General features: G+C 62.6%; 50 protein-coding genes (2 of these 50 only partly in view). 26 read left to right on the top strand and 24 right to left on the bottom strand.

All coding sequences use genetic code 11. The annotated features are described in order from the left end of the window. Positions 1-2,769 carry the 3' portion of an efflux RND transporter permease subunit gene (locus GM668_RS31570; protein ID WP_308506813.1) on the top strand. 1,335 nt of this gene lie to the left of the window's left edge, so 2,769 of the gene's 4,104 nt are visible here — the last part of the coding sequence; its start codon lies off the left edge, out of view; its stop codon occupies positions 2,767-2,769. Positions 2,770-3,052: 283 nt separating this feature from the next. On the opposite strand, the gene GM668_RS05940 is transcribed toward GM668_RS31570, so the two are convergent. Continuing rightward, positions 3,053-3,988 carry an alpha/beta hydrolase gene (locus tag GM668_RS05940; RefSeq protein ID WP_155438010.1) on the bottom strand — a complete coding sequence of 312 codons (936 nt, stop codon included), beginning with the start codon at positions 3,986-3,988 and terminating at the stop codon, positions 3,053-3,055. A 176-nt stretch (positions 3,989-4,164) separates the two neighbouring features. Here GM668_RS05940 and GM668_RS05935 point away from each other — a divergent pair, with 176 nt between their 5' ends. Together GM668_RS05935 and GM668_RS05930 are read left to right on the top strand one after the other, a co-directional pair. Next, on the top strand, positions 4,165-5,199 hold the full coding sequence (locus GM668_RS05935) for a 3-ketosteroid-9-alpha-monooxygenase, oxygenase component (RefSeq protein ID WP_155438009.1): 1,035 nt from the start codon (positions 4,165-4,167) through the stop codon (positions 5,197-5,199). Between the two features lie 26 nt (positions 5,200-5,225). Then, the gene (locus GM668_RS05930; RefSeq protein WP_155438008.1) at positions 5,226-6,374 is read left to right on the top strand and encodes a helix-turn-helix transcriptional regulator; all 1,149 of its coding nucleotides are present in this window, start codon (positions 5,226-5,228) and stop codon (positions 6,372-6,374) included. 45 nt (positions 6,375-6,419) lie between these two features. On the opposite strand, the gene GM668_RS05925 is transcribed toward GM668_RS05930, so the two are convergent. Then, positions 6,420-6,842: a nuclear transport factor 2 family protein gene (locus GM668_RS05925; RefSeq protein ID WP_155438007.1), complete on the bottom strand. Its 423-nt coding sequence runs from the start codon at positions 6,840-6,842 to the stop codon at positions 6,420-6,422. Then, on the bottom strand, positions 6,842-7,669 hold the full coding sequence (locus GM668_RS05920) for an alpha/beta fold hydrolase (protein WP_155438006.1): 828 nt from the start codon (positions 7,667-7,669) through the stop codon (positions 6,842-6,844). Before GM668_RS05920 ends, GM668_RS05925 begins: the two co-directional genes overlap by 1 nt. A gap of 127 nt (positions 7,670-7,796) precedes the next feature. Here GM668_RS05920 and GM668_RS05915 point away from each other — a divergent pair, with 127 nt between their 5' ends. The 9 genes from GM668_RS05915 (at position 7,797) to GM668_RS05875 (ending at position 17,570) form a co-directional block, all read left to right on the top strand. Beyond that, positions 7,797-8,573: an SDR family oxidoreductase gene (locus tag GM668_RS05915; RefSeq protein ID WP_155438005.1), complete on the top strand. Its 777-nt coding sequence runs from the start codon at positions 7,797-7,799 to the stop codon at positions 8,571-8,573. A gap of 92 nt (positions 8,574-8,665) precedes the next feature. After that, the gene (locus GM668_RS05910) at positions 8,666-10,387 is read left to right on the top strand and encodes a DUF1302 domain-containing protein (RefSeq protein WP_155438004.1); all 1,722 of its coding nucleotides are present in this window, start codon (positions 8,666-8,668) and stop codon (positions 10,385-10,387) included. A 14-nt stretch (positions 10,388-10,401) separates the two neighbouring features. Further along, positions 10,402-11,784: a DUF1329 domain-containing protein gene (locus GM668_RS05905; protein ID WP_155438003.1), complete on the top strand. Its 1,383-nt coding sequence runs from the start codon at positions 10,402-10,404 to the stop codon at positions 11,782-11,784. Positions 11,785-11,794: 10 nt separating this feature from the next. Next, on the top strand, positions 11,795-12,577 hold the full coding sequence (locus GM668_RS05900) for a fumarylacetoacetate hydrolase family protein (RefSeq protein WP_155438002.1): 783 nt from the start codon (positions 11,795-11,797) through the stop codon (positions 12,575-12,577). A 48-nt stretch (positions 12,578-12,625) separates the two neighbouring features. After that, a complete protein-coding gene (locus tag GM668_RS05895) occupies positions 12,626-13,519 on the top strand; it encodes an acetaldehyde dehydrogenase (acetylating) (protein ID WP_371868647.1) in 894 nt (297 codons plus the stop codon). Beyond that, on the top strand, positions 13,516-14,553 hold the full coding sequence (gene dmpG / locus GM668_RS05890; protein WP_155438000.1) for a 4-hydroxy-2-oxovalerate aldolase: 1,038 nt from the start codon (positions 13,516-13,518) through the stop codon (positions 14,551-14,553). Before GM668_RS05895 ends, dmpG begins: the two co-directional genes overlap by 4 nt. Next, positions 14,553-15,278 (top strand): EthD domain-containing protein, encoded by a 726-nt coding sequence (locus tag GM668_RS05885; protein WP_155437999.1) that lies wholly within the window; start codon positions 14,553-14,555, stop codon positions 15,276-15,278. The genes dmpG and GM668_RS05885 overlap by 1 nt, the downstream gene beginning before the upstream one ends. Beyond that, the gene (locus GM668_RS05880; protein WP_155437998.1) at positions 15,275-15,754 is read left to right on the top strand and encodes a nuclear transport factor 2 family protein; all 480 of its coding nucleotides are present in this window, start codon (positions 15,275-15,277) and stop codon (positions 15,752-15,754) included. Before GM668_RS05885 ends, GM668_RS05880 begins: the two co-directional genes overlap by 4 nt. A 127-nt stretch (positions 15,755-15,881) precedes the next feature. Further along, positions 15,882-17,570, top strand: a complete 1,689-nt coding sequence (locus GM668_RS05875) for a GGDEF domain-containing protein (RefSeq protein ID WP_155437997.1) — start codon at positions 15,882-15,884, stop codon at positions 17,568-17,570. Here GM668_RS05875 and GM668_RS05870 read toward each other — a convergent pair whose 3' ends face one another. The 5 genes from GM668_RS05870 to GM668_RS05850 form a co-directional block, all read right to left on the bottom strand. Then, a complete protein-coding gene (locus GM668_RS05870; protein ID WP_155437996.1) occupies positions 17,571-18,428 on the bottom strand; it encodes an SDR family NAD(P)-dependent oxidoreductase in 858 nt (285 codons plus the stop codon). It lies immediately after the preceding gene. 10 nt (positions 18,429-18,438) lie between these two features. Continuing rightward, entirely contained in the window at positions 18,439-19,203 is a 765-nt protein-coding gene (locus GM668_RS05865) for an SDR family NAD(P)-dependent oxidoreductase (protein WP_155437995.1), read from the bottom strand. Between the two features lie 10 nt (positions 19,204-19,213). After that, positions 19,214-20,008 (bottom strand): SDR family oxidoreductase, encoded by a 795-nt coding sequence (locus GM668_RS05860; RefSeq protein WP_155437994.1) that lies wholly within the window; start codon positions 20,006-20,008, stop codon positions 19,214-19,216. Beyond that, complete coding sequence (locus GM668_RS05855; protein WP_155437993.1) at positions 20,005-21,495, bottom strand: flavin-containing monooxygenase; 1,491 nt, start codon at positions 21,493-21,495, stop codon at positions 20,005-20,007. Before GM668_RS05855 ends, GM668_RS05860 begins: the two co-directional genes overlap by 4 nt. 142 nt (positions 21,496-21,637) lie before the next feature. After that, positions 21,638-22,438, bottom strand: a complete 801-nt coding sequence (locus GM668_RS05850) for an SDR family NAD(P)-dependent oxidoreductase (RefSeq protein ID WP_155437992.1) — start codon at positions 22,436-22,438, stop codon at positions 21,638-21,640. A 169-nt stretch (positions 22,439-22,607) separates the two neighbouring features. On the opposite strand from GM668_RS05850, the gene GM668_RS05845 reads away from it, so the two are divergent. Then, a complete protein-coding gene (locus GM668_RS05845) occupies positions 22,608-22,835 on the top strand; it encodes a hypothetical protein (protein ID WP_155437991.1) in 228 nt (75 codons plus the stop codon). On the opposite strand, the gene GM668_RS05840 is transcribed toward GM668_RS05845, so the two are convergent. The 3 genes from GM668_RS05840 to GM668_RS05830 all read right to left on the bottom strand — a co-directional run bounded on the left by GM668_RS05840 (position 22,830) and on the right by GM668_RS05830 (position 25,586). Then, the gene (locus tag GM668_RS05840) at positions 22,830-23,195 is read right to left on the bottom strand and encodes a hypothetical protein (protein ID WP_155437990.1); all 366 of its coding nucleotides are present in this window, start codon (positions 23,193-23,195) and stop codon (positions 22,830-22,832) included. The two genes, GM668_RS05845 and GM668_RS05840, sit on opposite strands and share 6 nt — an antisense overlap. 160 nt (positions 23,196-23,355) lie before the next feature. Continuing rightward, positions 23,356-24,573: an endonuclease/exonuclease/phosphatase family protein gene (locus tag GM668_RS05835; protein ID WP_155437989.1), complete on the bottom strand. Its 1,218-nt coding sequence runs from the start codon at positions 24,571-24,573 to the stop codon at positions 23,356-23,358. Positions 24,574-24,665: 92 nt separating this feature from the next. Further along, positions 24,666-25,586, bottom strand: coding sequence for a LysR family transcriptional regulator (locus tag GM668_RS05830; protein ID WP_155437988.1), 921 nt, complete (start codon positions 25,584-25,586; stop codon positions 24,666-24,668). 135 nt (positions 25,587-25,721) lie between these two features. Between GM668_RS05830 and GM668_RS05825 the strand changes: the two genes are divergently transcribed. Then, complete coding sequence (locus tag GM668_RS05825; RefSeq protein WP_155438149.1) at positions 25,722-26,465, top strand: SDR family NAD(P)-dependent oxidoreductase; 744 nt, start codon at positions 25,722-25,724, stop codon at positions 26,463-26,465. An 11-nt stretch (positions 26,466-26,476) separates the two neighbouring features. Next, complete coding sequence (locus GM668_RS05820; protein ID WP_155437987.1) at positions 26,477-26,695, top strand: tautomerase family protein; 219 nt, start codon at positions 26,477-26,479, stop codon at positions 26,693-26,695. Here GM668_RS05820 and GM668_RS05815 read toward each other — a convergent pair whose 3' ends face one another. Beyond that, entirely contained in the window at positions 26,696-27,643 is a 948-nt protein-coding gene (locus tag GM668_RS05815) for a DUF2145 domain-containing protein (protein WP_371868641.1), read from the bottom strand. Continuing rightward, positions 27,643-28,092, bottom strand: coding sequence for a hypothetical protein (locus GM668_RS05810; protein WP_155437986.1), 450 nt, complete (start codon positions 28,090-28,092; stop codon positions 27,643-27,645). The genes GM668_RS05815 and GM668_RS05810 overlap by 1 nt, the downstream gene beginning before the upstream one ends. A 254-nt stretch (positions 28,093-28,346) precedes the next feature. On the opposite strand from GM668_RS05810, the gene GM668_RS05805 reads away from it, so the two are divergent. Next, a complete protein-coding gene (locus GM668_RS05805) occupies positions 28,347-29,036 on the top strand; it encodes a pentapeptide repeat-containing protein (RefSeq protein ID WP_155437985.1) in 690 nt (229 codons plus the stop codon). A 284-nt stretch (positions 29,037-29,320) separates the two neighbouring features. On the opposite strand, the gene GM668_RS05800 is transcribed toward GM668_RS05805, so the two are convergent. From GM668_RS05800 to GM668_RS05770, 7 genes are all read right to left on the bottom strand, one after another. After that, complete coding sequence (locus tag GM668_RS05800) at positions 29,321-29,674, bottom strand: hypothetical protein (protein ID WP_155437984.1); 354 nt, start codon at positions 29,672-29,674, stop codon at positions 29,321-29,323. Positions 29,675-29,770: 96 nt separating this feature from the next. Then, positions 29,771-31,591 carry an MFS transporter gene (locus tag GM668_RS05795; protein ID WP_229498967.1) on the bottom strand — a complete coding sequence of 607 codons (1,821 nt, stop codon included), beginning with the start codon at positions 31,589-31,591 and terminating at the stop codon, positions 29,771-29,773. Between the two features lie 71 nt (positions 31,592-31,662). After that, complete coding sequence (locus GM668_RS05790; RefSeq protein WP_155438146.1) at positions 31,663-32,766, bottom strand: N-acetylglucosamine-6-phosphate deacetylase; 1,104 nt, start codon at positions 32,764-32,766, stop codon at positions 31,663-31,665. A gap of 15 nt (positions 32,767-32,781) precedes the next feature. Next, positions 32,782-33,549 carry a DeoR family transcriptional regulator gene (locus tag GM668_RS05785; protein ID WP_155437983.1) on the bottom strand — a complete coding sequence of 256 codons (768 nt, stop codon included), beginning with the start codon at positions 33,547-33,549 and terminating at the stop codon, positions 32,782-32,784. Between the two features lie 38 nt (positions 33,550-33,587). Continuing rightward, on the bottom strand, positions 33,588-34,946 hold the full coding sequence (locus GM668_RS05780; RefSeq protein ID WP_371868640.1) for a D-tagatose-bisphosphate aldolase, class II, non-catalytic subunit: 1,359 nt from the start codon (positions 34,944-34,946) through the stop codon (positions 33,588-33,590). Further along, positions 34,947-35,918, bottom strand: a complete 972-nt coding sequence (locus tag GM668_RS05775) for an ROK family protein (RefSeq protein WP_155437982.1) — start codon at positions 35,916-35,918, stop codon at positions 34,947-34,949. Next, the gene (locus GM668_RS05770) at positions 35,911-37,047 is read right to left on the bottom strand and encodes an SIS domain-containing protein (protein WP_155437981.1); all 1,137 of its coding nucleotides are present in this window, start codon (positions 37,045-37,047) and stop codon (positions 35,911-35,913) included. The genes GM668_RS05775 and GM668_RS05770 overlap by 8 nt, the downstream gene beginning before the upstream one ends. 315 nt (positions 37,048-37,362) lie before the next feature. Here GM668_RS05770 and GM668_RS05765 point away from each other — a divergent pair, with 315 nt between their 5' ends. From GM668_RS05765 to GM668_RS05735, 7 genes are all read left to right on the top strand, one after another. Then, positions 37,363-40,722, top strand: a complete 3,360-nt coding sequence (locus GM668_RS05765; protein WP_155437980.1) for a TIM-barrel domain-containing protein — start codon at positions 37,363-37,365, stop codon at positions 40,720-40,722. Between the two features lie 136 nt (positions 40,723-40,858). Next, on the top strand, positions 40,859-43,849 hold the full coding sequence (locus GM668_RS05760; RefSeq protein WP_155437979.1) for a TonB-dependent receptor domain-containing protein: 2,991 nt from the start codon (positions 40,859-40,861) through the stop codon (positions 43,847-43,849). Between the two features lie 30 nt (positions 43,850-43,879). Then, a complete protein-coding gene (locus GM668_RS05755; protein ID WP_155437978.1) occupies positions 43,880-45,253 on the top strand; it encodes a Gfo/Idh/MocA family protein in 1,374 nt (457 codons plus the stop codon). An 81-nt stretch (positions 45,254-45,334) separates the two neighbouring features. Next, complete coding sequence (locus GM668_RS05750; RefSeq protein ID WP_155437977.1) at positions 45,335-46,636, top strand: DUF3472 domain-containing protein; 1,302 nt, start codon at positions 45,335-45,337, stop codon at positions 46,634-46,636. A 33-nt stretch (positions 46,637-46,669) separates the two neighbouring features. Beyond that, entirely contained in the window at positions 46,670-46,993 is a 324-nt protein-coding gene (locus GM668_RS05745; protein ID WP_155437976.1) for a hypothetical protein, read from the top strand. A 40-nt stretch (positions 46,994-47,033) separates the two neighbouring features. Then, the gene (locus tag GM668_RS05740; RefSeq protein ID WP_155437975.1) at positions 47,034-48,296 is read left to right on the top strand and encodes a DUF3472 domain-containing protein; all 1,263 of its coding nucleotides are present in this window, start codon (positions 47,034-47,036) and stop codon (positions 48,294-48,296) included. Between the two features lie 27 nt (positions 48,297-48,323). Next, positions 48,324-48,842 (top strand): DUF2867 domain-containing protein, encoded by a 519-nt coding sequence (locus GM668_RS05735; protein WP_155437974.1) that lies wholly within the window; start codon positions 48,324-48,326, stop codon positions 48,840-48,842. Here GM668_RS05735 and GM668_RS05730 read toward each other — a convergent pair. Continuing rightward, the gene (locus GM668_RS05730) at positions 48,839-49,357 is read right to left on the bottom strand and encodes a pyridoxamine 5'-phosphate oxidase family protein (RefSeq protein WP_155437973.1); all 519 of its coding nucleotides are present in this window, start codon (positions 49,355-49,357) and stop codon (positions 48,839-48,841) included. The genes GM668_RS05735 and GM668_RS05730 overlap by 4 nt on opposite strands. Before the next feature lie 98 nt (positions 49,358-49,455). Then, positions 49,456-52,173, bottom strand: coding sequence for a TonB-dependent receptor (locus GM668_RS05725; protein WP_155437972.1), 2,718 nt, complete (start codon positions 52,171-52,173; stop codon positions 49,456-49,458). A gap of 202 nt (positions 52,174-52,375) precedes the next feature. On the opposite strand from GM668_RS05725, the gene GM668_RS05720 reads away from it, so the two are divergent. After that, a complete protein-coding gene (locus GM668_RS05720; protein ID WP_170305505.1) occupies positions 52,376-54,793 on the top strand; it encodes a putative bifunctional diguanylate cyclase/phosphodiesterase in 2,418 nt (805 codons plus the stop codon). Between the two features lie 15 nt (positions 54,794-54,808). Here GM668_RS05720 and GM668_RS05715 read toward each other — a convergent pair whose 3' ends face one another. Next, complete coding sequence (locus GM668_RS05715; protein ID WP_155437970.1) at positions 54,809-55,567, bottom strand: sulfite exporter TauE/SafE family protein; 759 nt, start codon at positions 55,565-55,567, stop codon at positions 54,809-54,811. A 177-nt stretch (positions 55,568-55,744) separates the two neighbouring features. Here GM668_RS05715 and GM668_RS05710 point away from each other — a divergent pair, with 177 nt between their 5' ends. Then, complete coding sequence (locus GM668_RS05710) at positions 55,745-56,395, top strand: HAD hydrolase-like protein (RefSeq protein WP_170305504.1); 651 nt, start codon at positions 55,745-55,747, stop codon at positions 56,393-56,395. A gap of 126 nt (positions 56,396-56,521) precedes the next feature. Then, a complete protein-coding gene (locus GM668_RS30520; RefSeq protein ID WP_170305503.1) occupies positions 56,522-56,674 on the top strand; it encodes a hypothetical protein in 153 nt (50 codons plus the stop codon). On the opposite strand, the gene GM668_RS05705 is transcribed toward GM668_RS30520, so the two are convergent. Beyond that, positions 56,671-57,671: the 3' end of a CHASE domain-containing protein gene (locus tag GM668_RS05705; RefSeq protein WP_155437968.1), read on the bottom strand. The gene runs 2,974 nt beyond the window's last position; the window shows 1,001 of its 3,975 coding nt (coding positions 2,975-3,975); its start codon lies beyond the right edge, outside the window; it ends in the stop codon at positions 56,671-56,673. The genes GM668_RS30520 and GM668_RS05705 overlap by 4 nt on opposite strands.

The following is a 57,671-nucleotide window of genomic DNA, read 5'->3' as shown; positions in this document are numbered from 1 at the left end:
TCCGGCGCGCCGGAATTGCGTGCGGATTCCCGCTACAACCGTGACCATGCGGCCATCGGCAGCCAGTACAACGTCGGTTCCGACGTGCTGTCCGTGATTGCCGTTGCCGGCGGGGATACGCAAACGGCGGACGCCTGCCTGCGATATCCCGTCATGAGCGCCATCGAGCGCTTTGAAATTTACATGCGCGGCGTGGCCGGTGTGCGGTCCGTGGTCAGCGTGCCGTCGCTGGCAAAGGTGACAATAGGCGCTTACAACGAAGGCAGCCCGCGCTGGCAAGCGTTGCCGCGCACCAGCGCCGGCTTGCAGCAGGGCGCACGCAGTTTCAATCCGGACGACGGCATGAACACGGAAAACTGCAAGGCGATCCAGGTACTGATTTACACGGACAACCATGAAGGCGCGACCATTGCGCACGTGGTGTCGGAAGTGAAAGCATTTATTGCTTCCGGTGGCGCGCAACCCGTGCAATTGCGCCTGGCCAGCGGTGACGTTGGGGTGATGGCCGCCACCAATGAAGCCGTGGAACAGGCGGAAGTGGGCATGCTGCTGGCGATTTTTGGCGCGATTACCGTGTTGTGCCTGTTGACGTTCCGTTCCTGGCAAGCCGTGTTGTGCATCATCGTGCCGCTGGCGCTGGTGTCCGTGCTGTGTAATGCGCTGATGCCGCTGCTGGGCATCGGCTTGAAAGTGTCGACGTTGCCGGTGGTGGCGCTGGGTGTCGGCGTCGGCGTTGACTATGGCATTTATCTGTATGAGCGCATTGCGCACCAGATGCAGGTGGAACGGCAAGACTTCCGTACGGCGTTTTATGAAGCGATGCGCCAGCGCGGTACAGCGGCCGTGTTCACGGCTGTCACCATGTCGCTTGGCGTGGCCACGTGGACGTTCTCTGCGCTGAAATTCCAGGCTGATATGGGCGTGCTGCTGGCGTTCATGTTCCTCGTGAATGTGCTGGGGTCGATTTTCCTGTTGCCTGCGCTGGCGGCGGGCCTGCTGTCGCAGCACCGCGTGCCGGCGCCGCCTGGCGAGCGTGCCGCTGCAGGGCATGAGCCGGACGTCATAGTTGTGGGTTCTGGCGGCGGCGCGATGCTGGCGGCGATCCGTGCGGCGGATAACGGCTTGTCCGTGCTGGTGGTGGAAAAATGCTCGCAATATGGCGGCACCACGGCGATATCCGGCGGCGGTATCTGGATACCCAATAACCACCTGGGCGAACAGGCCGGCGCCAACGACAGTTTCGAAGAAGCGTTGACCTACGTGCATGCGTGCGTGGCGCCGCATTTTAACGAATCACGGGTCAAAGCTTACCTGCATGCCGGCCCGCGCCTGGTGCGCTACCTGCATGAGCGCACGCGGGTACGCTTCACGGCATTGCCCCATTACGCGGATTATTTCCAGCACAAGCCTTGCGCGAAACCAGGCTTCCGCTCGCTCGACCCGGCGCCGTTCGATGCGGCGCAGCTGGGTGAAGATTTCCTGCTGCAGCGCCCCCCGCTGGGTGCGACGCTGATTGGCGGCCGCCTGTCGATGACGCAGACGGAAGCGCGCCTGATCCTGGGCAAGCATCCGGGCTGGATAGGCAAATTGCTGACAATCGTGCTGCGCTACGCGTTCGACTTGCCGTGGCGGATGCGCCACCCGGCCGACCGCCGTTTGACCTTGGGCGCCGCGCTGGTGGCTGGCCTGCGCGCATCGCTGCGCGACCGTGGCGTGCCGCTGTGGCTTGATACGCCGTTGACCAGCCTGGTTTACGAGGACGGCAAGGTGGCGGGCGTCGTCGTGCAGCGGGAAGGCAAACCGTTGAAAATCAGGGCGCGCCGTGGCGTGATCCTGGCGGCGGGCGGCTTTGAATGGAACCAGCGCATGCGTGAACAATACCTGCCGCAGCCGACGCGCGCCGAGTGGAGCGTGACGCCGCCCCATGCCAACACGGGCGACGCGATACGCGCCAGCCAGGCCGTGGGCGCGAAGCTGGATTTGATGGGCTATATGTGGGGCGTTCCCGCCATCGAGGTGCCGGGCATGCCGCATACGCACCCGCTATTCGTTGAGCGCTCGCTGCCGGGGTGCGTGATCGTCGATGCGGCAGGCAAGCGCTTTGCCAATGAAAACCTCGCATATTCGGAACTGGTGCAAACCATGTATGCGCGGGCAGAGCAGGGCCATGCTTCGGCGGTGCCTGCATGGATCGTATTTGATGCACGGTTCCGCAAGCAGTATCCGTGCGGTCCTGTGCTGCCGGGATCTGTGATGCCGGACAACCGCCTGCCGCCCGCTTTGAAGCAAGTGCTGCACAAGGCGGATACCTTGCAAGCATTGGCGCAGCAAATCGGCGTCGATGCGGCCGGGCTGCAGGCCAGCGTGGACAACATGAACCGCTATGCGGCCAATGGCGCCGATGAAGAATTCGGCAAGGGCGACAATGCGTTCGATACGTATTACGGTGATATCAGCGTCAAGCCGAATCCATGCCTGGCGCCGCTGGTGCAGGGGCCGTTCTACGCGATCAGGCTGGTGCCGGGCGATATCGGCACCAAGGGCGGCATGGTGACGGATATCCACGCCCGCGTGCTGGGGCAGGATGGTACGGCGATTCCGGGCCTGTATGCAATTGGCAACTGCAGCGCGGCCGTGATGGGCACGACTTATCCGGGCGCGGGTTCTACGATCGGCCCGGCAATGGTGTTTGGCATGCTGGCGGCGGACCATGTGGCTGGTGTGGCGCAGGTTGCAGCGCAGCTTGCAGATATGGCTGAAGCGCCGTAACGCCCGCAGGGGAATGTCTTCCCCATCGGCGCCAGCGTTGCTGTTTGCACTGGCTGGCGCCGCTTCCTTCTGGCAGTTTTGCCGGATTTGCTGCCTTTCCAGCTGGCTCGGGGCGTATTTGCTTTGGAAGATGGCGGGTTTTCGGTTGCCGGTGGATTGGCAGGGGGCGCGATCGTACGATTTAGTAAAACCCGAAAAGGCGAGGGATAGCCCCCTCGCGCCCTTTGGCTGGGAATGCGGAAGGCCGTGCCCTCCGCTCATAGGCGTTGCGGATGGATGGGCTTCAGCCCAGCAGCGCCTTCTTGACCTCCGCCGCCCCCACTGCCACCGCTTCATCCGCAGCGGCTAGCACGCCCACCATGCTGGCAAAGCCGTGGAACAAGCCTTCCCAGCTGCGCAGCGTGACCGGCACACCGGCTGCCCGCAAGCGTTCCGCATATTGCCAGCCTTCGTCATGCAAAGGATCGCATTGCGCCAGCAGCACGGTAGCGGCGGGCAAGCCGGCCACTGACGATGCCAGGCCCGGAGCGGCGCGGGCATCCGCACGGGCCTCCACCGATGGCGCGTACTGTTTCCAAAACCACTTCATCAAGCCGGCCGTCAGCAAATACCCGTCTGCATACGCATTGTAAGACGGCGTGCCGCAACCGCTATCGAGCACCGGATAAAACAGCAGTTGGTGCGCAATCGCAGGCAATTCCAGCGCGGGATCCAGCGCCTGCTGCGCGCAGGCTGCCGCCAGGTTACCGCCCGCGCTGTCGCCCGCCACGGCCAGCCGCGTAGCATCGATGCCAAACGACGCGCCTTGTACAGCCACCCAGCGCAGTGCGGCGCAGGCGTCATCCAGCGCCGCAGGGAACACGGCTTCCGGCGCCAGCCGGTAATCCACCGACAGCACTGCGCACCCCGACAGCCGGGCAAGGCGCCGGCAAATATTGTCATGCGAATCCACACTGCACGCGACCCAGCCGCCGCCGTGGAAAAACACGATGCATGGCAGCGTAACGCCAGGCTGCGGGTGGTACAGGCGCGCGTTTATGGGACCCGCGGGCCCTGGCAGCGAACATTCCGCCACGCGGGCCACGTGTTCATTCAGTGGAACCGGTTGCATTTGCGCGACACCTGCGCGGTAATCTGCGCCGCGCAAGGCTGCATAGTCAGGCTGGGGCAGGCTGGCATACATGGCCAGTATTGCCTGCACTTGGGGATCGGTAGACATGGGAACTCCAGAAAAATAGGGACGGCCATGGTCCGCGGCGCGGACGGGCTGGTTGCACTATCGGTCCCCAGGCGTCCCCGGGCATCGTCCATAAAGACGATGCCGCAAGGCTGCCAAATTCGTACTTTGTCACCATGAGCGTGAAAGACGCGACATATAAAAAAGGAGACATCAGCATGGCAAAGGTATACAAGATCGAGGCAGCCCCCATCAACAACCGCTATGCGCGCGGCTGGCATTGCCTGGGACTGGCCGACGGCTACAAGGATGGCAAGCCGCATACATTGAACATTTTTGGCCGCCGCCTGGTGGCTTACCAGGGCGAGTCCGGCAAGCTGCACATCCTGGACAGCTATTGCCCCCACATGGGCGCGGATTTGAGCCAGGGCCAGGTCAAAGGCGATACGCTGGCTTGCCCATTCCACGACTGGCGCTGGTCCGGCGATGGTTCGTGCAGCGAAATCCCGTATTGCAAACGCGTGCCGCCGAAAGCCCGCATCGGCGCGTGGCCGACGATGGAGCAAAACAAGCTGCTGTTCGTGTGGAACGACCCGGAAGGCAATCCTGCGCCGGATGAAGTAGCGATCCCCCGCATCGATGCGGCGTTCTCGGACGAGTGGACCGACTGGGTTATCGACCGCATGGTTATCAACACCAACTGCCGCGAATTGATCGACAACGTGGCGGATATGGCGCACTTCGGCCAGGTACACGGTGCGCAAGTGGTGAGTTTCCACAACCGTTTCGAAGCCCACGAGGCAGAGCAGGTGATGGTCAGCCGCAGCCCGCGCCTGTCGGCGGACGGTATCCTGACCAGCACCGCCACGTATTACGGCCCGTCGTACCAGATCACCGTCATGAAGGGCGAAATGAATGGCTATCCCGTCGATTCCATTTTGTTGAATTGCCACGTGCCGATCAACCTGGATAGTTTCGAATTGCGTTTCGGCGTCATGGTGCGCAAATTCCCCGGGTTGAATGAACAACAAAACCACGAAGCAGCCATGCAATACGTGAAATTGGCGCAAGAAGCGTTCTATGAGGATGTTGCAATCTGGCATAATAAAACGCGCATCGACAACCCTCTGCTGTGCGAAGCGGACGGTCCGGTGTACCAGTTGCGCGAATGGTATGCGCAGTTTTATACCGATGCCGCGCAGGTGCCGCCGCACATAGGCGAGCGCCGCATCTTTGAAGCGAAGCTGGCCTGAGCGCGGGCTGCCAGCTGAGGGGCAATATGAAGAACGCTGTCGCCACCTTCCCGCTGGAGAAATTCAGCGAAATCACCGCATCCATTTATGATGGCTTGCTGGAGCCCGTCCCCTGGGAAAAGTGCCTGATGGGGTTGCGCAATTTGCTGGATGCGAATTACGTGACCCTGATCCTGCGCCAGCCCAGAGTGGGGGACCACGGCATGATGGTCAATGTCGGTGACGTCACCACAGAGGGTCTTATTTCCTACAACAGCCATTTCTTTGCGATGGACCCGTTTGTCGGCCTGCCGGGCGACCGCATGGTGACGATCAACGACATCCTGGATGAAAAAGCATGGATGGCGTCGCCGTTTTACCAGGAGTTCCTGAAGCCGTATGACGTGCACCGCCTGATGGGTGCTGACATCCATACGGCCGATGGCGGTGAATGCCGCCTGCGCGTGTGCCGTGGCCATGGCGCGCCGAACTTCACCAGCGCGGACAAGGAATTGTGCGGCCTGCTGCTGCCGCACTTCAAGCGCGCCGTGCATTTCCACGGCAAGCTTGATCTCGCGGAGTCGGAGCGCCGCCTGTATGCGGGCGCGATGGACCGCCTGATGGTGGCCACCATCATCCTCGACAGGAATGGCCGCGTGCTGAAGACCAACAAGCAGGCCGATGAATTGCTGGCGTCCGCTGACGGCATGCGCCTGGTAGGCAATATGCCGCACGCAACGCATGCCGGCGGCAACCGCGAGTTGCAGCGCCTGATCAAGCACGCGCTGGACAACTACGGCATGGCGCGCCGCACGGCCGTGGTGGAAGCCATTTCCATTGAACGGCATTCAGGCAAGCGCAATCTCGGCGTCGTCGTGCATAGCGTGCCGCCCAGCGAGTGGTCGGAAGGCGCCAGCAGTCCCGCTGCCGCCATCTATATCCGCGACCCGGAAGGGAAAGCGGAAGCGCCGGTCGATATCGTGCGGCAGCTGTTCAGCTTTACGCCTGCTGAAGCAGCGCTGGCGGTGCAGCTGGCCAATGGCTTGTCGCTGGAAGATGCGGCGCTGGAACTGGGGATACGCAGGAATACTGCCCGTGCGCACTTGCGGGCGATTTTCTCGAAGACCGATGTGACGCGGCAGACTGAATTGGTGCGGCTGCTGTTGAACAGCGTCGCCAATATGGGGATCCGTTGATACATTTGCTGGGGACAGGTCCGCCAGGGCCTGTCCCCACACCCCTTACTCCACCGACTGCGCATCCCAAAACGCCCGCAGCCGCCTGATCTTCCCCTGCCCATCAAACTGGAAATTATCAATAATCCGCAACGTCGCCTTGCCGGCCCCTGCAAACTCGACGTGCAAGTTAAACACGGCCACCGCCTCATCGCCGCACACGGTCAACCGCACCAGTTCCGGCTCGAACTTCGCATGCGGCCCTTCAGCCCTGGCCCAGAACGCCAGCAGCGCCGCCTTGCCCACGACAGGCGCGGCCCCAACCGGGTCTTCCAGCACCACGTCGTCGGCAAACAAATTCGCCCGCGCCATCGCATCGCCGCTATGCCAGCTGTGCAAATAAGCCCGCACGCCCGCTTCCACTTGTGCGGCAGGCACAGTCGCGGTAATCCCCTGCAGCATTTGCCGCATCATGTCCTTAATCATCATTACTCCTCAAAGAAAGCCAGGCATTCACGGTTGAATAATTCGCGGTGTTCCACCATGACCCAGTGGCCGCAGCGGTTGATCAGCAGGCAGCGCGCCTCTGGGCAATGGTCGAGCAGCTTGTGCGCGCCGGATACGGGGTTGAACCGGTCGCCCGTGCCCCAGAACGCCAGCACCGGGCAAGCCAGTTCGTGCAAGCGCTCCGTCATGTTCGGCACGCGCATGGTGGACAGCACGGTGGTTGGCTGGCTGTCGGCCACCGGCAAGCGCTCGGCAATCAATTCATCCGTGATGTGGGCGGGATCGGCCACCAGCAGCGACATCAGCCCGCGCATGTTGGCGTCATCGAGCTGGCGCCCGGCAAACAGCTTCACCATTTGCTGAATGCCTTCCATGGCGAAATACGTGTCGCGTTCTTCCACACCGCCCGGCGCCATCAGCACCAGCCTGGCCACGTCGGATGGATAGTCCAGCGCGTACTTGATGGCGATGGCGCCGCCCAGCGAATTACCAATGAGGATGCAGCGGCGGATGTCCAGTTCCTGCAACAGTTCGCGCAGTGCGCCGACAAAATAGTCCAGCACATATTCCGCATCGGCGGGTTTCGACGACAAGCCATAGCCCGGCAAATCCGGCACGATCACGCGGTGGCCATGCGCCGCAAACACAGGATAGTTGTGCTTGAAATTGCTGTAGCCGCTGGCGCCAGGGCCGCTGCCGTGCAGGAAAACCACAGGTAAGCCGCCGCTGCCGGCTTCGTGGTAATGCACCGTCAGGCCACTGCGCAATTGCACGTGGCGCCCAACAGGAATAGGGGAATCAGATGTCATGGAGTTGCTCCGTTTGCCATAGGTGAACCACATCGTCGCGCAATGAAAACCATGCAGCATCGTCCCTTCAGACTAAGACGGCAGCCCCTGATTTTTCTACCATCGCAACTTTCAGGGAGCGCTACGCATGAACACTCACAACGACTATTCCGGCCACGTGGTACTGGTCACCGGCGGCACGCGCGGCATCGGGCGCGCGATTGCTTTAGCCTTTTTGCAACAGGGCGCAACTGTCTATGTGTGCGGCAGAAAGCAGCCGGAACAAGCGATTGCCCATGGCGGCAGGACAGCGCAATTCATTGCCGCCGATGTGCGCGATGCGGAACAGGCGGCCGCCATGGTGGACGCCATTGCGCAGCGCCACGGCCGCCTCGACATCCTCGTCAACAATGCAGGCGGCAGCCCGCACGTGCCGGCAGCCGACGCGTCGCCGCGCCTGTCCGCTTCCATCATTGCGCTGAACTTGACCGCGCCGCTATTGCTGGCGCAGAGCGCCCATGCGCACATGCGGGAGCAGGGCGGCGTGATCCTGTTTATCGGCAGCGTCAGCGCATTGCGGCCGTCGCCCGGCACGGCGGCATATGGCGCAGCCAAGGCGGGCATCGTCAACCTCGTGCGCTCGCTGGCTGTCGAGTGGGCGCCCAAGGTGCGCGTGGCAGCCGTCAGCCCGGGGCTGGTGCTGACGGACGAGGCGCTGCAGCACTACGGCGATGAAAAAGGATTGAAAGCCATAGGCGCCACGATCCCCATGGGGCGGCTGGCGCAGCCTGAAGAAGTTGCTGCCGCATGCCTGTACCTGGCATCACCCGCCGCAGCCTATGCCAGCGGCTGCAACCTGGTGCTTGACGGCGGCGGCGAACGCCCCGCGTTCCTTGCCGCAGCCAATCCGCACAGCACAACTTGACTAGTCCATTCAGCCGATGTTGGCAGCCCGCCAAAAATCAACACTGAACTCAATGCTGCAAGACCTTAAACAAAAACACGAGGAGACAAAGCATGAAAAGTACGACCAGGGCCGTGCCACCAGCGAAGCTTCGCTTGATTGCACAAGCAGCCATGCTGGCAGCGTGTGCGCCAGTTTTGGCAGCCCCCACCATCAACCTGGGCGATGAAGCCACGCTGGATTTCAATGCAACGCTGAACTATGGCGTTGCCATGCGCACCAAGGCGCCCAGCGCTGCATTGATCAATGGCCCGGTTGGCGCGGCAGGCTTGCCAGCCACTATCAACTCGGATGACGGCGACCGCAATTTCAAGCGCCACAGCCTGACGGAAAACCGTCTCAGCGCACTGCTGGAAGGCGATGTGAAATATCAGAACCTGGGCCTGTTCGCACGCGCCAGCATGTTCTATGACAATGTCTACAACCGCCGCAACGACAACGACGCGCCATCGACCGTCAACCATGGCGGCGATCCGCAATCGTTCACGGAAGGCGCGCGCGACTATGCGGGCCGTCGCGCCCGCATGCTGGACGTGTATGCCTATGGGGCCTTCACGCCAGGCGACACAAAGCTGAACCTGCGCGCAGGCCAGCAAGTGGTGCAGTGGGGCGAAGCGCTGTATTTCCCGAATATCGCCGGCGCGCAGGCGCCTGCCGACGCGACGAAATCCAGCGTGGCCGGCGCGGAAGTCAAAGACATCCTGCTGCCAACGGGCCAGGTGTCGGCGCAGTGGGCGATTACCCCGTCGTTCAGCGCGATGGCGTATTACCAGTACAAATACAAGCCAACGGAAGTATCGCCAGCCGGCACGTATTTCAGCTACGCGGACATGATCGGCCCGGGCGCGGACCGCATCTACGTGATGGCCAACCCGCTGTTGGCCAATCCCGCCACTGCGGCATTGCCAGGCTTGCCGATGATGCTGGCGGCAACGCGCGGCCCCGATATCCGTCCATCGGACCGTGGCCAGTTCGGCATAGGCGCGCGCTTCCGCCCTGAAGCCGGTACGGAACTGGGCCTGTACTACCTGCGCTACCACGACAAGAACCCGTCCGTGCAAATGAACTTCGGCATCGCCACCTTGTATCCGGGATTGCCGCAAGCGGGTATTCCCGCCATCACGTCGGCGGCGCTGCCGCCTGCTTACCAGTTCCTGCCGACCACGTACCAGGTCAAGTATTTCGACGGCATCCACCTGGCGGGCGCCACATTCTCCACGCAAGTGATGGGCATCAGCCTCGCCGGTGAATTGAGCCGCCGCAGCGGCGCGCCTGTGCTGGTCAATACGCCGGCCGGTCCGGTGTCGTCGCGTTCAACGTCGTGGCAGGGGCAAGTCTCCGCCATCAAGGCCATAGAAAAAACCGTGTTGGCCGATTCCATGATCCTGGTGGCGGAAGTGGGCGTGCATAGAGCCGGCAGCGTCGATGCGTTGACCATCGCCGGTACCCAATACAGCCAATTGGCCGCGACGAAATCTTCATGGGGCTACGTGGTGGGGCCAACGCTGAGCTACCAAAACGTGTTTGGCGGCTGGGACATGGACATGCCGGTCACGTTCCAGCACCTGGTGCGCGGCGTGCCAGCCGTGGCGGGCAGTTTTGGCGCGCTGACGGGCAAGGGAGACAAGCGCCTCAGCGTGGGCGTGACGTTCCGCTACCTGAGCAACCTGGAAGTAGGCGCCGCCTATAACGCATTCCTGGGCGGCAGCGACGCGGCCCTGCGTCCGCTGGGCGACCGCAATTACATCAGCTTTAACGTGAAGTATCGCTTTTAAGTCGGGAGATCGTCATGCATAGCAAATTCAAATCATTCGCCCTGTGCGCCGCTGCAGTTGCCATATCTTTCAGCGCCCACGCTTCCACGCCGGAAGAAATCAAGGCGCTGGGCACGACCCTGACGCCGCTGGGTGCGGAAAAGGAAGGCAACAAGGATGGCAGCATTCCCGCTTATTCCGGCAAGTGGCTGGGCGTGCCTCCCGGCGTGCATTTCCAGGGCACGGGCAACATCCACCCGGATCCGTACCCGAATGAAAAGCCGCTGTTCACCATCACGGCGCAAAACATGGCGCAATATGCGGAGCGCCTGAGCGACGGCCAGAAAGCCCTGTTCAAGCGTTATCCGGCCACGTTCCGCGTGCCGGTCTATCCCAGCCACCGCGACTTCCGCTATCCGGACAAGGTGATTGCCAACGTCAAGGAAAACGCCGCCAACGCGACGCTGGCCAATGGCGGCCTGACGCTTTCCGGTGCGTTTGCCGGCCCGGCATTCCCGTTGCCGAAAACCGGCCTGGAACTGTTCTGGAACACGCAGACCGTGTACCGCGCCAACAATGAAATCGCCATTTACGACCAAGCCGTCGTCTACCCGGACGGCAACAAGGCGTGGGGCCGCACGAATTACCGCATGATGGCCATGTTCAACAACATCAACATGGACCGCAAGGCTGTGCTGGACCGCGGCGCAAGCGGCCCGTCGAACTACTTCCTGACCAATACGATTTTGCCGGAGCGGGAAAAAGGTACGATCAACGTCGGCTTTGAAACCAACGACTTCGCCAGCCATCCGCGCCAGACGTGGAGCTACAACCCGGGCACGCGCCGCGTGCGCCAGGCGCCGGAATTCGGTTTCGACCAGCCATTCGGCCCCGGCGGTTTCCACACGGTCGATGAAGACCGCCTGTTCAACGGTTCGCCGGAACGCTATGACTGGAAAATCGTCGGCAAGCGTGAAATGTACATCCCTTACCACGCCAACCGTCTCGATGACACCAGCGTCAAGTACGACACCATGCTGGCCAAGGGCCACTTGAATCCCGACTTGATGCGCTATGAATTGCACCGCGTGTGGGTATTGGAAGGCAAAGTCAAGACCGGCATGCGCCACCTGTATGCGCGCCGCGTCATGTACGTGGATGAAGATACGTGGAATGCCGTGATGGCCGACCACTACGACTCGCGCGGCGAATTGTGGCGCGTGGCGATGGTGAACCTCGTGTATGCGTATGAATTGCAGGCTTACCACGCCCGCGTCACTGTGTACCACGACCTGGTGTCCGGCGCGTACATGGCAGACCGCCTGACCAACCAGCAGCCGAAAGCGGCCCGCATCAACACGGGCGAACTGAAAGCTTCCGACTACACGCCGGACGCGGCCCGCCAGTCCGGCCTGTAAGGAAAAAGCAATGATCAGCAATCAGCAGCTCGACGCCATCGGCGATCGCCTGTACGAAGCGTGGCAAGCCCGCATGCCGCTGGACCCGCCCAGCGCCACGCACGCTCTCACCATCGATGACGCGTACCGCATCCAGCAGCGCATGGTGGCGCGCCGCATCGGCCAGGGCGAAACCGTGATCGGCAAGAAGATCGGCGTCACCAGCAAGGCCGTGCAAGACATGCTGGACGTGCGCCAGCCGGACTTCGGCATCCTGCTGTCCGGCATGGCGTATGCGGACGGCGCAGCGATTCCCATCGATACGCTGATCCAGCCGCGCGCGGAAGGAGAAATCGCGTTCTTCCTCAAGGAACGCCTGCAGGGTCCCGGCGTCACGGCACAGCAGGTGCTGGCCGCCACCCGCAGCGTGGCAGCCTGTTTTGAAATCGTCGATTCGCGCGTGCAGGACTGGCGCATCCGCATTGCCGATACGGTGGCGGATAACGCGTCATGCGGCGTGTTCGCCATCGGCGCGGAACGGGTATCGCCGCAAGGGCTGGACTTGGCCGGCTGCGCGATGACGATAGAGAAGAACGGCGAAGCCGTCGCCACCGGCATTGGCGCCGCAGCGCTGGGCCACCCGGCCGAAGCGGTGGCATGGCTGGCCAATGAATTGGGCAGGCGGGGCATCGCGCTGGAAGCGGGGGAGCCGATTTTATCGGGCTCGCTGGCCGTGCTGGTGCCCGTGAAGGCGGGTGACGCGCTGTCCGTGCGGATTGAAGGCATCGGCGCCTGCGCCGTGTCGTTTGTATAGAAAACATGGGTGCCGGGCCTTCAGGCCGGGCTCCCACATATAGGAAACATTATGATGAAGATCAGATGTGCGCTGATCGGGCCAGGCAATATTGGCACCGACTTGCTGTATAAATTGCGCCGCAGCCCGTGGCTGGAACCTGTGTGGATGGTGGGTATCGATGCCGCGTCCGACGGTTTGAAGCGCGCCGCGGAGATGGGCCTGAAAACCACGGCGGAAGGTGTCGATGGCTTGCTGCCGCACGTAAAGGAAGACAATATCCAGATTGCGTTCGACGCAACGTCCGCTTACGTCCATGCGGAAAATTCGCGCAAGCTCAATGCGCTGGGCGTCATGATGATCGACTTGACTCCCGCCGCAATCGGCCCGTTCTGCGTGCCGCCCGTGAATCTTTCGCAAGAGCTGGGCGGTAATGCGCTGAACGTCAACATGGTGACGTGCGGCGGCCAGGCGACTATCCCGATGGTGGCGGCCGTATCCCGCGTGCAGGCCGTCGACTATGCGGAAATTGTCGCCACGACGTCGTCGCGCTCGGTCGGCCCCGGCACGCGCGCCAACATTGACGAATTCACCCGCACGACGGCAGCCGCCGTGGAGCAGGTGGGCGGCGCCGCGAAGGGTAAAGCCATCATTGTCATCAACCCTGCCGAACCGCCGATGATCATGCGCGATACGGTGCACTGCCTGGTGCAGGGCGAGCCGCAAGTGGAAGCCATCACGGCGTCGATCCACGCGATGATCAGGGAAGTGCAGCACTATGTACCGGGCTACCGTCTGGTCAATGGTCCCATTTTTGACGGGCAGCGCGTATCCGTCTTCCTGGAAGTGGAAGGCTTGGGCGACTACCTGCCGAAATATGCGGGCAACCTGGACATCATGACAGCTGCCGCAGCCCGCACGGCGGAACTGTATGCGCAATCGATACTGCAGGAGGCAGCATGAGCAAGACCATTACGTTGCATGACATGACCTTGCGCGATGGTATGCACCCGAAGCGCCATCAAATGACCCTCGACCAGATGAAGACAGTGGCGCAAGCCCTTGATGAAGCAGGCATGCCGCTGATTGAAGTCACGCACGGCGATGGCCTGGGCGGTTCGTCCGTCAATTACGGTTTCCCCATGCACAGCGATGAAGAATACCTGGGCGCCGTGATTCCACTGATGAAGCGCGCGAAGGTGTCGGCGCTGCTGTTGCCGGGCATCGGCACAGTCGACCATTTGCGCATGGCCTACGAGCTGGGCGTGTCCACCATCCGTGTGGCGACGCACTGCACGGAAGCGGACGTCTCGCAGCAGCACATTGCCCATGCGCGCAAGCTGGGCATGGATACGGTGGGTTTCCTGATGATGGCCCACATGGCGCCGCCGGAAAAGCTGCTGGAACAGGCGCTGCTGATGGAAAGCTATGGCGCGAACTGCATTTATTGCACGGATTCGGCAGGCTACATGCTGACGGAAGACGTCAAGGCCCGTATCGGCCTGCTGCGCGAAAAACTCAAGCCGGAAACGGAGCTGGGCTTCCATGCGCACCACAACCTGGCCATGGGTATTGCCAATTCGCTGACGGCCATTGAATACGGCGCCAACCGCATCGATGCCGCGGCGGCAGGACTGGGCGCCGGCGCCGGTAATACGCCGATGGAAGTGCTGGTGGCCGTCTGTCACCGCATGGGTATGGCAACGGGTGTGGATTTGTACAAGATCCAGGATGCGGCCGAAGACCTGGTGGTGCCGATGATGGATTTCCCCATCCGTATCGACCGCGATGCGCTGACACTGGGCTATGCCGGCGTTTATGGCTCCTTCCTGCTGTTTGCAAAACGCGCGGAACAGCGCTACGGCGTGCCGGCCCGCGACATCCTCGTGGAGATGGGCCGCCGCGGCATGGTGGGCGGCCAGGAAGACATGATTGAAGATACGGCGCTGACGATGGCGCGTGAACGCGGCATCGATGTGCAAAGGCGGGCCGCCTGATGGAAAAGGTCATCTATACGCTGTGGCGCGATCCGCGCACCAGTGCGGAAGCGTTCGCCGCGACAATCCGGGGCGAACTGGCGCAGCAGTTGCTGGCGCTGGGCGCGCGCGGCGTGCAAGCCAATGTGTGCGATGAAGCGGTATTGCCTGCCGCGGCGCTGCGCCAGGTGCAAACGCAGCCGGCCATTGCAGGCGCCGTATCGGTGTGGCTGGACAGCGCCAATGCCGCATTCCGCAAGCCGTTTGATGAAGCCGTGGCGGCAGTGGTCAGCCATATGGCGGCTTACCTTGTGTCGGAATCGGAACCTATCAAGAACACGCGTTATCCGGCCCGCGAAGGCGAGCGCACGGCCGGCTTTTCACAGCTGGCCTTCCTCAGCGTGCCGCCGCGCCTGACGCCTGGCGCATGGCTCGATATCTGGCATGGCCACCACACGCAAGTGGCGATCGATACGCAAGATAACTTCCAGTACGTGCAAAACTTTGTCGTGCGGCCCTTGACGTACGGGGCGCCGCGCTATTCCGCCATCGTCGAAGAATGCTTTCCGCAAGCGGCCATGACGGACATGCATGCGTTCTTCAATGCGATTGGCGACACCGACAAGTTCAAGCGCAACCTGGACATGATGATGGATTCGTGCAGCCGTTTCATCGACTTCGACAAGATCGACGTGGTGCCGACCAGCCAGTACCTGGTGCGCCGGCCACATTGGGAGGCAGCATGACGGATTTCACCGAACGCATCGCGCGGCTGGAAGCCGTGGAAGCCATCCGCCAGTTGAAAGCCCGCTATTTCCACAGTTGCGACAGCAAAAATCCCGCAGGCATGCGCGCCTGTTTCGTAGCGGGACCGGTGGATATCGATTACGGCGCATTGGGCCGTTTCACGGACCGCGACGCGCTGGTACAGCTATTCACGCAGCTGGGCTGCCACCCGCATATCGTGGAAATGCACCATGGCGCAAATCCCGACATCACGATCATCGACAGCGATAACGCGCGCGGCACGTGGAGCCTGCATTACCAGCAAATCGACACGGTGAAGCAGACCGTCACGCAATTCGGCGCTTGCTATGACGATGCGTACCGGCGTGAAGACGGCGTGTGGAAAATCAGCGCCACGCGCTGCCAGGTCACGTCGTGCGCGGTACTGTCGATTGCCGATGGCGTACCACGGGTACTGCATGCCGGCGCCGGGTAGTTCCTATCAGGAAGCAATCAATGTGGTAGGATCAGGAATGATTAAAGATTTGCCGGCCCGCTTTTATTAAACTGGCATTGTTTCCGCTGCGGCGCCGCAGCGGAGCGGGCGGGCAGCTTGTGTTCTTATGAAGATCCTGCTCCGCATCTTCGTCGCCATGCTGCTGGCCTGTGCCGGGCACCCGGCATGGGCTGGCGCCAGTGCAGTCGCCGGCGGCGTGGACTTGATGCACCGGGGCGGCGTCATTTATCAGGCCCATGGCGCCGGGGACACGATGTTTCCCGCCAACGCAGCGGAGATTGAGGACTGGCGCCGCTCCCATTTACCGGTAAAGCAAGTCAGCATGTTTGGCGGCGCCTATTGGCTGGTGGCCGAAGTGCGCAATGACACGCCGGATACGGACTGGGTACTGGTGCCGGGCAGCGTCATGATACGCCGCGTGGACGTGCGCATTTACAGCAGCGACGGGACGATCCAGCAATTCGACGCCGGTTACGAGGCCGATTATCAATATGCGCTGCACTACGGTAAGCGCATCCGGCTGGAGCCCGGCGCCGGCGCCACCATCGTCATCCATACCGACAGTCCGTTTTACCGCGCGCCGCCTGCCGTGCGCTTATTTACTGAACCGGCCTACCGCCACCTGGTCTCCGTGGAAAACATGCTGAGCCTCGGCGCGCTGGGGGCGCTGGCCGCGCTGGCGCTGTTCAACCTGTTCGTGCACATGATGCGGCCGGACCGTGCGACCTTGTTTTACGCGCTGTACCTGTTGCTGTACATGGTGGCATGGGCACAGGAATTCCTGCTGCCGGCGCAGATACTAGGCTGGCACGACATGCGCTGGCTGTATGTGCCGTTCTTCCTGCTGCCGATTCCCAATACCGTGTTTTACGTGGAATTCCTGCAACTGAAAAAACATTTCCCCAAGCTGGCCCGTATCAGCCGCATCAACTATGTATTGCCGCTGTTGCTGCTGCCCAGCGTCTTGCTTGCGCTGCCGTATGCGCCATTCCTCGCTACGCTAACCATCAGCGTTTGGCTGACGATCGCGCTGGCCAGCGGCATTGCGTGCCTGAGGGCGGGCAACCGGCAAGCGCGCTATTTTGTACTGGCGTTTGTCGCGCTGCTGCTGCCCGCGTGCCTGATCTTGCCCAGCAATTTCGGCCTGGTGCCGCCGCCTGTCAACAATCCGGAATTGCTGACCTTATTGGGCGGCACCATGGATGCCGTGCTGCTGGCGTTCGCGCTGGCCCATAAGCTGCGCCAGCTGGCAGTGGAAAAAGACCGGGCGCTGAGGCGGCTGAACGAATCGATCATCCAGGCGCAAACCGACCATTTGACGGGCATCTTCAACCGCCATGCGTTCGATGAACAGCTGGCGCAGCGCTTCGACGCGCAGCGCACGGAACTGGTGGTATTGCTGCTGGACCTGGATGGCTTGAAAGCCGTGAATGACCGCGACGGCCACACTCGTGGCGATGCGCTGCTGCGGGCCTTTGCGCAGGGGCTGGCGCAATTGACGCGTGAAGGCGTGTCGGTATTTCGCCTGGGCGGCGATGAATTCACCATCCTGGCGCGCAGGGACGACGTGGATGTATTGCTGGCGGGGTTGCAGACCATTGAATTGGCGCTGCGTGTCGATGGATTTACGCAAGCCGGCGCCAGCGTGGGCTGGGCTGCCGCTGCGGAAGCCGCATCGCGCGAAGCCATGGTGGCGCTGGCGGACCAGCGCATGTATGAACACAAGACGTCGCGCCGGCGCGCCCGCGCCGGCGATCCACACTCTCACAGGGCGGCGGGCGCGCTCAGCGCCTGATTACTCGACAATGGCGGGATGCGCTTGCACGGGACCCCCCAGCAAGGACCTGTGCGACGGCGGCTGTTTGCCATCGAGGTCGCGGATGCCATAGGCTTGCGCCTGTTCCGCGACGATCAGCACCTGGCCGGACTTGTCCATGCGCTGCGGGTCGCTGTGCAGCGCTGCAATCACCATGCCGGTAAATTGCGGGCTTTCCGCCATGGGCTCGAACGCCGCATACTTGTCCGGTTCACGCTCCCACACGGCCCTGGTGCGTTCGGTTTTCAATGGCCCCATCCACAGCGACACGCACGCCACGTTATGGGGCCGCAAATCCACCGCCATATCCTTGGCAAACTTGTCGATGCCGGATTTTTGCGCGCCATAGGCCGGGCCGTGCATATAGCAGCTGGCGCCAAATGACGACGTAAACACGATCAGGCCCTTGCCGGATGCGATCAGCAGCGGCGCCGCATAATGGCTGGCGACATAGCCGGAGCGCAAGCCCACGTCGAGGATTTCGACCAGCGCCAGCGGCTTTTCCCAGAACGGGCCTTTGTCGATCAGGCAGTCGTGCAGGAACGTGGCATTGTTGACAAGGATGTCGAGCTTGCCGTGGCCGCGCTTGACACGCTCGAACAATGCGGCCACTTGCGCATCGTCAGCATGGTCGCATGCGACGGCAATGCCGGTCCCGCCGGCTTGCGTGATTTCCGCTGCCGTGGCGTGGATGGTGCCGGGCAGGGCGGCATCGCCTTCCTGCTGCGAGCGGCCCGTCACGTAGACGATCGCGCCTTGCGCGGCCAACGCCAAAGCAATGCCTTTGCCTGCGCCGCGCGATGCGCCGGTAACGACAGCAATCAATGGTTGTGCCATATGCTCTCCTTTACATGCGCTGCGACGACAGGTTGCCGCCATCGACGACGATTTCCGCAGCCGTGATGTAGCTGGCTTCGTCGGATAGCAGGAAGCGCGCCACCTTGCCTACTTCTTCCGGCCGTCCCAGGCGGGACAGCAGGATGCGCCGTTCAAATGCGCCCGGCGGTAAATGGTCGACAACGGGTTTGATCATCGGCGTCAAGATCTGGCCCGGCGAAATGCAGTTGATGCGGATACCGTCGCGGCCCAGTGCATCGGCCAGTGCACGCACCAGCGACAGCATGCCGCCTTTCGATGCGCTATAGATCGGGTTGACGGCATTGCCCAGCGTCGCATTGATGGATGCAATGCCGGCAATGGCGGCGCCGGGATTGGCCTTGAAGTCGCCGTGCAAGGCGCGCACCAGCAGGGCCAGCGAACGCAGGTTGACGTTCATGACTTTGTCCCAATTGTCCGGCGTCAGGCCATCGATGGAACCCATGTCGACCATGCCGGCTGCGTGTACCAGGCCGCCGATGGCGGGCAGTGCGGCGCGGGTGGCGTCCAGCGCGGCGGGCAGGGCGTCCGCATCGGACAAATCGATGCCGACGCCGATGGCGTTCACGGTATAGTCGCGCGCGATCTTGGCTGCCAGCTCGGTGGCGGCGCCTGCATTGATGTCCCACAGCGCGACCGGGCGGCCCGCCTGCGCCAGTGCTTGTGCGCACGCGAGGCCGATGCCGGATGCGCCGCCGGTGACGATGACGGCGGATGTGGGGGAAGATGGCTGCATGGTGGGCTCCTTAGAAATGGTGGGGACGCATGGCGGCATCGATGCCGCCATCGGCAAACACCACGCTGCCGTGGATGAACGGGGCGCTGTCGCTGGCGACAAAGCCGATCAGCGCTGCGATATCAGCCGGCTCCGCGCGGGCGCGGGTGCTGAGCGGCGCGATAAAATTGCGGATGCCTTCGCCGTATCGCGCGTCGGCCAGTCCCGCTTCCAGCAGCGGCGTTTGCACGGCGCCAGGCGCCACGGCGTTCAGGCGCACACCGGCCCGGCCCCAGCTTGCGGCGCGCTGGCGCACGGCGCAGGCCACGGCATTTTTTGAACTGGCATACGCAATAAAGCCGGCTTGCGGCGCCAGGTCTGGCGGCAGATTGGCCAGCATGGCCTGCACGGCGGCTTCATCGCCATCCAGGTAAGCCTGGCGCAGCGGATTGCCCTCCCATGCCTGCAACGTGGCGGAACTGGACGACACGACCACGGCGCTGGCGCGGCAGCCGGCCTGTAACGCTTCAAACAAGCCGTCCAGCAAGGCTGTCACGCCAAAGTAGTTGACGGCGGCGATCTGGGCGACAGGTTCCGCTTGCGGGCCCAGGCCGGCGCAGCACACCAGCGTATCGATGCGCTTTTCGGACAGACACAGGGCGGCTTCCACTGCGTAGGCACGCCCGCTGGCCGTCGCCAGGTCGGCGCAGATATCGCTGTTGCGCAAGTCGATGCCGATGACGCGCAGGCCGGCATGGCGCAATTGTTCACAGACGGCGGCGCCGATGCCGGATGCGGCGCCGCTGACAATGGCGGTTTTCTTCATGCGTTGCTCAGCGTGTAGTGTTCCATTTGCGGCGCCGCCATGGCTTCGCGGAAGCGCGCCTGCGACCATGGCCACGTGGCGGGCACGCCTTCCGCGTCGAGGTACCAGCTGTTGCAGCCGGAACCAAATACGGTTTTCCTGGCGGCGGCAATGCGGGCCTGGTCATAATCGTCCAGTGCTGCCTGGGTGGCTTCCACTTCGTTGCACACGCCATTGCGCACCAGGTCCATCAGCTGTGACACGTATTGCCACTGCTGTTCGGCGATATCGATCAGCGAGAAATTGCCGACCGGGCCGGTGGGACCGTTCAGCATAAAGAAATTCGGGAAGCCGGGAATGGCCACGGCCAGGTAGGCGCGCGGGCGCTTGGCCCAAACGTCGTTCAGCTTGACCCCATCGCGGCCGACGACATTCATCGGACGCATGAACTGGTCGGCCTTGAAGCCCGTCGCCAGTACCAGCACGTCCAATTCATGCAGCTTGCCGTCGCGTGTGCGGATGCCTTTCGCTTCCACGCATTCAATGCCATCGGTGACCAGCGCCGCATTCGGATGCTGGATCGCCTGGTAATAGTCCGGCGAATAAATCAGGCGCTTGCACGCGACGCGGTAGTCCGGCCGCAGTTTGGCGCGCAGTGCCGGATCAGGCACGCTGCGCTCCAGGTGGCCCAGCGCGATAGCTTCGATTTCCCTGATTTCCGGCGAGTCCGCATCGAGGATGGCGTTGGTGAAGCGCTCGACGTTGGACAGGTAGGTCGGGTCATAACGCAGCGAATGGAGCAGCGCACGGTCGGCGCGGAAAGCTGCTTTTTGTTCGTCCGTGAAGTACGGGTTTTCTACGGGGAAGATCCACTGCGCCGTGCGCTGGAAGTGCGATACCTTGGATGCGCGGCCCGCCAGCGCGGACACGATTTGCACGCCCGTCGAACCATTGCCGACCACGCCGACCCTTGCGCCATCGAGCGGCACGCTGTGGTCCCAGTGGGAACTGTGGAACGCCTTGCCTTCGAAGGCCGGCAAGCCTTTGATATCGGGCACGCTGGGGTGGTGCAGCACGCCGGTGGCGGCAATGATGATGTCGGCCGTGTCGCGCAAGCCGCTTTTCATTGTCAGGTTCCAGCGGCCCTGTTCAAAGACGCATGCGATGATTTCTTCGTTGAAGCGGATCATGTCGCTGATGCCATACTTTTCCACCGTGCGTTCAAAGTATGCCTGTACTTCGGCGCCGGGCGGCAGCACGCGGCTCCAGTCGGGGTTCGGTTCGAAAGAATAGGTGTAGGCGTGCGAAGGGACGTCGCAAGTCAGGCCAGGGTACGTGTTTTCGCGCCACGTGCCGCCGACGCGGGCGGCCTTTTCATAAATTGCCACGCTGCCGTAGCCTGCCTCGCGCAGCTTGATGCCCGCCAAAATGCCGGCCATGCCGGCGCCCATCACTACCACGCGCAGCGGTTTGACGCTATGCGGCTGTCTCGTTGTCTGCTCATTCATTGGAACCTCTGATGTGGGTTGTCTGTACTGCTAGGCTATGCCAGCGCAAAGCAGGGAGCTACATCCATTTGGACTACTCATCTGCGCACACACGGCCTCGGCGGCCCCGCAGATTTGACTCGGCCTCCCCGTAAAATCCGCCCTACGCCACCGCCTGCAGCATGGCGCTGCGCTGCTGCAGCGCGCCTTTCAGCATGCCGGCATGGGGGAAGATCCAGAATTGCCTGTTGTCGACGGCGGCCAGTACGATGCCGGCCAGTTGCGCAGGCGTCATGCCTTCCGCGATCATGCCGCGCAGGTAAGCGTTGAGGCCATCGATGGCGGGATCGCCGGTGGCGGCGCCGAGATTGCGGCTGATGCCCGTATCGACAGGCCCCGGCAGCGCCACCGACACGTGCAGCGGCATGCCGAGCGCCTGGAATTCCTGCTGCAGCGTTTCGCTATAGGACACCAGCGCGTGTTTGGAGACGGTGTACGGCGCCAGCCACGGCGCGGGCAGCATACCGGCCAGCGACGCGATGTTGATAATGTGCCCGCTGCCTTGCGCCACCATGCGCGGCACGAAGGCGCGCGTGGCCCGTACGACGCTCCAGAAATTCACATCCATCAGGCGCGCCCACTGCTGTTCATCGAATTCCCAGCTGCGGCCGCTGACCAGCAGGCCCGCGCAATTGAACAGCCAGTCCACGCGGCCGAATGCTTCGAACGCGCTGCCGGCCAGTCCTGCCACCTGGCCCGGCTGGCTCAAGTCGGCCACGATGGGCAGCACGCGGATAGCCGGTGAAATGTCGCTGAGGTGGCGGGCAGTCGAGTGCAGTGCGGCACTGTCGATATCGGCCAGCATCAGGTTGGCGCCGCGTGCTGCCAGTGCGGCAGCGATACCGCGGCCGATACCGCTGGCCGCGCCGGTGATGACGGCGCATGGAGTAGGGTGGTTGTGCATGGGCGATCCTAGGTGTGGGTATGGCACACAATGTGCGCCTGTCCCGCATTGCAGGCATCGTCCCTTCAGACTAACCGGGGGGCTGAAACGGTGTGTTACAATTCGCCCTCAAGTCGCCGCTGGCGGCTTTTTTATTTCCCGGTTTAAAAAGTAACGTTTTTGCAAGTGTATGAACTACTCCGTCTTTGCCAGCGTCTGGCGTCAAACCGCCGGCTATTTCAAGAGCATCGAAGTGTGGCTGCTGTTACTGGTCGCCGTTGCCATGGTGGCCGGCGTGTTTTTCGCGTTCATGCTGGATCCGCGCGGCTTGCTGGCGTTCGGCTTTGTGCTGGGCTATCTGGTGGCCCGTCCCGTGCTGCACGCGAAGGGTATCCTCAAGTGGCCGTTCCTGTCATGACAGCCGGCCAAAGGTAAGGAATACCCACGCCACGGCAATCACCACCATCCCCACCACCGTCATGCACGACCACGTGAAAAAGCACGCGGACAGCATGGTGGTCTGCAAGAAGCGCTCAAACACAAACCCCAGCCCGAAGTCGAACGTGGCCAGCACGGTCCAGCGGCGAAAATACAGCGGCAGGTAGCGGCTCATGTATTTGTTGTGCTGCAGCGCCGCATGGCGCTCGAACAGGTTGCGCGCCGCGCTGACGTCGCGGAACAGCCAGTCGAAAAACATGAACCGGTACAGCAGCGTGCGGAAAGGCATCAGCGGCTGCGCTGGTTCGTCTTGATCAGGTTGCAATGTTTCTTTCGTCATGTGCACCTCCGATGGTGTCATCATGACTGAACTTGCAATCGTGCGCCAGTCTGAACCTGTTGCCTGTGCGGCCAGACTGTTGCGGATGAGTCAAACTATCGCCGCATTGCCCGTGCCGCTTGACTGAAAGCGCCGGCCGTTGTTCTTCCTTGCAATCACGTTACAGGTGCAACTGCATGATGCGGGGGCAATGGTCGCTGGATTCATTCACCTGGCCCGGCTCACTGGCGACGGCAACTTTGCGCGATCCCACACTGGCGTTGGCGGCCTTCAGCGCCTCGCTGATGACGATGTGGTCCAGTCCTGTGAAGCCTTTGCAGCCATCATCGACGCCGGACAGCGGCACCTGGTACAGGCTTGGCTTGCCATCGGAGATTTCCTGCCACAGGTATTTGGTCGCCACATAGCCCAGTGCATCTTTTTTATTTGGCCCCGCGGGGTCGCTGCCATCCGTGCGCACTTGCGATGGCGGCACATTTTCCGCGGCTTCTTCATCAATGCGGCGGTTGAAGTCGCCCAGCAGCACGAAGCGGGGGCTTTTCACGCCGACGGCTTCGATCCAGTCTTCCAGCGCAGGCACCTGGCGGTTCAAGACACGGCAGGCGGCATCCGCGTCATCGAGCATGCGGGGCTGGTAAGGGCCATTGGGTTTCAAGTTCGCGCACGATGCCTTCAAGTGCACATTCATGAACGTGACGGGCTGGCCGTTGATTGTCAATTCCAGCGCCAGGCCGGGACGCACGGTGCGGAAGTTGGCGGCATTGGCGGGATCTTCCGCGACGGCCAATTCCTTGCGCGGCGAACATTGGCCGGGCATTTGCGTGACAGCCCTGTTCCACGCAAACGCCACGGTCTGGAACGCCGTATGCGGCGCATGGCACACGTCGAACGTGTCCGCATGCTTGCCCAGCACGTCGCGGATGACCTGGCCGGATTTGACTTCCTGGAACGCGATGACTTGCACGCCATCTTTTTCAATCAGGCTGGCAATGGTGGCGCGCAGGCCGGCCAGCTTTTTCTGGTAATTGGCCAGCGTGACGGATTCGGCGGGATTGCGGCCCTTGTACGCATTGCACGGCGCGATGTGCATGGCTTGCCGTGCGCCGCCTGCAAACTGGTCGATCGCCGCTTCGCAGCGGCTGGCGGCCGCAATGGCTTCCGGCGATGGCGTGGTTTCACCCTTGTTGCGGCGCGGACGGGTATCGCACCAGCCGACGGCCGTGCACATGTCCAGGTGCGTGGTGAAATCCGCTTCCGTACCGGCCCATGCCATGTTGAAGGACGCGACGCCGATTTGTGCCGGTGGTTGCTGGACAGTTGGGGTGGCGCAGCCTGCCATGGTGGACAGCAGGGCCAGTACGGAAAGCCGGTAGTTCATGGTGTAATGAATCAAAAGATCAAGGGGCGACGATAGCACAGCGCGCCAGCGGACGGCGGTGCGCGTTTGTATCGGCGTGTGTCATGTGTGTTTTATGCGTGCTTCAGCCTTAGCCGGTCCATTAAAAAATCGGCGAAGGTACGCACCCGCAGCGATAAATGGCGCGCGTGGGGATAGATCAGGATAAAGGGGCGCGACCTGCCGCCATGTTGCGGCAACAGTTCGACCAGATCGCCCCGCCTGATATCGTGCTCCACGATAAAGCGGTACGTTTGCACGAGGCCCGCGCCGGCCCTGGCCAGCGTCGCGATGCCCAGCACGTCGTCCGTGCAGGCGAGGCCGCCTTTTGTGGGCATGTCCACCGGCACGCCATCGCGCGTGAACAGCCATGGAATATGCTTGCCTGTGCTGGGTAGTTCGAACTGGATGCATTCATGGTGCGCGAGGTCGTCCAGCGATGTTGGCCGGCCAGCCCGTTTCAGGTAAGCGGGGGACGCCACCAGCACCAGCTCAGCATCTTCCAGCTTGCGCGCCACGAGGCTGGAATCCTGCGGCGAGCGGCCACGGACTGCCAGGTCATAGCCTTCGTCCGCGAAGTCAATATTGCGGTTGCTGATGTGGACATCGACAGTGACTTCCGGGTACAGCGCGCGGAATTCACCCAGCAGCGGCAACAGCCGGTAATGCGCATACGGCGTGGGTACGCTGATGCGCAGCGGGCCTGCCGGCATGGCCTGGCTGCCCGTCACTTGCCGTTCCGCTTCCGCCAGCTGGGACAACGCTTGGCGGCACTGTTCGAAATACAGCCTGCCGCTGTCCGTCAGGCGGATCTGGCGCGTGGTGCGCACGAACAGGCGCACGCCGAGGCGATGTTCCAGCCGCGCCACGGAACGGCTGACTGCCGCCGGCGTCACGCTGGCTGCCACGGCCGCCGCCGTGAAGCCGCCCAATTCCGCGGCCAGGCAAAACAGTTCAATGCTGCCCAACAGTACGTCGTCAAACTGGCGCTGCATACCTCACTCCAATTAATTACATCATGTATCAATTATCTTGTCTTGATGGCTGTTTATCAACTCTGTGTGCTTGAGTATAGTGATTTCCATGGCGGCGCCACTGCCGCTGTCACTGAAACCCACTGGAGAAAAATGATGAATGCATCCCCCAAAACCGTCATCGTGACGGGCGCATCGAGCGGCATCGGCTTTGCCATTGCCAAGGCTTACCTGGAACGCGGCGATAACGTGGTGGGCAACGCCCGCACCATGGAACGCTTGCAGGCGGCAGCCGACAAGCTGGGTTATCCCGCGAATTTCGTGCCGGTGGCAGGCGATATCGCGCAGCCGGCGACGGCCCAGGCGCTGCTGGAGCGCGCCGTGCAGGCGTTCGGCAAGGTGGATATCCTCATCAACAATGCCGGTATCTTCCTTGCGAAACCCATTGCCGATTACACGGAAGACGATGTGGAAGCCATTGTCGGCACGAATTTGAAGGGTTTTTTTTACCCGTCGCAGGCCGTGGCCACGCACATGGCGGCCAACAAATCCGGCCACATCGTCAACATCACGGCCAGCATAGCCATGCAGCCGACCGCGAAAGTACCGGCCTTGCTGCCTGTGCTGATCAAGGGCGGCTTGAATCACGCGACGCGGGCGCTGGCGCTGGAACTGGCGCCTTCCGGCGTGAAGGTCAATGCGGTCGCGCCGGGCATCATTGAAACGCCGATGCACGGCAAGGATGAAGGCACGCGCAACTTCCTCAAGGGCTTGAACCCGTCAAACACCATCGGCGGCACGCAAGACGTGGTCGATGCGGTGCTGTACCTGACGGATTCGCATTTCACCAGCGGCGCGGTGCTGAACGTGGACGACGCCGGCGCGGCCGGAACGTGGTAAGGAGAGCGGCCATGCCATACGTGAATATCCGCGTGACCAATGAGGGCGTCACGCCAGAGCAAAAGCTGCAATTGATTGAAGGGGCGACGGACTTGCTGCAGCGGGTGCTGAATAAAAATCCCGCCACCACGTTCGTCATCATCGATGAAGTGGAAACGGATAACTGGGGCGTGAACCGGCAAAACGTGACGACGCTGCGGCAGCGTGAAGCTGCCGCCCGGAACACCTAGCTAATCGAGCTTCACCACGCGGTCGCCAGGCCCCGCCTGGCAACCTTCCGCCATCGGTTCCCAGCCATGGTGCACGACGATCTGTTTGTCGTTGTGGCAGATTTCAACGCGGTCGCTGCCCGGTACGCGCTGGCGCATGAATGTTTCCAGCGAAGCGGGCAGGCTGACGCGCAGCCGCAGCGCGTCGCGGTCTTCCTGCGGATGGTCATCCACGTGCAGCAGCGGCACGAACGCCGGCAGCCACATGAGGATGCGCGAACCGACCGGCACCGGTTCCGGCGCATAGTGGTTGGCGCGCAGCCAGTCTTGCGCGCGGGCCCGCAATTGCGGGCCGTCCGGCATGTCCGACCATGCGACAGCCAGCATTTCCGCCACCCACTGGTTGCAATTCTGGTAGCGCAAGCTGTAGGCATACGCGTTGGCGCTGTACTGCGTGGCCAGCAAATTCAGTACGCGCGGGCCATCGAGCAGCGCGGGACGCAATTCGTCGGCTGCCGCGCGCGGCAGGCGCACGGCGGAAATATAGCCCAGTTCCGGGTTATCCGTGCCCATCGTGAATCCCGCCACGCCCTGGTCGAAGATGCGCGGCATGCCCTCATCGCATGCGTAGTACAGCTGGCGCGCCGACCATGCGCCCGACGTGGCGCGCCACGCCAGCGCGGCGTGCGAATAGCGGATACCGAAACGGGATAAATCCAGGCCGGAGCGGCTGATCAGCGCGATATCGCTGTCGCCGGCCGATAGTTCCTGCCGCACAATGGCGGCAAAGCGCAGCAGGCGGCTTTCTTCCGCCACGGTCAGTGACGGGTCCTTGTCGCAAAAGCGGGACAGACCTGCGTTGCCGGAACTGGCGAAATTCGGCATGGCCTGGGCCGCACCGGGGACCATGCCGGCCAGGCAGGCCAGCAGGGCGGCGCCCGCCAGCGCATCAGGGCGCCGCCAATGCATTACAGCGTCACTTTGCGCGAAGCCAGTTCGCCATACACTTCGTCGGCAATCGCCAGGAAGAATGCTTCGCGCGTATCAACGCGGGCAAATTCCACGCCGAATTCCAGGTTCTTCGCATAGATTTCATCGCCCAGCGCCAGGTGCGACTGGCTGGCGGTTTTTTCCGGCAACGTCAACACAAAGCTGCCGGTTTCCGCCTGCAGCGTCACGCGGGTCATGCCTTTGCGGTCAGGGGCTTGTGCGATATCGATGACGTGGTAGGCGCCATCGGCCAATTTGTTCTTGCCGCCGGACGAGCTGTTGCTGGATGCGCCGATGGAATCGGACACGCTGCCGCTGGATGCCGAACCGGCGCTGGAAGCGGACGACGTGCTGTCAGCGCTGGCGTTGACGGCAAACGCCAGTGCGCCGGCGGCGCACAGAAGACGCAGGGAAGAAAATTTAGCCATGTCGGTATCCTTTTAAGGGTTCAGAAGATGACACCGATCATATCCTATGGCGACGAAGTATTGTATGCCTGCAATTCTTGCCGTGGCAGTTAAGCCGCACGTTTGATGGTTGGACGTAGCGATTCCGCACGTTTTTAACGCAAACGGACGATGTGCCGCTGAACGCAAACCGGCTACAATCCGCCGCGCCCGCATTGTAACCTCAGGGATGCAGGGCCTTCAGTGCAGGCATCCCCGTTTTAAGAATTTGGCAGATGGACCTTTTCAGCGAAACTTCCACCCTGTCCGGCACGGCGCTGGACCGCGACGGCATTGCCGCCGCCCTGGCGCGCGGCGTGCGCACGTTTGACGGCTGCACCTTTGATGGCGTGGACATGTCCCGGCTGGACCTGCAGGATTGCACGTTCATGCGCTGCACGTTTGCCGGCGCCGTGCTGTATGCATGTAAATTAGCCCGCACCGTCTGGCTGCGGTGCCGGGCGGGCGGCGCGGATTTCGAAGCGGCGGACGCCGTCGATGCGCAATTCGACAGTTGCGACTTGAATAACACGAAATGGCGCCGCGCGCGCCTGGCGTCGGTTCGCTTTGCCAACTGCAAGCTGACGGGCGCTTCGCTGGAGGAAACGTCGCACCTGGGCGCCGTCTTTGAAGAATCGCTGCTGGTGGGCGCGGATTTGCGGGGCTTTTCGTTTAAGTCCGCCGTGCTGAAGCAACTGGATTTTTCCGATGCCTGCCTGGCCGGCTGCGACTTCCGCGACGCTGTGTTCGACGGCGGCAGCTTGCGCAACGCGGTATTGAAGCAGGCGAAATTCACTGGCGCGGATTTGCGCAGCGTGAACCTGGAAGGGGTCAAGCTGAGCGAGGCGGGCTTATTCAAGGGCGCCGTGATTTCCCACACCCAGGCGGCAGCCTTCCTCGGCGAACTGGGCCTGATCGTCGCCTGACACCCCGTGGGGTCAGACGTGCATTGATGCGTCTCCACCGTGGGGTCAGGCGTGCATTCGTGCGCTCTCCCCGGTGCGAAGAGGGGACTTATGCATGCAGGGCCGCCGAAGCATTTGCGTCATGCTCCAATGATGGCGCTGCGGGGTACGTCCGTTCAGGCGCAAGCCTGCAGCGGCAAAGGCTGGTTTGAACCAGCCTTGCTTTGCAGGCGAGCGAGGATGCACGAATGCACGTCTGACCCCAGCGGGGAGATGCATGAACGCACGTCTGACCCCACCGGGGGTTACTCGCCGTTCTGCTCTGTGTCCAGGCCCTGGCGGTTGCCGCGTTCGGAGCGTCCGGAGTGCTGCCGGCTACCCAAGCCTTCGCGCTGGGCGCTTTGCTGCGAACGGGCGCGCTCGGCTTCACTTAATTCAGCATCCTCGCCGTCGTCTTCAAACAAGTCATTGCGCTGATAAGTTTCCGTGCCGCCCGAGGATTGGCGGTTGCCCTGATCCTGGGTACGCTGCTTTGACTGGCCTTTTTCCACACCCTGGCCCGTCGTGGCGCCTTCTGTACCGGACGGCGTACCCTGGATACCGTCTTGCGTATTGCCGCTGCCGATGGCCTGGTCGCCATGCTGTTGATTCTGAGCCATGCTGGTCTCCCAAAATGCGCCGGATGATCCCGGCGCCCCCATGCTAGGCGCAGAAGCAGGGCGCGGCTGTAGGCGCACGCCCCGGCAGCTTGTAGGTCAGCGCGAGAAATGCGCCTCGATCTCTTCCAAGGTCTTGCCTTTTGTCTCGGGCAACAGGAACGCTGCCGCCAGGAAGTACACGACCGTGCACGCCGCGCCATAAAAGAACATGGCCGAGTAGCCATGCCGCCCAACCGTAGGCAAGAACACGGCTGCAATCACGGTCGATACAAACTGATTGATGAGCAGCGCAATGCTCATGCCGTTGGAGCGGATGCGGGTCGGCATCAGCTCCGACAACGCCAGCCACACGCACACGCCCGGTCCCACGGCAAAGCTGGCGACAAACAGGCAAATCGCCAAGGCCACCAGCCAGCCATGCGACGACGGCGGCACCGCACCCACCGTAGCCTGCTCGATGCGCAATGGCGCAGCGCGCGCTTCAGCCGGATCCGCAAACGGATTCACATGCAGCTTGCGGAAGAATGCACCAATCACGCTATCCTGCTGCACGGTTGACTCACGTGAAACGGCCAAGGCAGGCAAGGCTGGATCATCGCTGCGCAGTGATTGCACATTGGTGAAGGGGCCATATGCATACGCCACCGTCAATTGCACGGGACCGTTGCCGGCCGCGGCGCCCAGCGCCTGCAATGCCGCCGTATCGGCACGCAGCGACAAGCTATCGGCCACCACGGCAGCCTGCACCTGCGCGGTGACATCCCGCTGCTTGCCCTCGGCGCTACGGAACAGCAGGCCCGCCGCCACCAGCGCCACGACAATGCCGCCGCTGCCCAGCATCAGCAAGAACTTGCGTCCCCGCGTATCAACCAGCGCAACGGCCGCCACCGTCATCACGGCATTCAATACCTTCAAGCCCACGTCCGCCATATTGGCCGTGGCGCCCGGCAAGCCCGCCTGGTTCAGGATGTTGACCACATACGCGAGAATGGAATTAATACCCGTCGCCTGCGTACAGGCCAGGATCAGGCAAGCCAGCAGGAAGGGCAGCACATAGCGGCGGCTCAGCAAAGGATCCGTTGCGCGCGGCGCGGCGACATCTGCATGCACCTGCGCCAGGCCGGCGCCGATATCGCGCATTTCCATGTCGGCTTCCGCCTGCGTGCGGGTACGCAGCAGGGCGGCGCGCGCCTGTTCAATGCGGCCACGGCGCGCCAGCCAGCGCGGCGATTCCGCCAGCAGCAGGCTACCGGCAGTAAACACCAGCCCCGGCGCAAGGCACATCCAGAAAATGCGCCGCCACGCATGGTCTTTCGCATCGAACAGCGCTTCCGCGCGGGCGGCTTCCGGCAGCGAGCGGGCCGCATCCACGGCAGCTTCCACACCTTGCGCTTCGATATAGCCAATGACGGCGGCAGCCACCAGTCCAATGGTCAGCAACAGCTGGAACAGCGCGGCGCCCCGCCCACGCTGGCGCGCATGCAGGCATTCGGCCAGGTACAGCGGCACCACGACGCCAATCAAGCCGCCTGAAATCCCTTGCAGCAAACGGCCCAGCAACAGCGCCGTGTAGCCATCGGCCAGTGCGATAACGGGAATACTGGCCGTGAACAGGCCGCCCGCCAGCACCATGGCCCAGCGGCGGCCGATGGCGTCCGCCAGTGCACCGGCAAACAGCGATGACAGCACAGAGCCCAGCAGCACGGCCGCCACAATGTATGACAATTGCTGCGCGCTCAGTTGCCATGCCTGTGACGCGGTCGATTCCAGGTAGGGCAGGGCGCCCGCGATGATGCCGACGTCAATGCCGTACAGCAGGCCGCCCATGCCTGCGATGAACAGCAGGTAGCGCATGGCCCAGATGCGGGTAGGTGCGGTGGTGGCAGGGGTTTGTGCCTGGGTGGGTGCGGGATGCATGTTGTCTCCGGTTTTGGTGGTGTTTGCATGCTCTGCGGCCGCTCATGCAGGGCGGATTCGTGGAATCCGCCCTACGGAGCTGGCGTTGCGGGTATTGGGATGGCCTGGCCTTCTACGTAGACTGCGACGGGGCGCAGATCCTGGTCCAGCACGACGATGTCGGCCCAGGCGCCGGGTTCCAGGCGTCCCCGTTGCGTTTCGCCCAGGTAATCGGCCGGATAGCGCGACAGGCGGTTCGACGCATCGGCCAGGTCCAATCCCAGCCCCACGAAATTGCGCAGGGCCTGGTCCATCGTCAGCACGCTGCCGGCCAGCGACCCCGTTGCCAGCCGCACGCAGCCCTGGCATTTGAAGACGCGCTGCGTGCCCAGCGCATATTCGCCATCCGGCATGCCGGTAGCCGACGTCGCATCCGTCACGCCATACAGGCGGGGTATCGCGCGCAGGGCGGCGCGGATGGCGCCTGGCTGCACGTGCTGCAAGTCCGGGATGATTTCCGCATATTCGGCATGCGCCAGCGCGGCAGCGGCCATGCCCGGATCGTGGTGCCCCGTGCCCGTCATGCCGTTATATAAATGGGTAAAGCCCGTGGCGCCCGCATTCAAGGCCGCCACGCCATCGTCATACGTGCCCGCGCTGTGGCCGATCTGCACGCGGATGCCCATATCGCGCAACGCGGGGATCAATTCCAGGTGGCCCGGCACTTCCGGCGCCATCGTCAACACGCGGATCGGCGCGATCGCGTTCAACGCCTGGATTTGCGCGAGGCTGGCCACCACCACGTCCGGCGGCTGCGCACCGAGACGGTGGATATTCAAAAACGGGCCTTCCAGGTGCACGCCCAGCATGCGGGCCCCGCCCACGGGACGTTCGGCAATCACGCCTGCCAATCCTGACAGTGCGCGCCGGATGGCCGGCTCGCGCGCCGTCAGCGTAGTGCCCAGCAGGGACGTGGTGCCATGCCGCGCGTGGGTGCGGGCCACGACCGCGCCGGCGTCGCCGCCTTCCATGATGTCAGTGCCGGCCGCGCCGTGCACGTGCAAGTCAATGAACCCGGGCAGGATAGTCAGCGCGCCGCTGGCGCCAGAGTCATATCCGATGGAGCCGATGCGCTGGTCAAAAGTCATGGCGCCATTGATCCAGCCGGATGGAGTAAGGATTCTGCCCGTTATCAGGTTCGACACGACGCTCTATTCCGCTATAAGTAATTCGATGCCCAGCCGCTGCAGGCCCTCGCGGTACTCGGGGCTGATGGCGGCATCGGTGATGACGGTATGGACGCGGTCCAGCTGCACGATGCGGTGCAGGCTGACGCGCCCGAACTTGGAAGCGTCCGTGAGGACGATGACTTTGCGGGAGCGTTCCACCATCTTGTGGTTCAGGCTCGCTTCCGCTTCATGGTGCGTGGTGACGCCGAATTGCAGGTCGAAGCCATCGACGCCCAGGAACAGCTTGTCGAAACTGTAAGCCTGCAGGCACGATTCCGCCTGGCTGCCCTGGATCGACAGCGATTTCTTGTGCAGCAAACCGCCCGTCAAGATCAAGTCCACGCCGGGCGCATCCTGCAATTCCCACGCGATGTTCAAGCCATTGGTGGCAACCGTCACGCTGTCCGCATTGCGCAAATGGCGCGCCAGCGAAATCGTCGTGGTGCCGGAGTCGATGACGATATTGTCGCCCGGCTGCACCAGGCTGGCCGCCAGCGCACCGATGCGCTCCTTTTGCTCGTGGTTGATCGCATCCTTCTGGCGGATGCTGTGTTCCGGAGGCGGCGTGCGCGCCAGCAGCGCACCGCCATGGCTGCGCGTGACCAGCCCTTGCGATTCCAGCGCCGTCAAATCGCTGCGGATCGTCACGGCGGAAACGCCGAATTGTTCGACCATATCCGTGACTTGCACCGAACCCTGGCGGGCCAGGATTTGCAGGATCGCTTCGCGGCGTTGGCTGGTATTACGCATGGTTGGACTCAGTAGGCTGTGGGCTGAAAAACGGCAGCTTAACAGATTGCCGCCGTTGCGCCAGCACTTGCCGGTGACGGTTCCGCAGTGGCGCCAGCCTGGTTGCGGTTGCACGCCCGCGCATATTGCGCGAGGACGCGGCCCACCTTATGCTCCAGCAAGCTTGCCGGACGGTTGTCCAGCTGGCCCTGCAGCACTTCGAGGTACTGTTCCGGCAAATGCTGCGACAGCAGCGGCAAAGGGATCGCCACGCTTTCCAGGTTGGCCATCAGGCGCGCCACGGCGTGCACCACGTCCGGTTCGCCCCAGTAATAGCGGCAGCGGTCGGACAGCGCATAGCGGCGCAGCAGGCGCTGTTCGACGCCATTGCCGTGATAGTGCTTGCGCCAGTGCTGCGGCTTGTCCAGCATCGTGTCTTCCAGCGTGCGCATCAGGTTGGAGCACTGCGCCTTTGGCACCAGTTCACTTTCAATCTGTTCCAGCGCATAGTAGCCTTCGCGCAGCGCAAACGTGGCGGCCGGGCCCACCTTGAGGATGGCAAAGTGGTCGCGCACCATTTCGTGCAGCGCTGTTTCACGCTGGTAGTCGGTGGAGTGCGCTTCAAAGACAAGGCCGGGCTGGCCCGCGACGAAGTCGGACAGGCTGGCCGCCTGCGCCGCATCGTAATGCTGGATCGCGCTGTGGTCGAAGTCCACGCCGGGCTGCACCACCATGGCAATCACGCGGCGCCACGCATCGTGCAATGCCGCGCCGTAAAAGGCGCGCCGGTGCACGTCCAGCGTATTGCGCGCGGCAGCGGGCGCCGTCACGGCCAGCGCCTGTGCCAGCGATGCCTCGCCGCCCGGCACCGGCACTTCGGTCCCGATGACATACACGGGCGGCGGCAAGCCGGCATCGGCGGCAGCCTTTTCCGCCACCACGCACAGGCGCGCGGAGCGCTCCGCCACGGTTTCATCGGGCAGCACCGGCGGGTCATCCGCGCAGCGCATGCTGCAATCGAGGTGGATTTTGTGGAAGCCCGCTGCCGCATAGGCGGCAATCAAGACTTCCGCGTTGGCCATCGCGGCGCCGGCATCGAGCTGCTGCCACGCATTCGGTCCCAGGTGGTCGCCGCCCAGCACCAGGCGCGCGGCGGGGAAGTCCAGTTCACGGGCCAGGCCATGCACGTAATCGCGGAATTGCGGCGGCGTCATGCCCGTATAGCCGCCAAACTGGTCGACCTGGTTTGACGTCGCTTCCACCAGCAGCACGGTATCGTAGGCCAGCGCCGTGCGCATGGCGGCGCGCAGCACCACCGGATGGCTGCAGCACACGCTGTACAGGCCGACGGCGCCGCCGCTGCGGTGCGCCTTGACGATGTGCTGTACCGGGGACAAATTTTCAGTCTCGTTCATCATTTAAAAGATTGAAGTCATGGTTTGCTGGCGCGCCAGCAGCGCCGCGCCGCGCGCACCGCCCGCGTCGCCAAAGCGGGGCGGCAGGATAGGAGGCACTTGCACGCCCCGGAATAAATGGCGCCGTACGGCAGCCGGCAAATCGCGGTACAGGTGCGGCAAATTCGACAAGCCGCCACCCAGCACGATGGCGTGCGGATCGTAAGACAGCACCAGGTTCGCCAACGCATGGCCCAGCAAATCCAGGTGCACGGCTTCCGTATGCACGGCCGCTTCCGGCGCACCGGCGCCATGGGCGCGTGCGGCAATGGCCAGCGGCTGCGCGCCGTCGCCGCCGAAGTGCGCATGCAGCCGGCTCATGGCTGGGCCGGACACATAGCGCTCCAGGCAGCCCTGTTTGCCGCATGGGCAGTCATACACCGGCAAACCATGGCGCGCCAGCAGCGGCGCGGGAATGGTCCAGTGGCCCCATTCTCCGGCAATGCCGTTAAAGCCCCGCTGCAAACGGCCTTCGACGCAATAGCCGCCACCCGCACCGGTGCCAAGAATGGCGCCGAACATGGTGGGCAAGCCGTCCGCCGCGCCGCCCTGCGCTTCCGACAGCGCGAAGCACTGGCAGTCATTGCCGATGGTGACAGGGCGCTGCAGCGCTTCCTGCATGGCTTGCGCCACCAGGCGGCCGTTCAGCGCGGGGACATTGGAACTGACCTGCCGTCCGCTGGCGCTGTCGATAATGCCGGGCAGGCCGACGCCGGCTGCCGCACGCACAGGCTTGCCTTCACCCAATGCGGTATCGGCGCGCGCCACCAGCGCGGCAATCGCGCTCATGAATTCACTGAAATTGTGGCCTGGCGTGGCAATCCGTTCCCGGTGCCGCTCGTGCAATTGGCCACCCTGTTCGGCATACGTCACCAATTCGATCTTGGTGCCGCCGATATCAATGCCGTGCCATGCGCGGTGCGTGTGGTCATTCATGGCTTTTGTATATCGTCACGCCCTGCACGACACGGTTGACCGTGCCGCCGGCGAAGGGGTTGTCGGGCCGCAGTCCCAGCAGCGCGGACTGGTGCAGCGCATATTGCTGAGCCATCAGCAGCCACAGGGGCGCCAGCCACGCATCGGTCAAGCCTTCAGCAAGTGGCAGGCCGATATCGGCGTCAAAGCCGACAGTCAGGCAGCGGGCGGCAATGCCGTCGCGGCGCAATTCCGCCAGCAAGTCCGCGTCATAGCGGCGTGCCAGCGCGTTCGCGCTATGGAATAGCACCACCAGCGTGTTGCCGTTGACGGCGGCCTTCGGGCCATGGCGGAAGCCCAGCGGGGTATTGGCCATGGCCTGCACCTGGCCGGCCGTCAGTTCGAGGATTTTCAGCGCGGCTTCCCTGGCCAGCGCTTCCAGCGGACCCGCGCCCAGGTAGACAACGCGGTCGACGCGCCGGGCGGCCAGTTCTGCCACCGGCGCCGCCCATGCGGCCAGCCCCTGTTCCGCCATCGAGGCCAGCGCACGTACCTTCTGCGCGGCGGGCTGCGGCGACAGCGCGCACAGCGCCGCCAGCACCATCGATGTAAAACTGCTGGTCATGGCAAAGCCCCGGTCGCAGCTGGCTGGCGGCATCAGCAGGGTGCAGACATTGGCATCGCCGTCCGCCTGCTTCGCCAGCGCGCCATCGGCATTGCACGTCACGTGCAGGAACCGGGCGCCAGGCACGGTGGCGCGCAGCAGTTCGACGGCAGCCACGCTTTCCGGGCTGTCGCCGCTGCGGGCAAACGATACCAGCAGGGTCGGCGCGGCGGGATCCAGATAGAGTTCCGCATGTGTCAGCAGGCTGGTGGTCGGTACGGCGCGCACACGGGCAGGCCATGCGGCATCGAGCGTATCGGCAATGATTTCACCCGCATAGGCGGAACTGCCCGCGCCCGTGAGGATCACGCGCTGGGCGGGATTGCGCAGGCTGTCGCCAAGGAAGGCTGCGACGCGGGGCAATTCCGCCTGCAGGCTGGTGGCCAGCGCGCGCCAGACGGCGGGCTGCTGTGCGATTTCCTCAGCGGTGGCAAGGCCGCCAATATCGGACCAGCTTTGCCGGCCGCGTTGCAGAAGTAAAGTCATCGAAAGAAAATAAAAGTGGCGATTGCGTTAAAGCATAAGGTTCTGCTTTTCAAAAGTCAATAACGAAAGTAAATCGAAAGATATTGCGTGATTTCCTTTTACTTTCTACCGCCGGGATGCCTGGGTTTCACCCCGTTGATGTCGGAGTTTAACCACGAAATCGAAAGTAAAACATGTATAAAACTCCGAAATCGAAAGAAAAATGCGGTGAAAAAGCATTTTCAACGCATAAATTCTCAGTTTTCCTTTCTTTTTGTTGACGATGCTTGCTTTTCTTTCTAAAGTGCGTGCATCGATTCACATTGCCAGCATGCCATGAAACGCAAACAAGCTTATCGCCGCGCCGCTGCCAGCGGCTTGTTGTCCCTGCTGACTGTTGCCGCTGTGCCGCTGCTGGCGGCGCCCGTCGGCAACTTGCGCAGTGTCCAGCCAGTGAAAGCCGGCGCGTGGGATATCGCCACCGACAGCGGCGCCATTGTCCGCATTGAATTGCCCCGCGCCGACATCGTGCGCATCTGGGCTGCGCCTAAGGTGGACGGCAAGCCGGCCCAATTGACCGGCGCGGGCGACCAGGCCGCCGCCATCGTCGTGGGCAAGGCGGATGCGCAAGTGGATGTCAACGTCAGTGAAGACAGCAGCCATGTGGAATTCACCACCACGGCGCTGCGTTTGCGCGTCGAGCGCAAGCCGCTGCGGTTCACGCTGTACCGCGCAGGCGAAAGCGAGCCATTGTGGCGGGAAGTGCAGCCGCTGGAACTGGCGTCAGGCAAAGGCGAAGCGCAGAGCGTGCAAACCCTGTCCAGCAGCCGCGTGGAGCGCTTTTATGGCGGCGGCCAGCAAAATGGCCGGTTTGAATTCAAGGGCCGCCAGCTGCACGTGTCGTATTCAGGCGGCTGGGAAGAGGGCGACCGGCCCAGCCCCGCGCCATTCCTGATGAGTTCCAAAGGGTGGGGCATGCTGCGCAATACGTGGTCCGATGGCGTTTATGACTTGCGCCAGCAGGAACAAAGTTCGCTGCAGCACGCGGAAAAGCGTTTTGACGCCTACTATTTCGTCGGCAAGGACATCCACGACGTGCTGGCCCGCTATACGGAATGGACCGGCCGCGCGCAACTGCTGCCGCGCTGGGCGCTGGAATATGGCGATGCGGATTGCTATAACGATGGCGACAATATTAAAAAGCCCGGCACAGTGCCGGCCGGCTGGAGCGATGGCCCGACCGGCAAGACGCCGGACGTGATTGAATCCGTGGCCCGCAAGTACCGCGAACACGACATGCCGGGCGGGTGGATTTTGCCGAATGACGGCTATGGCTGCGGCTACACGTCGCTGCCGGAAACCGTCAAGGGCTTGGCTAACTATGGTTTCCGCACCGGCTTGTGGACGGAAAACGGCGTCGACAAGATTGCGTGGGAAGTGGGCCAGGCCGGCACACGCGTGCAAAAGCTGGACGTGGCATGGACAGGCAAGGGCTACCAGTTTTCGCTGGATGCGAACAAGGCCGCCTACGACGGCATTTTGAACAACTCGGACAGCCGCCCGTTTATCTGGACCGTAATGGGCTGGGCCGGCACGCAGCGCTATGCCGTGGCATGGACGGGCGACCAGAGCGCCAGCTGGGATTACATCCGCTGGCATATCCCGACCTTGATCGGGTCCGGCTTGTCCGGCCAGGCGTATGCGACCGGCGACGTCGATGCGATCTTTGGCGGCAGCCCGGAAACCTATGTGCGGGACTTGCAGTGGAAGAGTTTTACGCCGGTGCTGATGGGGATGTCCGGCTGGTCTCAATCGGCACGCAAGCATCCATGGTGGTTCGATGAACCGTACCGCGCCATCAACCGCCGCTACCTGAAACTCAAGCTGCGCCTGACGCCATATATGTACACGCTGGCCCGCGAAGCGGAACAAAGCGGTGCGCCGCTGGTGCGGGGCTTGATGTGGGATTATCCGGACGATCCGTCCGCACTGCTGGAAACCCATAAATACCAGTACCTGCTGGGCCGCGACATGCTGGTGGCGCCCGTCTACCGCAGCCAGGCCGTGACGCAGGGCTGGCGCAAGGGCATCCACGTGCCGCAGGGGCAGTGGTTTGACTACTGGGATGGCCGCCAGGTCACGGCGGGGCAGCAGGGCCGCGATATCGACATGCAGGTGACATTGGACAAGCTGCCGGTATTGGTGCGCGCCGGCGCCATCTTGCCGATGTATCCGGAAGCGCTGTATGACGGTGAAAAGCCGAAAGACGTGGTGACGCTGGACGTGTATCCGCAAACGCACGATGGTTCGTCAGCGTTCACCATGTATGAAGACGATGGCAATACGCGCCGCTACCAGCAGGGTGCGTTCAGCCAGCAGCGTTTTACGATGGCCACGTCCAATGGTTCGGTCCTGGTGGACATCGGTCCGGTGGCGGGCAGCTACGATGGGCAGCTGGCGCGGCGCGGCTATGCGCTGCGCATGCTGGCGGCCAGCCGTCCCGCCGTGGTGGAAGCCGGCGGACGCGTGCTGCCGGCGCTGGCCGATCGCGCAGCCTGCGATGCGGCTGCGGAAGGCTGGTATTTCGATGCGCAGGAACGGGGCGGCACCGTGCTGGTGAAAACCGCCGCACAGGATATCCGCCAGCCTTTGCGCATTGCCGTGCGGGGCCAGGTGGCTGTGGCGCGCGCCGACGGCGAATTCCCTGCTGCGCCCGAACTGGGCCGCGCACTGCCTGCCGATGCGATGGTCGTCGTGTCGCGCCCGTTTGAAGAACCCGGCCATCCGCTGGAAAACGCCTTCGATGGCAAACCGGGCACGTGGTTCCGCACGGTGCGCAGCCAGGCCATCAAGAGCGGCCCGCACGAATGGACGATCGGCTTCACGGAACGCCGCCTGATCGACGGCATTGAAATCGCGCCGCGTACGGACGCCAACTGGAAATATGGCCAGGTGCGCGACTATGAAATTTATATGGCCGACAGCAATGGCGACTGGGGCAAGCCGGTGCACACGGGGCGCCTGAAGCTGGAGCAGGGCAAACAAACCATCGCCTTCGCGCCGGCTATCGGCCGCCTGCTGCGCTTCCGCGTGCTGTCCGTGCATAACCCGGATGGCGATGGCGCGGATGCCATCGATCCGATGGTGACGGCAGCGCAGGGCAACAAGGCCAAGGCATTCGATGCCGCCGCGGCCAAAGACGTGCCGCCGATTACGCTGTCGGAATTCCGCATCCTGGAGCATCCCGTCAAGGAAGGCGAAGAACAGCAGCGCAACCTGTCGGACCTGCTGCCCGCGAAAGCGCCGGGCCGCGACAGGCCGGCGTCAAAGAACAGCGCAGAAATGCGCATGAATGGACTGAGGTTCCACAAGGGCCTTGGCATGGGACCGGCGGGCCGCATCGACCTGCAGCTGGCCGGGAACTGGAACTTGCTGCGCGCCGACCTCGGCGTGGACGACAGCTGCCGGGACGCCGGGGGCCTGCAATTCCAGGTGTGGAGCGGTGACCGGCTGCTGTACGACAGTGGCCTGGTCACGGCGCCCGCCGTCGTCAAGCCGGAACTCGATATCCGCGGCCTTGCGCAACTGAGCTTGCGTACCGTTGGCGCACAGGGCAGACAGCCCGCCAGCGTCTGCGGCAACTGGGCCAACGCCATGCTGATCGGCGCAGAAGGCGCCGCGGTAACACTGCGCTGACACCTTACTTAGATGAGGATGCCCGGCCTGAAGGCCCGGCACCCTTGTCTGACATAACCCACGCATTACGAGCACCGCTTCCCTCGCCAGACGGGGGAGGGGAGCGTGCATCCTCACGACCACAAAGGAGACGCACATGCAAATCAAAAAAATGATCGCCGCACTGGCGGCGGCAGGACTGGCTTCAAGCCTGGCAACCGGCGCGCGGGCAGCGGAAGGGGCGGACCAGGCTGCGGTTAAAGACGACAAGCTGGTACGGGTGGAAATCACGGGTTCCAGCCTGAAGCGCATCAATGCGGAAACCGCGTCGCCTGTGCAAGTGATCGACGCCAAGCAAATTGAAAACATGGGCGCCCGCACCTTGCTGCAGGTACTGGACAACCTGCCTGCAGCCCGTCCGGCGCAGCAAGACTTCCGCTCGATGTTCACGGGTTCCGACGGCGGTTCGCAAGCGAACTTGCGCGGCCTGGGCGCGCAAGCGACGCTGGTGTTGCTCAATGGCCGCCGCCTGTCGTTTTACGGCGCGCCGTCCGGCTTCCAGACCATGTTCGTCAACATTGACGCGATTCCCGCTGCCGCCATCGAACGCATGGAAGTGCTGACGGACGGCGCATCCGCCGTGTATGGCTCCGATGCGGTGGCCGGCGTCATCAACGTGATTACCAAGAAAAGCTACCAGGGCCTGGAGGCGCGCGCATCGAATGATTCGTCGTCCAGCGTGAAATCGTATGGCGAGCGCCAGGCCAGCGTGATTTATGGCATGGGCGACTTGAATGCCGATGGCTATAACGTGTATGCGTCGCTGAACGTGTACCAGCGCGACCGCATTGCGCTGGAGGACACGTACCTGAAACGCCCCGACTATTTTTATGTCAACAACCCGAACTTCATCTCCAACCTCCGCATCGGCACCGGCAGCGAACCGGGTGTGCTCAATCCAGGCACCTTCTTTGTATTTGACCCACTGAAGAACAATGCCCGCACGCAGCGCGCCGTGGCAGGCTGCCAGAACAAGGTGACGGAAGATTCCGGCACGCGCTGCGTCTGGAATAACCTGCCATATGCGCTCGATACGGGCCCGACGTCCGACCGTGCCACGGCATTCCTCAGTGGCAGGGTCAAGCTGGGCGCCGACGTGGAAGGCTTTGCGGAAGCGGCGCTGACACACATCAAGCTGCGCGGCGAAAACGGCCCGCGCAGTTTCAACAGCGGCACGACGAACAACTGGTTCTCGCGCAATACGGGTACCAAACTCAATACGTTCAGCTACCCATACCTGGGTCCGAACAACGTGTACCTGAAGGGCAAGCTCGATGCCGACATGGCCGGCATCATGGGTGGCGCGGCAGGCTTGAATTACCTGCTGCAGGATGCGGTGGGCCACTTCGGCCAGAAAAACACGGACGATAACTACCGTGTAATGGCTGGTGCGCGCGGCAGCCTGGGCGGCATGTTCAGCGGCTGGGACTTTGAAACGGCGTTCACCGTGGCGGGCAGCCACTCGGTGCTGTACCAGACCATTAACGTCAACACGAAGGGCTTTGAAAAAGCGTTTGGTCCATTCACCAAGGATCCCGTCACGGGCCGCACCTACATTTCAGACAATCCGGCCTATAAATTCGGCGTGATCAGCGATGCCAATGCGGCGCTGCTGCGCGAAGCGTATCCGACGTTTGACATCCAGTCGTGGACCAAGCTGATGACGTGGGACGGCAAGGTCGAAGGCACGCTGTTCAATCTGGGCGACCGTGAAGTGCGCGCGGCATTTGGCGCGAACCTGATGCGTGAAAGCTTTGAAACGCCGGGCAATGCCGATGCGGCCAATGGCTTGATTACGCAGCAGGGCGGTTCGTGGTTCGATGGCAAGCGGACGATCGCATCGGTGTTTGGTGAAGTCGTGGTGCCGGTCACGGACAAGCTGGAAGTCAACGCGGCAGCGCGTCTCGACAAGTATCCACATTTCTCCGCCAACCTGGCGCCGAAAATCGGCGTGCAATGGCGCGCCCATCCTGAATTGATGGTGCGCGGTACGTATTCGGAAGGCTTCCGTGCGCCGAACCTGGCGGAATCGGGCAGCGGCGGCGTGTTTGCGCAAGTGGGCGGCATCCGCGATACGGTGCGCTGCGATGAAACCAATGCGATTGCCCGCATGCTGATGAAGTCCGTCACGAAGACGGACGTGGACCTGGGCAAATCGCTGCTCAATTCCAATTGCTCGACCACGGTGGGTGGCTTGACGCCGCCGAACCCGCAACTGCAGCCGGAAAAAGCCAAGATTTCCACGGCCGGTATCGTGCTGCAGCCGGCCCGCGACGTCAGTATTTCGCTGGACTACTGGTTCGTCTACCGCCGAAATGAAATCGTGCGCCAGGACTTCAACCAGCTGTTCACGCAATTGGTGGAAAAATATGGTCCGGGCCTGTCGGGCACTGCGCAAGCGATGCGCAGCGCGCTGACCGATGCGGACCGCGCAAATATGGCGGCCGTTGCCGCCATGTGCGCCAACCCTGCCAATGCCGCGGCGTGCGCAGGCGGTGTGCCGAAATACTCGGTCGGTAACCTGGGCGGCTTGATCAATTCCTATTCGAACCGCGGCCGCACCTTGATCGATGGCTTCGATATCGATGCGCGCACCCGCTTTTCGCTGGGCGGCTGGGGCAAGCTCGGTACCGGCATTGCCGCCACCATCCGCAAGCGCGAAACGTATAACGGGGAAGATGGCGATGGCTTCTCGGGCAATTACGTGGGCTACTATGATTCGCCGCGCCTGCGCGCCACGCTGAACGCGGACTGGAGTTACCAGGACTTCGTCACCAGCGTGTTCGTCAACTATTCCGGTCCGACCAAGTGGGCATATGGCCCATGGGATACGGACAATGCGCCGGGTACCTGCATGGCAGCCGGTGTCGATATGCCGAAAGAATCGTGCGATGGTGCGCCGTCGTACACCACCGTCAACCTGGGCGTGACGTGGAAGCCAGTCAAGCATCTGGATGTGGGCCTGAACGTGAAGAATATCTTCAACAAGCGCCCTTACTATGACCCGAACGGCTGGGAAGGCTACAACCACAGCCAGAATCTGTTTGGCCGCCAGTTCGCCCTGTCCGCCAGCTATAAATTCTGGTAATCCGCTGCAACCGAAGATTGAGAACAAACGATGAATAAATTATTGAACCGGCGCCAATTCCTCACTGCCGCAAGCGGCGCCACGGCGGCACTGGCAGGCAGCCTGTCTCTGCCCGCATTGGCCGCGGAAGGGCGCGAGCGCGTGCGCATCGGCATGATTGGCACCGGCATGCGGGGCCAGGTCTTGCTGCGCGAATTGCTGCGCCGCGATGACGTGGAAGTGTCGGCGCTGTGCGACATCGAGCCGATCATGCTGGGCAAGGCGCTGGCGCAGGTGGAGAAAGAGGGCAAGCCTCGCCCCCGCACGTATGGCGACAATGGCGACAAGCACGCGTACCGCGCCATGCTGGATGCGAAAGAACTCGATGGCGTCATCATTGCCACGCCGTGGGAATGGCATGCGCAAATGGCCATCGACGCCATGCAGGCCAAGGTGCCGGTCGGCTGTGAAGTGGTGGCAGGCGTGTCGCTGCAAGACCACTGGGATGTGCTCAATACGCAGCTGAAGACGGGCACGCCGTACATGTTGCTGGAAAACGTGTGCTACCGGCGCGACGTGATGGCCGTGCTGCAAATGGTGCGTTCCGGCCTGTTCGGGGAACTGGTGCACTTGCAGGGCGGCTACCAGCACGATTTGCGGGCCGTGAAATTCAATAATGGCGATCCCGCCAAGCCTTATGGCAGCGGCGTGGAATTCGGCGGCAAAGGCTGGTCGGAAGCGCGCTGGCGCACGGAGCATTCGGTGCAGCGCAATGGCGAACTGTATCCAAGCCATGGCATTGGGCCGTGCGCAATGTACGCCAACATCAACCGGGGCAACCGTTTTACCCGCATTAACACGTTTGCCACCAAGGCGCGTGGCTTGCACGAATACATCGTCAAGCAGGGCGGGGCTGAACACCCGAATGCGCAGGCGAAGTTCAAGCTGGGCGATGTCGTCACGACGACGATTTCCTGTGAAAACGGTGAAACCATTTTGCTGCAGCATGACACGTCGCTGCCTCGCCCCTATTCGCTGGGCTTCCGCGTGCAGGGCACCAATGGCTTGTGGATGGACGTGAACCACGGCATCCATATCGAAGGCATCAGCAAGCCGCACCAGTGGGATGACTTCCAGGGCTACCAGGACAAGTTCGACCACCCGCTGTGGCGAAAGTATGCGGAAAAAGCGTCCGGCGCCGGCCATGGCGGCATGGATTATTTCGTGATCCATGCTTTCATCGAAGCGCTGAAGGCGAATGCCCCGATGCCGATCGATATCTACGATGCGGTGACCTGGAGCGCCATCACGCCGCTGTCGGAACAGTCGATTGCACAGAACTACCAGACGCTGGACTTTCCGGACTTTACCAAAGGCGCGTGGGCCAAGCGCAAGCCGATTTTTGCGTTCGGCGACAAGTATTAACGCCATGAATCGGTTCCGGGCCCGGGACCGTCAACGAGGTGGTGCGGCCCGGCCGCACCCTACACACAGGAGACAGAAGCAATGAAACGTAGAAGTTTGCTGCTGCAATTTACAGTGCTGTTATTGGCCGGCTGCGGCGGCCCCTCCGCCGTTACCCAGGATATTCCGCGCGCAAAACAGGGCGCCAGCCCCGGGGCAGCCGCTACGCCTTCCACCGTCGCGCTGGCCGGCAACGCGTTCATCACCAGCGCCCCCTCCGGCGCCACGGAAATCATCAACAGCAATGGCCTGGCCAACTGGACCAGCCCCACTACCATCACCAGCGCCTGGTTCCGCGTGAACGCCGCCGGCAATGTAACGGTGGCGATGGATGCGAAGCTGGCCGGCAGCGCCAGCAGCACGGTGCGCGCCACCGTCAATGGCACGCCGTTCACTGTGAACCTGGCCGGCGCCGCCAGCAAGACTTACCCCATCGGTACGGTGAATGTGGCGCAGCCCGGCTATGTGCGCGTGGACTTGCAGGGCGTCAGCAAGAGCGGCGGCTATTTTGGCGACGTGTCGGCATTGAAAGTCACTACCGCCGCCACGCTGAACTATGCGAACGATGCGGCCAATTATTACTGGTCGCGCCGCGGACCATCGGTGCACCTCGGCTATACAGCGCCCGCCAACACCGAATACTTCTACAACGAAGTCACGGTGCCGGCCGGGCAGGACAAGACCGGTTCTTACTACATGGCCAACGGTTTCGGCCAGGGCTACTTCGGCATCCAGGTCAAGTCGCCTAGCGAGCGGTGGATCCTGTTTTCGGTCTGGGACGCGGACAACGGCGCCAAGACCACGCTGGTGAAGAAGGGCGCCGGCGTGGTGGATAACGCATTTGGCGGCGAGGGCACAGGCGGCCAGAGTTACCTGGTGTATAACTGGGCGGCCGGCGCCACGTACCGCTTCATTACGCGCGCCCGTCCGGACGGCGCCGGGTCCACGGATTATTCCGCGTGGTTCTACGCGCCGGAACTGGCCACCTGGCGCTTCATCGCCACATGGAAGCGGCCGGCCACCAGTACTTACCTGACCGGTGTGCACTCGTTCCTGGAAAACTTCATCGACACCAATGGCTACCTGGAACGCAGCGCGCAATATGGCAACCAGTGGGCGCGCAGCACGTCCGGCACGTGGACTGAACTGACCACGGCGCGCTTTACCGGGGATGCGACGGCTACCAATGGCCAGCGCATGGATTACGCGGGTGGCCTGCAAAATGGGCGGTTTTATCTGCGTAATGGCGGGTTCTTCAGCCCTTATGTGCCGGTCAACCAGAGCTTTACGCGGCCTGCGACCGGCGTGGCGCCGGCGGTGGATGTGAACACGTTGCCGCAGTAGGCGCGCACCCGGACCGGCCGTGAGGCATCGAAAATGAACAATCCATCCAGCAAATTTAGAGGGATCGCCATCTTCTTCAAGATTCTTTGCTTCATCGGGATGTCGATTTCCGGGTGGATGCTGGCGACGCACGGCTTCGACTGGACCATGCTGCTTCTCCTTCTCAGCACGGCCGGTATGATTTCGGAGTCCAACGAACGAATCGCGTCGATGCTCGGCCGCGATGTACGAAAGGTGCTGTCAAACATCAGGCAAGGAAAGGCAGCGGAGAGTAGCACGGAATCCAGGATTCTAGGAGCAATGACCGTGGTGGCTCTTCTCTGTCTCATCGTATCGGCGATCTATTCTCTGCTGTAGGGTATCTCGTTACCGTGCAAGCTGGTATGCTTCCGCCATCATGAACCGCCGAACCCTGCTGATCCAGTTCTTCGCTGTGGCGTTGGCGGCCAGCTGTGGCATGCCGGCGGCGGCACGGGAATCGCGCCAGGCGGCCACCGTGCCGCTGGCCGGCAACGCCTTCGTGACCAGCGCCCGCGCAGGCGCCGCCATTGGCCGCAATGGCCTGGTCAACTGGACCAGCGCCGACACCGTCATCAGCACATGGTTTTATGTGGATGGGCCAGGCCAGGCGGCAGTGGCGCTGGATGCCAGCGTGCCTGATGGCGGCGGCAGCACCGTGCGGGTGATGGTCAACGGCGCGTCCTACAGCGTCGGCTTATCCGGCGCGGAGAGCCGGACGTATGCAGTGGGATCCGTCAATGTGGCTGCGCCCGGCTATGTGCGGGTGGATTTGCAGGGCGTCAGTAAAAGCGGCGCGTCATTTGGCGACGTGCAGTCGTTGAAAATTACCACCGATGCCAGCCTCAATTATGCCAATGATGCGGCCAATTATTACTGGTCGCGCCGCGGCCCGTCCGTCCATTTGCGCTACGCGGCGCCAGCCAATACGGAATACTTTTACAGCGAAGTCACGGTCCCGCCAGGGCAGGATAAGCCGGGATCTTATTTCATGGCCAACGGCTTTGCACATGGCTACTTCGGCATCCAGGCCAAGCCGGGAGCGCAGCGGTGGATCTTGTTTTCCGTGTGGGACGCCGATAACGGCGGCAAGACCACGCTGGTGAAAAAAGGCGCAGGCGTTGCGCATCTCCCGTTTGGCGGCGAAGGCACGGGCGGCCAGTCTTACCTTGTCTACAACTGGGCGGCCGGCACGGCGTACCGCTTCCTCACGCGCGCCCGCCCGGATGGCGCGGGCGCGACCGATTACTCGGCATGGTTCTACGCGCCGGAATTGGCCAGCTGGCGCTTTATCGCCACCTGGAAGCGGCCAGGGGGCAGCACGTACCTGACGGGCTTGTACTCATTCCTGGAAAACTTCATTGACAGCGATGGCTACCTGGAGCGCAGCGCACTGTATGGCAACCAGTGGGCGCGCAGCACGGCTGGCAAATGGACGGAACTGGCGACGGCGCGCTATACGGGCGATGCCACTGCCGCCAACGGGCAGCGGCTGGACTACGCAGGCGGCGTGCAACAGGGCCATTTTTACCTGCGCAACGGCGGCTTCTTCAGCCCCCATGTGCCGCTGAAACAGGACTTCACGCGGCCTGCAACGGGCGTGCCGCCGGATGTCGACGTGGATGTGTTACCCGAGCAGTAAAGCAGCGCGCATGTTATTCTTCCGGCAATGAACGCGCCCATCTTTGAAACCGCCATCCCCGCTACCAGCTATTTACACGCCGAACTGGCTGGCGCCCACTTCCACGATTGCTGGTTAACCACCTTGGCGCCGCACGGGCGCACGGCAATGGAAATGTACCTGGACGCCGTCAGGCAAACGCCGGGCTGGGTGAATGCCCTGATGTCGCTGCGGAACAGCGTCGTGGCCCTGGTGGGATTGAAGAATCTCGGCAGTTTGAATGGCTTGCGGGCCGGTAAGGCGGCAGCGGATTACCGGCCGGGCGACCGCGCCGGCATTTTCAAAGTGCTGCGCGTATCGGACGACGAAGTGGTGTTGGGCGACGACGACAGGCATTTGCGCGTGCAAGTGTCGGTCTGCAAGGTGCGCCATGAAGGGCAGGATGCCGTGGCAGTGTCCACGGTCGTGCACTTGCACGGGCTGCTGGGCCGCATCTATATGCTGCCGGTCGCGCCCATGCACAAGCTGATTGTGCCGGCCGTGTTGCGCCGGCTGCAACGCAGTTAAAGACGCAGCGCGCCCTGGATACTGTCGTCCAGGGTTTTGCCCAGCACGGCGCCCGCCATGATTTTTGCGCCGGCTACGGCGTCGCCATGCTTATTATCCCAATAATAGCCCTGCGTCGGCGTCACGCGGATGACGGTGATGCGGGGATCGGCCTCGCCCTGCGTGAACCACGTTTTCAGCGCGAAATTCCATAACTCATGGATACGGGCCTCGTTGCGCGACACCTCGGCCTGGCCGTCCAGGTAGAGGAACCCGGACCGGGCCGAGCCCTGGAAATACAGCCGGACGGACGGGCTGGCGTGCAGCTCATCATTTTTATGGCTGTCATCCGCGCTGAGAAACCACAGGTTGCCCTGGTCATCGACTTCCAGCGGGCTCATCGGGCGTACACCGCCTGCCGTGCAAAAGAAACAGGTCTTGGCATCATCAACCATGTCGCGGATGCGTTGAACTGCGTCCGGGCCGGACAAGTCGCAATGGTTGCTTTCGGGTTGCTGCTGATCGATGGAATTCATGCTGCGCCTCCTGACGATGCGCGGACCGGAATGGCCGCACCATAAACCATCGTAGCAATGGTTTATGGCAAGGTCAGTGCTGCAGCTAACGCAAGCGCTTATTTGAACGAATACGACACGTTGCCGAACCAGCGGCGTCCGCGCGGATCCGTGTACGACGGGTCATAGCCTGAAATGAAGAAGTACGCCTGGTTCGAATATGGCGGGCTGGTATCAAAGATATTTTGCACGCCGACCCGGAACTTCAGCCGCTTGCTGGCCTGGTAAGTACCGGACAAATCCCACAGCGAATATGCCTTCACGCGGTTGGCCGCTACCACCGTGCCGTTATCGACATTGATGGCGGAATTCTGGTCTTCATACGCTGACGAGAACGTGTGCGACAGGTAGGCCGACACCGGACCCTGTTCCCAGTCGAACGTGGCCGTATGGCGCCAGCGCTGCACGGCACCATCCGTGACGAAGCGTCCCAGATTGCTGACGTAGGCGTCGCCCGGCGCATTCTGGATGCGCGACTTCAGCACGTAAGTGCCGTTGATGCGCGCGCCGAAGCGGCCGAACTGCGTGGCGCCGCCACGCCATTCCGCCATCAGGTCCAGGCCGGACGCTTCCTGCGCGCCGCGGTTTTCCTTGTGCAGTTCGATGTACTCGATCAAGCCATCTTCATCGCGGTGCACCAGGTTGCCATATTTGGACAGGTTGCCGAGGATGATGTCGTCGCCGATTTCCGTAATCAAATCCGTGCGCTTGATGCGCCAATAGTCGAGCGACAGGTTGGTGCGGTCGGTCGCGGCCCACACGGCGCCCAGCGACAATTGCTTGCTGTGCTCAGGCTTGAGTTTCGCATTGCTGTAGTGGCGCGTTTCCCAGTTGTCGGCGCAATCGGCGTAATTGTTGTCCACCGTGGCACAATACAGCGGATCGGGCAGCGTGGCGGTGGCGCCAACGCGCGTCGGACGGAACATGTCCGCCATCGATGGCGCACGGAAGCCGCGCCCGGCGGAACCGCGCAGCATCAAGCCTTGTACGGGGCGGTAGCTGACGCCGACTTTCGGGCTGGCAGCGCCGCCGATCAGCTGGTAATGGTCGTAGCGGGCGGACAGTTGCGCTTCCCACTGCTTGGCGAATGGCAGCAGCAATTCGCCATAGACGCCTTCCACGTGGCGGCTGTCGCTGGTGGCGCGGCCGCCTTCGGGCGCCGCATCGTTATTGATGTTATCGCTCAGCAGCAGCGCCGATGGTGCGAAGTGCGTGCGTTCGCGCCGCACTTCGCCGCCCAGCGCCAGCGCCATCTGGCCGCCGGCCATCGGCATAACGTCGCGGCTCATCTTGAAGTCCACGCTGTCCATGGTGCCGTTTGAATGGCGCACGTCATCGTTGACCTGGATGGAATTGAGCAGCGCCAGGCCGGCCGCGCTGGAAGGGCCGAACGGGTTGATGCGGCCATCGGCAATACCGTCCAGCAGTTTGTCGTACAGCAGGTAGCCGTGCGTATCCTTGTCGGCCACCGTGTTGGTGCTGTGGTTCAGCGCCGCATCGTAATCCCAGCCGCCGGCGGTGCCGGTCACGCCCACCACGACGCGCTTGCCCGTGCTGGTCAACTCGCTGGTGCGGCGGCCTGCTTCGTTCAGGCGCACGCGCAATTCCAGTTCGCCGGGAACGTCGTCGTCGAGTGTATCGAGGCCGGTATTGGCCAGCTGCGGGATTTTCTTGTAATCGATGTAGGCTTTCACGCGCGCGGTCGAGGCCACGTAATGCGTACGGGCGCGCGCATACGATGCTTCCGCATACAGTTGCGCGACAGGATTGAGCTGGAACACGGCGCGGCCCAGGAAACTGGTTTTTTCCGACTTTGGATACAGCTCGGTATCGCGCATATAGTTATACGTGCACGCATTTTCGCCGCCCGTACCGGCCGGCAGGTACGGGTTGGCAGGCGGCGCGCAATTGGGCGCCGACAGGTTGATCATGCGGTTGACGATGGGCTTGCCGCCGATGGTGAAGCCGATGTCTTGCAAATGGTCGCGCTGCGCCGACGTCAAACGGATGTTGGCGGGGCTGGTATAGCTGGACAGCAGGTGACCCAGGCGCTCATCGATGTGCAAGTCGCCGATGAAGCTGCGCTGCGACGTGCTGAGGGAATCGGTACGCTGGAAATCCGCCACGCCGAAGATATTGAAACCGTCGCGCGCCAGGTCGCCCGTGCCGCCGGCGATGCTGGCCGTGCGCTTGCCTGCGCCGCCTTCCTTGGTCGCCGCGCCAAATGCATTCAATTCCAGGCCCTGGTAATCGCGGCGCGTGATGAAGTTGATGACGCCGCCAATGGCGTCCGTGCCATACAGCGACGAAGCGCCATCGAGCAAGACTTCCACGCGCTGCAGCGCGGCGGCAGGGATGTTATTCAAGTCGACGCCGGTGTCGTCGCCAGGGGAGGCGAAGTTCGCCATGCGGCGGCCGTTCAGCAGCACCAGCGTGGACGACGTACCGATGCCGCGCAAGTTCGCGCTGTTGAAGCCGCGCTGGTCTTTGCCGTCCGTGATGCTGGCGCCATCGGTCAAGCCGTTCAAGTTGGCGGCAATACGGGCGATCAGTTCGCCCGCCGTCGTCACGCCGGCCTTGTCCATTTCTGCGCGCGTAATGATATGCACGGGCAGCGGGGTTTCCGCTTCCACCCGCTTGATGGCGGAACCCGTGATTTCAACGCGGGGGACATCGGCGTCGCTGGCTGTCTGGTTCGTTTGTGCTGCGGCATGGGCGCCGGCGGCCAGCAGTGCACCAGCTGCCAGCGCTTGTGCGCGTTTCCTGTGCTTGGTCATTCAATCTCCCGGGGCTATTGATCTATTGTCATGATTAATCAGGCGATCATACCATTGGCGCCCCATGTGCGTGGAGCGCGCTGTGCATGGCACAGCATTTGCTGCTATGCACCATGCTGCCGCCGGCCCCGGGTAGTACCGTGATATTTGATCGATAGTGGGTCAAGGATGCACTGACATGGTGCGAAGAAACCGGAAGACGATGAAGAACGATTGCCTGCAGTTCCCCCGTGAAGACCTTTTTGCCGCAGCACTGACGCCACCGCAGCCAGTGATGTCGGGCGATGCGTGGCGCATCGTGCGTGAACGGGCGCTGCGCGCCAGCGCCGTCGATGAAGCGGCCGGGCTGGGGCGCTGGTGGTATGAGCACCGTCATGGACGGCTGTATTTGTCGGCCGTGGCGTCGTCGCTGCTGGGCATTCCTGCCAGCGGCTGCCATGAAGTGGCTGATGCGCTGTTGCACGTGGCGCCGCAGGACGCGTGGCGCCTGCGCAGCACGCTGGGCGCCATCACGGATACGCATTTGGGCGCCGCCTGTGAATTCCGCGTCAGCGTACCGGACCAGGGCACGCGCTGGCTGAAAGTGCAGCCGGTGGCGCGCGAAGGGGAAGCCATCGTAGCCGGCATGCTGGTCGATATCACGTCCACCAAGCATGCGGCCATGCGCGAGCGGTTCAGCTTCGCGCTGACGCAATACCTGATCGGCACCGACACGTTTGATGCGGCCATCCACAAGATCATCCAGCTGGTGTGCGATGAACTGGGGTGGGATTGGGGCGCTTTTTGGGTGCAGGAACCAGGACATGGCCAGACTGCCGGGACAGCCGGAACAGCCGGAACAGCCGGAGCACGGAACGATGCGCGCGGTGGGAAAGTGGGAGATGTTTGGGTGCAGGAAAGACATGAACACGGCAGTGTGCTGCGCTGCCGCCACGTATGGCATGCGGACACTGGCGATTATGCGGAATTGCGCGCCGTGACGACGACGGCAGCCGGCGACATGCGCCAGGGTGTACTGGGCGAAGTGTGGAACGGCAAAGCGCAATGGGTTGACGCCAGCACCGATACGGAGCAGGGCGGACGCTTGGCCAGCGCGCGCCGCTGCGGCCTTCAATCGGGCTATTTCTTCCCCGTCACGTACACGGGCGGCGACGGCGGCTTGCACAGTGCTGGCATACTGGAATTCTTTTCCCGCGAACCGCGCCAGCGCGAAGCGCAGTTGCCGGGGCTAGCGGAATCCATCAGCGCGCTGATCGCGCAGACGGCGCAGCGCATGGCGCAGCAAGAGCGCATGCGCGTGCTGGCGCAGACCGATGAAATGACGGGCCTCGTCAACCGTGCGCATTTCCATTACCTGCTGGACCGGGCCTGTGAACAATGTCCGCCATGCGCGGGGTTCGGCGTGCTGTATATCGACCTGGACCAGTTCAAACCCATCAACGATGCGTTCGGCCACGCGGCCGGCAATGTCGTGCTCAAGGCATTTGCCGAGCGCCTGCGCATTCTTGCGCCGCAGGGCGCCGTCGTGGCCCGGCTGGGCGGCGATGAATTTGCCATGATGACGGACTACGGGCTGGAACCGCAGGAGGTGGAGGCGCTGGCGCAGCGGGTCGCGGCCAGTGCGCGCGAACAGTTCCAGTATCTGGGCCATGAATTGTCGGTATCGGCCAGCATCGGCATCAGCATGTTTCCCGCCCATGGCGCCAATACCGCGCAATTGCTGCACGCGGCCGATGCCGCCATGTATGCCAGCAAGCGCAATGGCCGCAACCGCGTCAGCCATTACAGCGATGCGCAGGGTGCGGAACAGGATGTGCTGGCGAAGCAATTGATCATGCTGTCGGAATTGCAGCATGGCTTTGAGCGGGGCGAATTTTTCCTCATGTACCAGCCGATTATGGATGCGCATGGCGACGTGCTCGATGCCGTGGAAGCGCTGGTCCGCTGGCGCAAATCCGATGGCGCCGTCGTGCCGCCGGACCAGTTCATTCCCGTGGCGGAGCAGAGCCGGCTGATCGTGCACCTGGGCCGCTGGGTGGTGCAGCAAGTGTGCCGTGATTTGCCGCGCATGCACGCGGCGGGACTGAGCCATGTGAAAGTGCACATCAATATGGCGGCGCCGGAATTCCTCGACAGCAGCCTGCCTGCCGAATTGATGGCCACCGTGCGGGCGGCGGGCGTGGATCCATCGAGCCTGCAGATCGAGCTGACGGAAAACATGGTGATGTCGCACATCGATACATCGCTGCCCATCATGCGCAAATTGACGCAGCTGGGCTTTGAAATCAGCCTCGATGATTTCGGCATGGGTTATTCGTCGCTGTCGCTGTTGAAAACCCTGCCCATCGCTTCCCTGAAAATCGACCGGCTGTTCCTTGCGGGCATCCCGCGTGAACGCGACGACTGCGCCATCGTGCGCACCATGCTGGACCTGGGACGCAACATGGGGATCGGCGTCATCGCGGAAGGCGTGGAGACGGACGGGCAACTGGGCTACCTGCGCCAGTTTGGCTGCACGCTGGTGCAAGGCTATTTGCTGGGACGCCCCATGCCGCTGCCGCAGCTGCTGGAACGGTTCGGCAGGACTGCCCATCCGGCTGTTTTGCCGGACGACCTGTAACCCGCCCCTCCTGCGTCAAAATAAGTGGCCTATGTCTTTGTAGATCAACTGCATACCCGTTACCAGCAACCCTGCCTGCGCAATGCGGTAAAACCACACGGTATTGACCTTATCCTGCAGCCACATGCCGAAGTACACACCTATCGGCACCAGCGGCGCCAGGACCAGCGACGTGGCCAGGTTATCCTGTGAAAACTGTCCCAGCCACGCGTAGGGCGCCAGTTTGGCGGCATTGACGAACGCGAAGAATACGCTGATGGTGGCCACATAGCGCACCTTGTCCATTCGCTGCGGCAGCATGTACACCATGACGGGCGGCCCGCCCGCATGGGCAATAAAGCTGGTCAGCCCGGACAGCGCGCACCAGAACATCCCCTTGCCGACGGAACGGCCAGCCGCGTGCTGCTTCGCGGCCAGCCCCAGCCAGTTATTGATGGGGAACGCAATCGCCAGCCCGCCGATCAGCAAACGGATGGCGCTTTCCGACAGCATGCCGAACGTCAGCGCGCCAATGGCAATCCCGGCCAGCGCTCCGGGCAGCATGATTTTCAAGTTGTCCGTATCCCATTTGCGGAAATACGCGCGGAATCCCACGACGTCCATCAGGCACAGGATGGGCAGCATGACAGCCGCGGCCTGCAGCGGCGACACCGCCAGCGCCATCAGCGGCACGGCCACGCCGCCCAGCGCGCCGCCAAAGCCGCCTTTGGAAATGCCCGTCAACAGGACGGCGGGAACGGCGGCGGCATAGAACAGCGGGTCGGTAATCAGCATGGGGGAACTATCTCAAAGGGAGCATACCAATTATAAGGACAGCGTGCCGGACCTGCTGGCGATGGCGGAAATGCATAAGGTAATCCTTATCAATGGCGAATAATAATTAATTTTTCTTCCGCGTTTAACGATCGTATATTGACAGCTCTGCAAGCACCCACCATGAGGAAACAAGCCATGACGATCAATGCGATTTTGCTGAACCTGGATGAAATCCTGTTCGATACGGCGCCGCTGCACCTGGCAGCTTGCCGCGCCGCAATGGAAGACACGGGCGTGCCGCTGCGCTGGAGCATGCCGGAATTGCGCGAAGTGGCTTCCACAGTGGGCTGGACCCGGGTGCTGGACGTGGCGCTGCCGCAGGAAGACCAGCCAGAAAGCAAGGGTAAGCGTTCGCGCGCGATCGACTTGAATGCGGCGCACCACCGCCATTTCCATAATGCGCTGGCTATCCGCAAGCCGGAAGCCAACCCGCGCGGCGTGCAATTGATCAAGGATGCGCTGGATGCCGGCTGCAAGCTGGGCGTCATCAGCGACTTGCCGGCGGCATCGGCGTCCGCGCTGCTGGAACAATTGTTTGGCAATGATGTCAACAGCAAGTTCACACTGGTGGCCTCGCGCCACGATGCGGCCCATCGCCAGCACGACGGCATGCACGCGCTGGCGCTGCGCACCATGGGCGTGCACGCGGATGAAACCGTGCTGATTGACACGTCGCTGCCTAACTTGCTGGCGGCCCGTAAGTCCGGCCTGCGTACTGTGCACTTCAAAATGCCGGGCATCTTGAGCTGGAAATCGCTGCCGGCGATGGCTACCCGCCCGAACTGATACACGATACGGGCAGCGATATCGGAACCGATATCATCATTATCAAGAACTTGATTGGAAATTGAGCAGCGATCCCCCTAATATGGACCAGGCAGTGACAGGATCGACACAATCAGGAGAGTGGACATGACGCAGCAAAAACACCCGACCAAGGAACAAATCCGGCAATACCTGGAAGCGCGCCAGGCCGAGCGTTGCCCGCCGCCGTCAATGCAGGAAATCCGCCGCCAGCTGGGCTGGGACATGCTGCGTCCCGCCGCACCGTTGGCATACCGCTAAGATTCCGGAATGGCGGCCCGTGCACAGTGTTTTTGCACGGCCGCCAGCAAGCCGGCCCAGTCGACCGGCTTGGCAATAAAGTCATTCATCCCCGCCGCGTGGCATTGCGCCTGTTCCGACAGGGTCACGCCGGCACTCATGGCCAGCACAGGCAATTGCAATCCCAGCTCGTTGCGGATGCGGCGGGTCGCTTCAAAGCCATCCATCACGGGCATTTGCACATCCATGATCACCAGCTGGATTTGGCCACTATGCTCGCGCAGGTAATCGACGGCTTCCGCGCCATTGCTGGCAATGGCAACCGCCGCGCCGCCCAGTTCCAGCATATTGCGGGCCACGACCTGGTTCAGCAAGTTATCTTCCACCAGCAGCAGCGATAAGCCTTCCAGCGGACGCCGGGCGGATTCCACCGGGCTGAAAGGTGGCGTTTGCTGTTCCGCTGTATCAGGTTGCTGCGCCTGTTCCGCAGGTTCTTGTGCGCCTGACACGATCCTCGCCGTGCCGGCTACCAGCGCATGGTACAGCGCCGAGCGTACCAGCGGGCGCGTCAGCACGGCATGCGCTGCCGTTGCCGGGCGCCCATCCTGCAGCGCATACGCATACGTTGCCTCGATCAGCAGCGGCGCCATGCCCGCCAGTACTGCCAGATCGCTGTACTGCGCCACGATGGCGCCATACGGATGGCCGTTCGCCGTGGCCGCCAGCGCCATGCGGCGCGCATCGGCGCCATTGAGCGCCATATCCACGGTATATCCCCAGCGGGCCGCCATGTGCGCCATGCTGGTCTGTTCCTGCGTGTCGAGGCCCACGCACAGCATGCGCATGCCCCGCAAGCGGGGTGGCAGCGGGTAGCGGTCCGGCAGGCTGGCCGCGCGCAGCGGCAATTGCAGCCCGAACGTACTGCCCGCGCCCAGCACGCTGTGCACGTCGAGCGTGCCGCCCATCAGCGCGGCCAGGCGGCGCGACAGCGCCAGTCCCAGGCCGGTGCCGCCAAAGC

The sequence above is a fragment of the Pseudoduganella ginsengisoli genome (genome assembly GCF_009720865.1).
Taxonomy (GTDB): domain Bacteria; phylum Pseudomonadota; class Gammaproteobacteria; order Burkholderiales; family Burkholderiaceae_D; genus Rugamonas; species Rugamonas ginsengisoli.
The sequence above is the reverse complement of the archived record's forward strand: the minus strand, read 5'-3'. Positions and strand labels throughout refer to the sequence as shown.

Excerpts from the sequence above, each read along its gene's own strand:
- GM668_RS05940 (WP_155438010.1), bottom strand. The coding sequence starts at position 3,988 with ATGTCTACCGATCCCCAAGTGCAGGCAATACTGGCCATGTATGCCAGC.
- GM668_RS05935 (WP_155438009.1), top strand. The coding sequence starts at position 4,165 with ATGGCAAAGGTATACAAGATCGAGGCAGCCCCCATCAACAACCGCTAT.
- GM668_RS05930 (WP_155438008.1), top strand. The coding sequence starts at position 5,226 with ATGAAGAACGCTGTCGCCACCTTCCCGCTGGAGAAATTCAGCGAAATC.
- GM668_RS05925 (WP_155438007.1), bottom strand. The coding sequence starts at position 6,842 with ATGATGATTAAGGACATGATGCGGCAAATGCTGCAGGGGATTACCGCG.
- GM668_RS05920 (WP_155438006.1), bottom strand. The coding sequence starts at position 7,669 with ATGACATCTGATTCCCCTATTCCTGTTGGGCGCCACGTGCAATTGCGC.
- GM668_RS05915 (WP_155438005.1), top strand. The coding sequence starts at position 7,797 with ATGAACACTCACAACGACTATTCCGGCCACGTGGTACTGGTCACCGGC.
- GM668_RS05910 (WP_155438004.1), top strand. The coding sequence starts at position 8,666 with ATGAAAAGTACGACCAGGGCCGTGCCACCAGCGAAGCTTCGCTTGATT.
- GM668_RS05905 (WP_155438003.1), top strand. The coding sequence starts at position 10,402 with ATGCATAGCAAATTCAAATCATTCGCCCTGTGCGCCGCTGCAGTTGCC.
- GM668_RS05900 (WP_155438002.1), top strand. The coding sequence starts at position 11,795 with ATGATCAGCAATCAGCAGCTCGACGCCATCGGCGATCGCCTGTACGAA.
- dmpG (WP_155438000.1), top strand. The coding sequence starts at position 13,516 with ATGAGCAAGACCATTACGTTGCATGACATGACCTTGCGCGATGGTATG.
- GM668_RS05885 (WP_155437999.1), top strand. The coding sequence starts at position 14,553 with ATGGAAAAGGTCATCTATACGCTGTGGCGCGATCCGCGCACCAGTGCG.
- GM668_RS05880 (WP_155437998.1), top strand. The coding sequence starts at position 15,275 with ATGACGGATTTCACCGAACGCATCGCGCGGCTGGAAGCCGTGGAAGCC.
- GM668_RS05875 (WP_155437997.1), top strand. The coding sequence starts at position 15,882 with ATGAAGATCCTGCTCCGCATCTTCGTCGCCATGCTGCTGGCCTGTGCC.
- GM668_RS05870 (WP_155437996.1), bottom strand. The coding sequence starts at position 18,428 with ATGGCACAACCATTGATTGCTGTCGTTACCGGCGCATCGCGCGGCGCA.
- GM668_RS05865 (WP_155437995.1), bottom strand. The coding sequence starts at position 19,203 with ATGCAGCCATCTTCCCCCACATCCGCCGTCATCGTCACCGGCGGCGCA.
- GM668_RS05860 (WP_155437994.1), bottom strand. The coding sequence starts at position 20,008 with ATGAAGAAAACCGCCATTGTCAGCGGCGCCGCATCCGGCATCGGCGCC.
- GM668_RS05855 (WP_155437993.1), bottom strand. The coding sequence starts at position 21,495 with ATGAATGAGCAGACAACGAGACAGCCGCATAGCGTCAAACCGCTGCGC.
- GM668_RS05850 (WP_155437992.1), bottom strand. The coding sequence starts at position 22,438 with ATGCACAACCACCCTACTCCATGCGCCGTCATCACCGGCGCGGCCAGC.
- GM668_RS05845 (WP_155437991.1), top strand. The coding sequence starts at position 22,608 with ATGAACTACTCCGTCTTTGCCAGCGTCTGGCGTCAAACCGCCGGCTAT.
- GM668_RS05840 (WP_155437990.1), bottom strand. The coding sequence starts at position 23,195 with ATGACGAAAGAAACATTGCAACCTGATCAAGACGAACCAGCGCAGCCG.
- GM668_RS05835 (WP_155437989.1), bottom strand. The coding sequence starts at position 24,573 with ATGAACTACCGGCTTTCCGTACTGGCCCTGCTGTCCACCATGGCAGGC.
- GM668_RS05830 (WP_155437988.1), bottom strand. The coding sequence starts at position 25,586 with ATGCAGCGCCAGTTTGACGACGTACTGTTGGGCAGCATTGAACTGTTT.
- GM668_RS05825 (WP_155438149.1), top strand. The coding sequence starts at position 25,722 with ATGAATGCATCCCCCAAAACCGTCATCGTGACGGGCGCATCGAGCGGC.
- GM668_RS05820 (WP_155437987.1), top strand. The coding sequence starts at position 26,477 with ATGCCATACGTGAATATCCGCGTGACCAATGAGGGCGTCACGCCAGAG.
- GM668_RS05815 (WP_371868641.1), bottom strand. The coding sequence starts at position 27,643 with ATGCATTGGCGGCGCCCTGATGCGCTGGCGGGCGCCGCCCTGCTGGCC.
- GM668_RS05810 (WP_155437986.1), bottom strand. The coding sequence starts at position 28,092 with ATGGCTAAATTTTCTTCCCTGCGTCTTCTGTGCGCCGCCGGCGCACTG.
- GM668_RS05805 (WP_155437985.1), top strand. The coding sequence starts at position 28,347 with ATGGACCTTTTCAGCGAAACTTCCACCCTGTCCGGCACGGCGCTGGAC.
- GM668_RS05800 (WP_155437984.1), bottom strand. The coding sequence starts at position 29,674 with ATGGCTCAGAATCAACAGCATGGCGACCAGGCCATCGGCAGCGGCAAT.
- GM668_RS05795 (WP_229498967.1), bottom strand. The coding sequence starts at position 31,591 with ATGCATCCCGCACCCACCCAGGCACAAACCCCTGCCACCACCGCACCT.
- GM668_RS05785 (WP_155437983.1), bottom strand. The coding sequence starts at position 33,549 with ATGCGTAATACCAGCCAACGCCGCGAAGCGATCCTGCAAATCCTGGCC.
- GM668_RS05780 (WP_371868640.1), bottom strand. The coding sequence starts at position 34,946 with ATGATGAACGAGACTGAAAATTTGTCCCCGGTACAGCACATCGTCAAG.
- GM668_RS05775 (WP_155437982.1), bottom strand. The coding sequence starts at position 35,918 with ATGAATGACCACACGCACCGCGCATGGCACGGCATTGATATCGGCGGC.
- GM668_RS05770 (WP_155437981.1), bottom strand. The coding sequence starts at position 37,047 with ATGACTTTACTTCTGCAACGCGGCCGGCAAAGCTGGTCCGATATTGGC.
- GM668_RS05765 (WP_155437980.1), top strand. The coding sequence starts at position 37,363 with ATGAAACGCAAACAAGCTTATCGCCGCGCCGCTGCCAGCGGCTTGTTG.
- GM668_RS05760 (WP_155437979.1), top strand. The coding sequence starts at position 40,859 with ATGCAAATCAAAAAAATGATCGCCGCACTGGCGGCGGCAGGACTGGCT.
- GM668_RS05755 (WP_155437978.1), top strand. The coding sequence starts at position 43,880 with ATGAATAAATTATTGAACCGGCGCCAATTCCTCACTGCCGCAAGCGGC.
- GM668_RS05750 (WP_155437977.1), top strand. The coding sequence starts at position 45,335 with ATGAAACGTAGAAGTTTGCTGCTGCAATTTACAGTGCTGTTATTGGCC.
- GM668_RS05745 (WP_155437976.1), top strand. The coding sequence starts at position 46,670 with ATGAACAATCCATCCAGCAAATTTAGAGGGATCGCCATCTTCTTCAAG.
- GM668_RS05740 (WP_155437975.1), top strand. The coding sequence starts at position 47,034 with ATGAACCGCCGAACCCTGCTGATCCAGTTCTTCGCTGTGGCGTTGGCG.
- GM668_RS05735 (WP_155437974.1), top strand. The coding sequence starts at position 48,324 with ATGAACGCGCCCATCTTTGAAACCGCCATCCCCGCTACCAGCTATTTA.
- GM668_RS05730 (WP_155437973.1), bottom strand. The coding sequence starts at position 49,357 with ATGAATTCCATCGATCAGCAGCAACCCGAAAGCAACCATTGCGACTTG.
- GM668_RS05725 (WP_155437972.1), bottom strand. The coding sequence starts at position 52,173 with ATGACCAAGCACAGGAAACGCGCACAAGCGCTGGCAGCTGGTGCACTG.
- GM668_RS05720 (WP_170305505.1), top strand. The coding sequence starts at position 52,376 with ATGAAGAACGATTGCCTGCAGTTCCCCCGTGAAGACCTTTTTGCCGCA.
- GM668_RS05715 (WP_155437970.1), bottom strand. The coding sequence starts at position 55,567 with ATGCTGATTACCGACCCGCTGTTCTATGCCGCCGCCGTTCCCGCCGTC.
- GM668_RS05710 (WP_170305504.1), top strand. The coding sequence starts at position 55,745 with ATGACGATCAATGCGATTTTGCTGAACCTGGATGAAATCCTGTTCGAT.
- GM668_RS30520 (WP_170305503.1), top strand. The coding sequence starts at position 56,522 with ATGACGCAGCAAAAACACCCGACCAAGGAACAAATCCGGCAATACCTG.